At 60.5% G+C, this 56115-nt stretch carries 54 protein-coding genes, 4 tRNA genes and 1 pseudogene (1 of these 59 only partly in view); 35 read left to right on the plus strand and 24 right to left on the minus strand.

Annotated features, from left to right (window positions below):
* The 3 genes and pseudogenes from JBE38_RS25605 to JBE38_RS25615 form a co-directional block, all read left to right on the plus strand.
* Positions 1-217, plus strand: a pseudogene (locus JBE38_RS25605) (hypothetical protein); the annotation flags it as partial.
* Between the two features lie 260 nt (positions 218-477).
* The gene (gene rhtA / locus JBE38_RS25610; RefSeq protein WP_205345427.1) at positions 478-1365 is read left to right on the plus strand and encodes a threonine/homoserine exporter RhtA; all 888 of its coding nucleotides are present in this window, start codon (positions 478-480) and stop codon (positions 1363-1365) included.
* 165 nt (positions 1366-1530) lie between these two features.
* Complete coding sequence (locus JBE38_RS25615) at positions 1531-1812, plus strand: hypothetical protein (protein ID WP_205345428.1); 282 nt, start codon at positions 1531-1533, stop codon at positions 1810-1812.
* Between the two features lie 58 nt (positions 1813-1870).
* Here JBE38_RS25615 and JBE38_RS25620 read toward each other — a convergent pair whose 3' ends face one another.
* From JBE38_RS25620 to JBE38_RS25630, 3 genes are all read right to left on the minus strand, one after another.
* A complete protein-coding gene (locus tag JBE38_RS25620; protein ID WP_205345429.1) occupies positions 1871-3679 on the minus strand; it encodes an aminopeptidase P family protein in 1809 nt (602 codons plus the stop codon).
* 37 nt (positions 3680-3716) lie between these two features.
* Positions 3717-4877 carry a cysteine desulfurase family protein gene (locus JBE38_RS25625; protein ID WP_090365843.1) on the minus strand — a complete coding sequence of 387 codons (1161 nt, stop codon included), beginning with the start codon at positions 4875-4877 and terminating at the stop codon, positions 3717-3719.
* A 232-nt stretch (positions 4878-5109) separates the two neighbouring features.
* Complete coding sequence (locus tag JBE38_RS25630; RefSeq protein ID WP_060756994.1) at positions 5110-5379, minus strand: hypothetical protein; 270 nt, start codon at positions 5377-5379, stop codon at positions 5110-5112.
* 296 nt (positions 5380-5675) lie between these two features.
* Between JBE38_RS25630 and JBE38_RS25635 the strand changes: the two genes are divergently transcribed.
* Positions 5676-6863 (plus strand): acyl-CoA dehydrogenase family protein, encoded by a 1188-nt coding sequence (locus tag JBE38_RS25635; RefSeq protein ID WP_060756993.1) that lies wholly within the window; start codon positions 5676-5678, stop codon positions 6861-6863.
* Between the two features lie 11 nt (positions 6864-6874).
* A complete protein-coding gene (locus JBE38_RS25640) occupies positions 6875-7978 on the plus strand; it encodes a sigma-54 interaction domain-containing protein (protein WP_060756992.1) in 1104 nt (367 codons plus the stop codon).
* On the opposite strand, the gene JBE38_RS25645 is transcribed toward JBE38_RS25640, so the two are convergent.
* Positions 7967-8332 carry an antibiotic biosynthesis monooxygenase gene (locus tag JBE38_RS25645; RefSeq protein WP_205345430.1) on the minus strand — a complete coding sequence of 122 codons (366 nt, stop codon included), beginning with the start codon at positions 8330-8332 and terminating at the stop codon, positions 7967-7969. The two genes, JBE38_RS25640 and JBE38_RS25645, sit on opposite strands and share 12 nt — an antisense overlap.
* A gap of 100 nt (positions 8333-8432) precedes the next feature.
* Here JBE38_RS25645 and soxR point away from each other — a divergent pair, with 100 nt between their 5' ends.
* The 5 genes from soxR (at position 8433) to JBE38_RS25670 (ending at position 12812) form a co-directional block, all read left to right on the plus strand.
* Positions 8433-8876 carry a redox-sensitive transcriptional activator SoxR gene (gene soxR / locus JBE38_RS25650; protein ID WP_060756990.1) on the plus strand — a complete coding sequence of 148 codons (444 nt, stop codon included), beginning with the start codon at positions 8433-8435 and terminating at the stop codon, positions 8874-8876.
* A 127-nt stretch (positions 8877-9003) separates the two neighbouring features.
* Positions 9004-9465: a VOC family protein gene (locus JBE38_RS25655; RefSeq protein WP_205345431.1), complete on the plus strand. Its 462-nt coding sequence runs from the start codon at positions 9004-9006 to the stop codon at positions 9463-9465.
* 124 nt (positions 9466-9589) lie between these two features.
* Complete coding sequence (locus JBE38_RS25660; protein WP_060756988.1) at positions 9590-10465, plus strand: alpha/beta fold hydrolase; 876 nt, start codon at positions 9590-9592, stop codon at positions 10463-10465.
* Between the two features lie 85 nt (positions 10466-10550).
* On the plus strand, positions 10551-11855 hold the full coding sequence (locus JBE38_RS25665) for a dicarboxylate/amino acid:cation symporter (protein WP_090365848.1): 1305 nt from the start codon (positions 10551-10553) through the stop codon (positions 11853-11855).
* A 42-nt stretch (positions 11856-11897) separates the two neighbouring features.
* Positions 11898-12812 carry a LysR substrate-binding domain-containing protein gene (locus JBE38_RS25670; protein ID WP_205345432.1) on the plus strand — a complete coding sequence of 305 codons (915 nt, stop codon included), beginning with the start codon at positions 11898-11900 and terminating at the stop codon, positions 12810-12812.
* Positions 12813-12859: 47 nt separating this feature from the next.
* Here JBE38_RS25670 and leuD read toward each other — a convergent pair whose 3' ends face one another.
* Complete coding sequence (gene leuD / locus JBE38_RS25675) at positions 12860-13474, minus strand: 3-isopropylmalate dehydratase small subunit (protein ID WP_205345433.1); 615 nt, start codon at positions 13472-13474, stop codon at positions 12860-12862.
* The gene (gene leuC, locus JBE38_RS25680) at positions 13471-14889 is read right to left on the minus strand and encodes a 3-isopropylmalate dehydratase large subunit (RefSeq protein WP_090365852.1); all 1419 of its coding nucleotides are present in this window, start codon (positions 14887-14889) and stop codon (positions 13471-13473) included. Before leuC ends, leuD begins: the two co-directional genes overlap by 4 nt.
* A gap of 274 nt (positions 14890-15163) precedes the next feature.
* Between leuC and JBE38_RS25685 the strand changes: the two genes are divergently transcribed.
* Genes JBE38_RS25685 through JBE38_RS25720 form a run of 8 tightly spaced genes read left to right on the plus strand, consistent with a single transcriptional unit; the run spans position 15164 to position 21311 of the window.
* Positions 15164-16363, plus strand: coding sequence for a PepSY-associated TM helix domain-containing protein (locus JBE38_RS25685; RefSeq protein ID WP_205345434.1), 1200 nt, complete (start codon positions 15164-15166; stop codon positions 16361-16363).
* On the plus strand, positions 16363-16899 hold the full coding sequence (locus tag JBE38_RS25690; protein WP_205345435.1) for a thiamine pyrophosphate-binding protein: 537 nt from the start codon (positions 16363-16365) through the stop codon (positions 16897-16899). Before JBE38_RS25685 ends, JBE38_RS25690 begins: the two co-directional genes overlap by 1 nt.
* The gene (locus tag JBE38_RS25695; RefSeq protein ID WP_205345436.1) at positions 16896-17219 is read left to right on the plus strand and encodes a hypothetical protein; all 324 of its coding nucleotides are present in this window, start codon (positions 16896-16898) and stop codon (positions 17217-17219) included. The genes JBE38_RS25690 and JBE38_RS25695 overlap by 4 nt, the downstream gene beginning before the upstream one ends.
* Positions 17216-17776, plus strand: coding sequence for a DUF6162 family protein (locus tag JBE38_RS25700; protein ID WP_205345437.1), 561 nt, complete (start codon positions 17216-17218; stop codon positions 17774-17776). Before JBE38_RS25695 ends, JBE38_RS25700 begins: the two co-directional genes overlap by 4 nt.
* 19 nt (positions 17777-17795) lie before the next feature.
* On the plus strand, positions 17796-18716 hold the full coding sequence (locus JBE38_RS25705) for a metal ABC transporter substrate-binding protein (protein WP_205345438.1): 921 nt from the start codon (positions 17796-17798) through the stop codon (positions 18714-18716).
* Positions 18713-19459 (plus strand): metal ABC transporter ATP-binding protein, encoded by a 747-nt coding sequence (locus JBE38_RS25710; RefSeq protein ID WP_205345439.1) that lies wholly within the window; start codon positions 18713-18715, stop codon positions 19457-19459. The genes JBE38_RS25705 and JBE38_RS25710 overlap by 4 nt, the downstream gene beginning before the upstream one ends.
* On the plus strand, positions 19456-20355 hold the full coding sequence (locus JBE38_RS25715) for a metal ABC transporter permease (RefSeq protein ID WP_090365864.1): 900 nt from the start codon (positions 19456-19458) through the stop codon (positions 20353-20355). Before JBE38_RS25710 ends, JBE38_RS25715 begins: the two co-directional genes overlap by 4 nt.
* Positions 20355-21311: a metal ABC transporter substrate-binding protein gene (locus JBE38_RS25720; RefSeq protein WP_205345440.1), complete on the plus strand. Its 957-nt coding sequence runs from the start codon at positions 20355-20357 to the stop codon at positions 21309-21311. The genes JBE38_RS25715 and JBE38_RS25720 overlap by 1 nt, the downstream gene beginning before the upstream one ends.
* An 18-nt stretch (positions 21312-21329) precedes the next feature.
* On the opposite strand, the gene JBE38_RS25725 is transcribed toward JBE38_RS25720, so the two are convergent.
* Positions 21330-22043, minus strand: a complete 714-nt coding sequence (locus tag JBE38_RS25725) for a UTRA domain-containing protein (RefSeq protein ID WP_090365867.1) — start codon at positions 22041-22043, stop codon at positions 21330-21332.
* Positions 22044-22395: 352 nt separating this feature from the next.
* Here JBE38_RS25725 and JBE38_RS25730 point away from each other — a divergent pair, with 352 nt between their 5' ends.
* From JBE38_RS25730 to JBE38_RS25765, 8 genes are all read left to right on the plus strand, one after another.
* Complete coding sequence (locus JBE38_RS25730; RefSeq protein WP_060756974.1) at positions 22396-23463, plus strand: ABC transporter substrate-binding protein; 1068 nt, start codon at positions 22396-22398, stop codon at positions 23461-23463.
* A 217-nt stretch (positions 23464-23680) separates the two neighbouring features.
* The gene (locus JBE38_RS25735) at positions 23681-24487 is read left to right on the plus strand and encodes an alkaline phosphatase family protein (RefSeq protein ID WP_060756973.1); all 807 of its coding nucleotides are present in this window, start codon (positions 23681-23683) and stop codon (positions 24485-24487) included.
* Positions 24484-25329 carry an ABC transporter permease gene (locus tag JBE38_RS25740; RefSeq protein ID WP_090365870.1) on the plus strand — a complete coding sequence of 282 codons (846 nt, stop codon included), beginning with the start codon at positions 24484-24486 and terminating at the stop codon, positions 25327-25329. Before JBE38_RS25735 ends, JBE38_RS25740 begins: the two co-directional genes overlap by 4 nt.
* On the plus strand, positions 25316-26116 hold the full coding sequence (locus JBE38_RS25745; RefSeq protein WP_060756971.1) for an ABC transporter permease: 801 nt from the start codon (positions 25316-25318) through the stop codon (positions 26114-26116). Before JBE38_RS25740 ends, JBE38_RS25745 begins: the two co-directional genes overlap by 14 nt.
* Positions 26113-27102: an ABC transporter ATP-binding protein gene (locus JBE38_RS25750; protein WP_090365872.1), complete on the plus strand. Its 990-nt coding sequence runs from the start codon at positions 26113-26115 to the stop codon at positions 27100-27102. The genes JBE38_RS25745 and JBE38_RS25750 overlap by 4 nt, the downstream gene beginning before the upstream one ends.
* A gap of 30 nt (positions 27103-27132) precedes the next feature.
* On the plus strand, positions 27133-27786 hold the full coding sequence (locus tag JBE38_RS25755; RefSeq protein ID WP_205345441.1) for an HAD family hydrolase: 654 nt from the start codon (positions 27133-27135) through the stop codon (positions 27784-27786).
* Between the two features lie 424 nt (positions 27787-28210).
* Positions 28211-30292, plus strand: coding sequence for a carboxy terminal-processing peptidase (locus tag JBE38_RS25760; protein WP_234016619.1), 2082 nt, complete (start codon positions 28211-28213; stop codon positions 30290-30292).
* 119 nt (positions 30293-30411) lie between these two features.
* Positions 30412-32181, plus strand: coding sequence for a bifunctional diguanylate cyclase/phosphodiesterase (locus JBE38_RS25765; protein ID WP_060756999.1), 1770 nt, complete (start codon positions 30412-30414; stop codon positions 32179-32181).
* Here JBE38_RS25765 and JBE38_RS25770 read toward each other — a convergent pair.
* From JBE38_RS25770 to JBE38_RS25785, 4 genes are all read right to left on the minus strand, one after another.
* A complete protein-coding gene (locus tag JBE38_RS25770; protein WP_005786715.1) occupies positions 32178-32549 on the minus strand; it encodes a hypothetical protein in 372 nt (123 codons plus the stop codon). The genes JBE38_RS25765 and JBE38_RS25770 overlap by 4 nt on opposite strands.
* A complete protein-coding gene (locus tag JBE38_RS25775) occupies positions 32546-32884 on the minus strand; it encodes a helix-turn-helix domain-containing protein (protein WP_161550349.1) in 339 nt (112 codons plus the stop codon). The genes JBE38_RS25770 and JBE38_RS25775 overlap by 4 nt, the downstream gene beginning before the upstream one ends.
* 96 nt (positions 32885-32980) lie before the next feature.
* Positions 32981-33436: a YkvA family protein gene (locus tag JBE38_RS25780; protein WP_060756967.1), complete on the minus strand. Its 456-nt coding sequence runs from the start codon at positions 33434-33436 to the stop codon at positions 32981-32983.
* 324 nt (positions 33437-33760) lie between these two features.
* Positions 33761-34501 (minus strand): FKBP-type peptidyl-prolyl cis-trans isomerase, encoded by a 741-nt coding sequence (locus JBE38_RS25785; RefSeq protein ID WP_060756966.1) that lies wholly within the window; start codon positions 34499-34501, stop codon positions 33761-33763.
* Between the two features lie 248 nt (positions 34502-34749).
* On the opposite strand from JBE38_RS25785, the gene JBE38_RS25790 reads away from it, so the two are divergent.
* Both JBE38_RS25790 and JBE38_RS25795 read left to right on the plus strand, forming a co-directional pair.
* Positions 34750-36561 (plus strand): di-heme-cytochrome C peroxidase, encoded by a 1812-nt coding sequence (locus tag JBE38_RS25790; protein ID WP_205345442.1) that lies wholly within the window; start codon positions 34750-34752, stop codon positions 36559-36561.
* Positions 36558-37721 carry a catalase family protein gene (locus tag JBE38_RS25795; protein ID WP_205345443.1) on the plus strand — a complete coding sequence of 388 codons (1164 nt, stop codon included), beginning with the start codon at positions 36558-36560 and terminating at the stop codon, positions 37719-37721. Before JBE38_RS25790 ends, JBE38_RS25795 begins: the two co-directional genes overlap by 4 nt.
* Positions 37722-38034: 313 nt before the next feature.
* On the opposite strand, the gene JBE38_RS25800 is transcribed toward JBE38_RS25795, so the two are convergent.
* Complete coding sequence (locus tag JBE38_RS25800) at positions 38035-38937, minus strand: LysR substrate-binding domain-containing protein (protein ID WP_205345444.1); 903 nt, start codon at positions 38935-38937, stop codon at positions 38035-38037.
* A 103-nt stretch (positions 38938-39040) separates the two neighbouring features.
* Here JBE38_RS25800 and JBE38_RS25805 point away from each other — a divergent pair, with 103 nt between their 5' ends.
* Entirely contained in the window at positions 39041-40555 is a 1515-nt protein-coding gene (locus JBE38_RS25805) for an MFS transporter (RefSeq protein WP_205345445.1), read from the plus strand.
* 80 nt (positions 40556-40635) lie between these two features.
* Here the strand turns inward: JBE38_RS25805 and JBE38_RS25810 are convergent.
* From JBE38_RS25810 to JBE38_RS25825, 4 genes are all read right to left on the minus strand, one after another.
* Positions 40636-40712: transfer RNA gene (locus tag JBE38_RS25810), tRNA-Asp, on the minus strand.
* 19 nt (positions 40713-40731) lie between these two features.
* Positions 40732-40807, minus strand: a tRNA-Val gene (locus JBE38_RS25815).
* A gap of 176 nt (positions 40808-40983) precedes the next feature.
* Positions 40984-41060, minus strand: a tRNA-Asp gene (locus JBE38_RS25820).
* 19 nt (positions 41061-41079) lie between these two features.
* A tRNA-Val gene (locus JBE38_RS25825) sits at positions 41080-41155 on the minus strand.
* Positions 41156-41314: 159 nt separating this feature from the next.
* On the opposite strand from JBE38_RS25825, the gene rdgC reads away from it, so the two are divergent.
* The 3 genes from rdgC to sugE all read left to right on the plus strand — a co-directional run bounded on the left by rdgC (position 41315) and on the right by sugE (position 43785).
* The gene (rdgC, locus tag JBE38_RS25830; RefSeq protein ID WP_060756961.1) at positions 41315-42235 is read left to right on the plus strand and encodes a recombination-associated protein RdgC; all 921 of its coding nucleotides are present in this window, start codon (positions 41315-41317) and stop codon (positions 42233-42235) included.
* Positions 42236-42398: 163 nt separating this feature from the next.
* Entirely contained in the window at positions 42399-43364 is a 966-nt protein-coding gene (locus JBE38_RS25835) for a bile acid:sodium symporter family protein (RefSeq protein WP_205345446.1), read from the plus strand.
* 106 nt (positions 43365-43470) lie between these two features.
* Positions 43471-43785, plus strand: coding sequence for a quaternary ammonium compound efflux SMR transporter SugE (gene sugE / locus JBE38_RS25840; protein ID WP_060756959.1), 315 nt, complete (start codon positions 43471-43473; stop codon positions 43783-43785).
* A 103-nt stretch (positions 43786-43888) separates the two neighbouring features.
* Here sugE and JBE38_RS25845 read toward each other — a convergent pair whose 3' ends face one another.
* From JBE38_RS25845 to JBE38_RS25855, 3 genes are all read right to left on the minus strand, one after another.
* Entirely contained in the window at positions 43889-45763 is a 1875-nt protein-coding gene (locus JBE38_RS25845) for an MFS transporter (protein ID WP_060756958.1), read from the minus strand.
* Between the two features lie 83 nt (positions 45764-45846).
* On the minus strand, positions 45847-46995 hold the full coding sequence (locus JBE38_RS25850) for a TDT family transporter (RefSeq protein WP_161550368.1): 1149 nt from the start codon (positions 46993-46995) through the stop codon (positions 45847-45849).
* 113 nt (positions 46996-47108) lie between these two features.
* Positions 47109-48296: an MFS transporter gene (locus JBE38_RS25855; protein WP_161550367.1), complete on the minus strand. Its 1188-nt coding sequence runs from the start codon at positions 48294-48296 to the stop codon at positions 47109-47111.
* Between the two features lie 91 nt (positions 48297-48387).
* On the opposite strand from JBE38_RS25855, the gene JBE38_RS25860 reads away from it, so the two are divergent.
* A complete protein-coding gene (locus JBE38_RS25860; protein ID WP_161550366.1) occupies positions 48388-48933 on the plus strand; it encodes a TetR/AcrR family transcriptional regulator in 546 nt (181 codons plus the stop codon).
* Between the two features lie 128 nt (positions 48934-49061).
* Here JBE38_RS25860 and JBE38_RS25865 read toward each other — a convergent pair whose 3' ends face one another.
* From JBE38_RS25865 to JBE38_RS25880, 4 genes are all read right to left on the minus strand, one after another.
* Positions 49062-49841, minus strand: a complete 780-nt coding sequence (locus tag JBE38_RS25865) for an ABC transporter permease (protein WP_060756954.1) — start codon at positions 49839-49841, stop codon at positions 49062-49064.
* On the minus strand, positions 49838-50770 hold the full coding sequence (locus JBE38_RS25870; protein WP_090365896.1) for an ABC transporter ATP-binding protein: 933 nt from the start codon (positions 50768-50770) through the stop codon (positions 49838-49840). Before JBE38_RS25870 ends, JBE38_RS25865 begins: the two co-directional genes overlap by 4 nt.
* 132 nt (positions 50771-50902) lie before the next feature.
* Entirely contained in the window at positions 50903-51520 is a 618-nt protein-coding gene (locus tag JBE38_RS25875; RefSeq protein ID WP_104995951.1) for a glutathione S-transferase family protein, read from the minus strand.
* Positions 51521-51576: 56 nt separating this feature from the next.
* Positions 51577-52236, minus strand: coding sequence for a transglutaminase-like domain-containing protein (locus JBE38_RS25880; RefSeq protein WP_205345447.1), 660 nt, complete (start codon positions 52234-52236; stop codon positions 51577-51579).
* 190 nt (positions 52237-52426) lie between these two features.
* Here JBE38_RS25880 and JBE38_RS25885 point away from each other — a divergent pair, with 190 nt between their 5' ends.
* Both JBE38_RS25885 and JBE38_RS25890 read left to right on the plus strand, forming a co-directional pair.
* Positions 52427-54874, plus strand: coding sequence for an acyl-CoA dehydrogenase (locus JBE38_RS25885; RefSeq protein WP_205345448.1), 2448 nt, complete (start codon positions 52427-52429; stop codon positions 54872-54874).
* A 75-nt stretch (positions 54875-54949) separates the two neighbouring features.
* The gene (locus JBE38_RS25890) at positions 54950-55357 is read left to right on the plus strand and encodes a PA2817 family protein (RefSeq protein ID WP_060756949.1); all 408 of its coding nucleotides are present in this window, start codon (positions 54950-54952) and stop codon (positions 55355-55357) included.
* A gap of 109 nt (positions 55358-55466) precedes the next feature.
* On the opposite strand, the gene JBE38_RS25895 is transcribed toward JBE38_RS25890, so the two are convergent.
* Positions 55467-56115 carry the 3' portion of a LysR family transcriptional regulator gene (locus tag JBE38_RS25895; protein ID WP_090365903.1) on the minus strand. Its footprint extends 284 nt past the window's final position, so only the last 649 of its 933 coding nucleotides appear in the window; the start codon falls outside the window, past its right edge; it ends in the stop codon at positions 55467-55469.

Below are 56115 nucleotides of genomic sequence, written 5' to 3' on the forward strand. Positions count from 1 at the left end.
TTTGCTGTCAAGTGATTATTTTCAGAAGCTTTCGAAGATTTCTTCAACAACTTCAACCACTTGCGCTTCCGATCTCTCGTTAGCGGGAGGCGAATTCTACAGCGTTACACGCTGCTGTCAACACCTCGTTTTCTCCGCTTTCGACCGAGAAGATCGAACCGTTGATAGAGCCAAACAACATCGCCCGATCAACTCCTTCTGGGCTTCGATGAACTGAAGCTATTCGCTGCCTAAATCTTCGTAACTTATTGTTTACCAAGGAGTTTTCAGTTTCGACTGCGCCGGAAGTGGGGCGAATTATAGACAGATACAATTTGCCGTCAACACTTAATTTGAGTTGACTATCAAATAGTTTGAAATCCCCATTTTCCTCTATATAAGTGAGAGCATCACGCAAAACTGAGCAATATATTGCCCAGCGACAAACAGTTAAGCATCATAGCGCCTTCCGCCTACCTACCGCCCGGACGTACCCCAATGACCACCTCACACCGCAGCCTGGCCTCGACATTGTTTCCTGTCGGCCTGCTGTTGATCGCCATGGCTTCCATCCAGTCCGGTGCCTCCTTGGCAAAAAGCATGTTCCCTGTCGTCGGCGCGCAAGGCACCACCACCCTGCGCCTGATTTTCGCCAGTGTGATCATGTTGCTTCTACTACGCCCATGGCGCGCCAAGCTGACGGCCAAGTCCCTGCGCACTGTCGTCATCTACGGGATGGCGTTAGGCGGCATGAACTTCCTCTTCTATATGTCCTTGCGCACTGTCCCGTTGGGTATTGCAGTGGCCCTGGAATTTACCGGACCGCTCGCTGTCGCCATCTATGCATCACGCCGAGCAGTAGACTTTCTATGGATCGGCCTTGCGATCACCGGCCTTCTCTTATTGATCCCAACGAATGAGGCCAGCAGCGGCATCGACCTGACCGGCGCAGCCTACGCACTCGGCGCCGGGATTTGCTGGGCGCTGTACATTCTGTTTGGCCAGAAGGCGGGTAACGACAATGGCGTCCAGACCGCAGCCCTCGGGGTCATGATTGCCGCATTGTTCGTCGCACCGATCGGCATTGTCCATGCAGGCACCGCGTTACTCACGCCAGCGTTGATTCCTGTCGCCATCGGTGTCGCCATTCTATCCACCGCTCTGCCCTACACATTGGAAATGGTCGCGCTCACTCGCCTTCCCGCCCGCACCTTCGGCACTCTGATGAGCATCGAACCCGCTTTCGGTGCACTTTCCGGCCTGTTTTTCCTGCATGAACATCTGTCCCTGGCGCAATGGCTTGCAATCACCTGCATCATTCTGGCTTCCGTAGGCGCCACTTTGACAATGCGCAACGAATCCAAACCTTTGGTGCCAGCCGATTGATCCGCATGAAAAGGTAGCTCTGGCAATTACCCCTCATTTAGGCCATGTTTAGCCAGCAAACAAATGTCACTTATGGAGAATTTCGACAAGGACAGCCTGAACGCTACAATCGAGAGCGAATAAAGCCTGCATCGAGCCTTTTGCGAAGCGGCTATAAGGATAGGAATGAAACGAATTTTGATACTGTTAATGATCGTGGGCATAGCTGGCTGTGCCGCGACCACCAAGACAGAAGTGAAACGGGGCAAAAAAGGGCTGCATATCAACTGTTCCGGCCTGTCCTCCTCCTGGGACCAGTGCTACACCAGTGCAACCCATTCATGCGGCGCCAAGGGCTATCGGATCATCGCAAAATCCGGTGACAACGCCGAGGAACCAGGAGATTACCCCTTCGGGATAAACCCGGCCGGTTATACCAGCCGTAGCATGATTGTGATCTGCAAGTAGCGCCGTTCGGCGACTAGAGTCGCCGACGCTTTAGTCCTGCACCCCGAGCTGCGACCGCTCAAATCGCAGCTGTACGTACCCGCAACCACTCCAAAGCGGCACCACTGAGCAGCGGGCTCAAGCGATCACGCACCTCGGCGTGGTAAGCGTTGAACCACTCCCGCTCGTCCGCCGTCAGCAGCGACGGTATCAGGCAACGGGTGTCGATCGGGCATAAGGTCAGGGTTTCAAACTTGAGGAACTCACCAAACTCCGTCTTGCCCGCCTCACGGTTCAACACCAGATTCTCGATACGCACGCCCCAACGACCTGGGCGATAAGTGCCCGGCTCGATTGAAGTAATCATGCCTGGCTGCATCGCCGTTTGCGGTGCAGTGGCGGCTTGGTAGGCGATCACCTGCGGGCCTTCATGCACATTCAGGAAATACCCTACGCCATGACCTGTGCCGTGACCGTAGTCCACACCTTCGGCCCAGATCGGCGCACGTGCGATGGCGTCCAGCAGTGGCGACAGAATGCCCTTGGGGAAATGCGCCCGGGACAAGGCGATCACCCCCTTGAGCACACGCGTGCAATCGCGTTTCTGCTCGTCACTCGGCGTACCGATCGGCACCATCCGTGTGATGTCCGTGGTGCCACCCAGATACTGGCCGCCCGAATCGATCAGTAGCAGGCCGTCACCTTCAATCACCGCATGCTCTTCTTCGGTCGCGTGGTAATGGGGCATGGCACCGTTGGCGTTGAACGCCGCGATAGTGTTGAAACTCAGCGATACGTAATCGGGACGGCGGGTACGCGCGGCGGTCAGGTGTTCGTCAATGGTCAGTTCGGTAATGCGTTCGCGACCCAGTGCACTGTCCAGCCAGGCGAAGAATTCGCACAGTGCCGCACCATCCTGTTCCATGGCCCGACGGATATGCTCCGCGTCGGCCAGGCTCTTGCGGGACTTGGCCAAGGTGGTCGGGTTCAGCCCCTCAACCAGCTTGACGCCGGCATCGAGGTTCTCCAGCAAACCGGCGGTCACGCGCGCCGGATCAATGTGCAGGCTTGCCCCCGCTGGCACGTCACGCAGTGCTTGTGCGACTTCGCTGTAGTCACGCAACGTCACGCCATCCTGCGCCAATACCGCGCGCAGTTCGCCATCCACTTTGTTCAGGGCCACAAACAATGTGGCCTGTGCCTGGCTGATCAAGGCAAAGGATACAAACACCGGGTTGAACGACACATCGCCGCCGCGCAGGTTGAACAACCAGGCGATGTCATCCAGGGTGGCGATGAAATGCCAGTCGGCGCCCTTCTCTTTCAAGCTGGCGCGAAGTGCCGCGAGTTTTTCGCCACGGCTGACGGTGGCTTGCGGCGGCAGATGCGGGTAGACCGGCTGGTTCGGCAGTGCCGGACGGTCTTTCCAGACCTCGTTCAGAAGGTCGATGTCCGTACGCAGCCGCGCTCCACGTTCTGCCAGCTTGGCGCTCAGGGTACGCGCCGAGGCCACCGCCATGACCGCGCCATCCACCGCCACCACACCGCCTTCCGGGGTTTGCTCGGCCAGCCATTCCAATGGGCCGGGTTGGCCTGGCTGCAACTTCACCAGTTCAATGCCGCTGCCCTTGAGCTCCTTGGTCGCTTGCTCCCAATAACGGCTGTCGGCCCACACCCCGGCAAAATCCGCCGTGACGATCAACGTTCCCACAGAGCCATGGAAACCGGACAACCATTGGCGTCCTTGCCAGTAACCCGGCAAGTATTCGGACAGGTGCGGGTCAGCCGACGGCACCAGCAAGGCATGAATGCCCTCGCGGCTCATCAGTTCGCGGGTATGCGCCAGGCGCTGGGGAACCGTTCCATGGGTCAAAGGCTGCGTACTCATTGTGTCTCCTGCTAACCACTCATAATTGTTATGTGAATCAAACGGCCCAAAACGCGGGTGCACTGGCCAGGGCTGCCTTGATCAGTTGCACGGCTGCATCGATATCCTGCTCGGTGGTGAACCGACCCAGGCTCAGGCGGATGGTACGTGCGGCGCTGCGAGCATCATGGCCCAGGGCCAGAAGCACGTGAGACGGCGCATTGCTGGCCGAATTGCAGGCCGAGGTCGCCGAAAAGGCAATGCCTGCGCTCAATGCGCTCGAGTTGAACTCCCCTTCAGCAAAGGTCAGGCTGAGTGTATGGGGAATGCGCTGCGTCGGGCTGCCATTGAGGCGCACGCCGGCAATCGGCTCCAATTGGTCGAGCAAACGCTGACGCAACGCGGCAATCATCGCTTTCTCTTCGACAAAGGACTGCGCAGCCAAGGCGAACGCCGCCCCCATCCCCGCGATCTGGTGGGTCGCCAGGGTGCCGGAGCGCAAGCCGCCCTCGTGACCACCGCCGTGAATCTGCGCCAACACTTTCTGCTGCGCACGCGGGCCGACATACAGCGCGCCGATGCCCTTGGGGCCGTACAGCTTGTGCGCGGAAAACGACATCAGGTCCACCGGCCATTCAGCCAGGTCGATGGCGACCTTGCCGGCCCCCTGCGCCGCATCCACATGCAACAGCGCGCCGTGTTCACGCACGCGCGCGCCAATGGCAGGGATGTCGTTCAAGGTGCCCAGTTCATTGTTCACCAGCATCAGCGATACCAGGAAGGTGTCCTCGCGCAACGCTTCACTCACTGCATCGGCGCTGATCAAACCTTCGGCGTCCGGCACTAGGTAGGTCACGGCCACCCCGGCTTCCTGCAACTGCCGCGCAGTGTCCAGCGTGGCCTTGTGCTCGATCTGGCTGGTGATGATATGCCCACCCGACACGCCGCGCGCCTGGGCGACGCCCTTGATCGCGAGGTTGTTGGATTCGGTGGCGCCGGAGGTCCAGACGATCTGCTCAGGACCGGCACCGACCAGATCGGCCACTTGGCGACGCGCCTGTTCAACCGTTTGCCGGGCCGCCTGGCCGAACGCATGGGAACTGGACGCCGGGTTGCCGAAATTGGCATGGAAGCCCAGGCACTCGACCATCACCTGGATGACTCGCTCATCCACCGGCGTGGTGGCGGCGTAGTCGAAATACAACGGACGTTTATTCATGACGTTAAAGACTCGCAGAGCGTATTCCCGAGAACAACGTCTCAGGGGCATCGATGGGAACAGAGGTCGTCAGGTTTAACCGATCGTATGCCATTGAAAGAAGATCACTGTAGGCAAATGTGCGTAGGAACGCTCCTGAAATCCAGCTTAACAGGCGCAAGTGACGTCATGGAAAACAAAAAGCCCGAGATTCCTTGTGGGAACCTCGGGCTTTTCGCCATTGAGCGCGGGCTCAACTGGGACGACCTTGCAACGTCACGCTGCGCTCGGCGTTCATTTCGCCCTGGCGATCAAAGCCAAAGGGCTTCTGTGGCTGGGCAGTCAGCGCGGCCCGTTGCTGTTGATATTCGTCAAACGACAGGCCGCGACGGCTCAGTGCTTCCAAGGCCAATTCCTTGGTTTCTTCGGCGGTGTAGGGGCGTAGTTCGGGCGAAGGGTGGGTTGCGCATCCGGCGAGCACGGAGCTGACAATCAACAAGCAAACAGCGAGAAAACGGTTCATGGCGAAGGTCCTGGGAAGAGGTTTCAAGTCGATGAACACAGGCTACTCCCGCCCTCGCACGGTTAAAAATCACCGCCCTTGATAGTCGCTATCAGCTATTCAGACACCTTCGATAGCCACCACCAAATATTCTATTTAGATCTATAAATATGGAAATACGTTCATTTACGGAATAACAAAGACCCTCTATAAATGGCTCCGGGCGTCACCACACTGTTCGCCACGCAACTGTTGCCCAAACAACAGCCGTTTAACGAAACATCCGGCAAACAACAGTTTCATTTGAGGAATACCGTGTGACAGCCAACTCCCAAAGTGTCCTGCCCTCCCCCTTGCAGACCGCACAGTTGCTGGCCGCCGAATTCGCCCTCACCGCCGTTGAGCGTGACGAACGCGGTGGCACGCCCAAGACCGAACGTGACGCGTTGCGTCAGAGCGGCTTGCTGGCGCTAAGCATTCCCACCCAGTACGGTGGCCTCGGCGCGCGCTGGAGTGAAACCCTGGAGGTCGTACGCGAATTCGCCAAGGTCGACAGTTCCATCGCCCATGTCTTCGGCTTTCATCACTTAATGCTCGCCACCGTGCGCCTGTTTGCCCGACCCGAGCAATGGCAACCCTGGTTCGAACAGACCGCGCGCAAAAGCTGGTTCTGGGGCAATGCCCTCAACCCCTTGGACACCCGCACGCTGGTCAAGAATTTCGGCGGCTGGCGCGAATTCTCCGGCAAGAAAAGTTTCTGCTCCGGTGCCAGCGACTCTGAAATGCTGATTGCCTCGGCGGTGGATGAAAGCGCCGGAGGCAAGCTGTTGATTGCCGCCATCCCCAGCGGACGCAGCGGCATCACTTTGCATAATGACTGGAACAATATCGGCCAGCGCCAAACCGACAGCGGCAGCGTGAGCTTCGAGCGGGTGCGCGTCGAAGAGTCGGAGCTGCTGCTCGACCCTGGGCCACTGAGCACACCCTTTGCCTGCCTGCGCCCGTTGATCGCCCAGCTGACCTTCACCCATATGTTCCTGGGCATTGCCGAAGGCGCCTTTGCGGAAGCGCGTCATTACACGCTCACCGAAACCCGCTCGTGGCATAAATCCACGGCCGACGACGTGCGCCAGGATCCTTACGTGCTGCATCACTACGGCGACTTCTGGGTGGCCCTGGAAGGTATACGCCTGCTGGTGGAGCGCGCTGCCGGGTTGCTCGACCAAGCCTGGGCCAAGGGGCCCCATTTGAGCGAACACGAGCGCGGGCAATTGGCGATTGCGATTGCCACCGCCAAGGTCGCCGCCACTCGCCAGGGCCTGGACCTGTGCAGCCGCCTGTTCGAAGTCACCGGCGCGCGGTCAACCCACGCCTCGCTGCGCCTGGACCGCCACTGGCGCAACCTGCGCACACAATCCCTGCATGACCCGGTGGACTACAAGCTCCACGAACTGGGGGACTGGGCATTGAATCAGTCCCTGCCGATTCCGACATTCTATTCCTGAGAGAGGTGCCCATGCAGCTTCTGACCCTACCGCCCTCACCCGCCCTCGCGACCTCGATTCGCGCCACGGCCCAGGTATTCGAAGACCCCAAGTCCCAGGCACTGCTCGATCACATCAGGCAAGTGGCTCCCAGTGAAGCCAGCGTACTGATCATCGGCGAGACCGGCACCGGTAAAGAGCTGGTGGCGCGGCATATCCATAACCTCAGTGCACGGCGCAACCGGCCGTTCGTGGCGGTCAATTGCGGGGCGTTCTCCGAATCCCTGGTCGAAGCCGAACTGTTCGGCCATGAAAAAGGCGCGTTTACCGGGGCCCTCAGCGCCAAGGCCGGCTGGTTCGAAGAGGCCGATGGGGGCACCTTGTTCCTCGATGAAATCGGCGACTTGCCGATGGCGATCCAGGTCAAGCTGTTGCGCGTCCTGCAAGAACGCGAAGTCGTGCGCCTGGGCTCGCGCAAGAGCATTCCAATTGATGTGCGCGTGCTCGCCGCGACCAATGTGCAACTGGAAAAGGCCATCAATGCCGGGCATTTCCGCGAAGACCTGTACTACCGCCTCGATGTGGTCAGCCTGGAACTCAGCCCGTTGCGCGAGCGCCCCGGCGATATCCTGGCGCTGACCCGGCATTTCATCGAAACCTACAGCCAGCGCCTGGGCTACGGCCCGATCACCATCAGCCGCGAGGCCGAGCACAAACTCAAGAGCTACAGCTGGCCGGGCAATATTCGCGAACTGGAAAACGTCATACACCACACGTTGTTGATCTGCCGTAACGGCGTGATCGAACGTGACGATTTGCGCCTGTCGAACCTGCGCATCGAGCGCCAGGACGATAGCCAGCAGGCCACCGACAACAGTGCCCAGGCGCTATTGGAGCGCGCCTTCCAAAAACTCTTCGAGGAACAGGCCGGCGCGCTGCATGAAAAGGTCGAAGACGCACTGCTGCGCGCCGCCTACCGTTTCAGCCATTACAACCAGGTGCACACCGCCAATCTGCTGGGCCTGAGCCGCAATGTCACGCGCACACGCCTGATCAAGATCGGCGAACTGGCAGTGAACAAACGCCGCCCGGGGGAAACCGTGCAGGGCGAGCGGATGCTGCATTTATCCATTTAAACGGCAGTGCAGAGCGTTGTCCTGGCTGCGCTCGAAGCTGCGCAGCACCTGAAACGAACCGAAGGTCACCGCCGTGGCCTGATGGGCGCGGATCAACGTCCAGAAATCTTCTTCGCCGTGCTCGAAGCATTTGAACGCCGCCTCGCCATCCTCACGCGAGCGCCATTGCAGGTAATTGAGCACTCGCCGGCCATCGTCGCTGACTTGCACACTCGCATTGATAAAGCCGGCATGGCGCTGGGCCAGACGCTCGCTCTGGGTAGACAAGGCCGCCACCAAGGCAAATTGTTGCTGGGGCTCGATCTGGAACTCGATCAACTGAGTGAAGCTGCGATTTTTCTCTGATACCTGCATGAACACTCCCCTTCCTTTGTAAGCAGAATCTTGCGATTCGATGCCGTGCAGGGTAAAACCTCTAGTTAAGTCAAGGTCAAGCGCGAATTCGGAGATTTTCATGCTCAACAAGGAACTCACCGTCGGCCAGCTGGCCGCCCGCAGTGGGGTGGCCGTCACGGCCTTGCACTTCTACGAGAGCAAGGGGCTGATCAAGAGCAACCGCAATGCCGGCAACCAACGGCGCTACCCCCGGGATGTGCTGCGGCGGGTGGTGGTGATCAAGATCGCCCAACGCCTGGGCATTCCGCTGGCGACGATTGGCCAAGCCCTGCAAACCCTGCCTGATGGACGCACGCCCACGGCGCAGGATTGGCAACGCTTATCGGCGCTGTGGCGGGAAGACCTGGATGAGCGCATCAACAAGCTGACGTTGCTGCGGGACAAACTCAGCGGCTGTATCGGCTGCGGGTGTCTGTCGCTGGAGGCATGCCCGCTGCGTAATCAGGGCGACAAGCTCGGTGAATGCGGCCCAGGCGCCCAATTGCTGGAGCCTAGCCCTTAGCCGGGAGCGTGTAATCGCCCGCTCACACTCGCCAGTCCCGCATCTCGTCGGTTGCTCGCAGGCCACGGTCGGCGTGGCCTATAGTGAAAAAGTCGTACCTCCCTGCCCCCCACCAAAGGAGAACGAAATGAGCGTTAAACCGATTCCCGAGGGTTTCCACAGCCTCACGCCCTACTTGGGCGTCGAACAAGCCGCCGAAGCCATTGAGTTTTACAAGAAGGCATTCAACGCCACCCAAGTCATGCGCCTGGATATGCCCGATGGCAGAGTGGGCCATGCTGAACTGCGCATAGGCGACTCGCCCATCATGCTTGGCTCGCCTTGCGATGAAAGTCCGTTCGGCAGCCCTCGCGACGGCCACACCAGCGTCGGCCTGCATTTATATGTGGCCGATGTCGACGCGCAGTACCAACAAGCCATCGCCGCGGGTGGTATTGCCGTCTCCGACCCCAAAGACCAGTTTTATGGCGACCGTACCGGCACGCTGAGAGACCCGTTCGGGCATGTCTGGTTTCTGGCCACCCACAAAGAAGACCTGACCGAAGCGCAGATCCGCCAACGCGCAATAGAGATGTTCAAGCAAGGCTGAGCCTGCAGGAGCGAGCGTGCTCGCTCCTGCATCACACTTCATGAACACCCCCTCCACGCTTTCCTCCTTGCCCCGAGCGCCGTGTGATTCCAGGATGCAGGCAATCATCACAAGGAGTCATTCCATGTTCGCCGGATTCCAAAAAGACCAGTGCCACGTCAACGGCGTCAGCATCAGTTACCGCAAAGGCGGTAGCGGTCCCGGCCTGCTCCTGCTGCACGGGCACCCGCAAACCCACGTCATCTGGCACAAAGTCGCCGAACAACTGGCCGCGCACTTCACCGTAGTGGCCGCCGACCTGCGCGGTTATGGTGACAGCAGCAAACCGCCGGCCAATGCGCTGCACACGAACTATTCGAAACGGGAAATGGCCCGGGACAGCGTCGAGCTGATGCGGGCCCTGGGCTTCGACTCCTTTTCAGTACTGGCCCACGACCGTGGCGCGCGCGTCGCCCATCGCCTGGCGCTGGACCATCCCCGGAGCGTGCAGCGCATGGTGCTGCTGGATATCGCGCCGACCCTGTCGATGTACGCACAAACCGATGAAGCCTTTGCCCGTGCCTACTGGCACTGGTTCTTCCTGATCCGCCCGGCGCCGCTGCCGGAGGCCCTGATCGAGAGCAACCCCGAACTGTACCTGCGCAGCGTAATGGGCAGCCGCAGCGCCGGCCTCAAACCCTTCACCGATGCAGCCTTTGCCGAGTACCTGCGTTGCCTGAGCCTGCCTGGCAGCGCCACCGGTATCTGCGAGGACTACCGCGCCTCTGCCGGTATCGACCTTGCGCACGACCAGGCCGACATCGACGCCGGCAACCAGCTGAACCTGCCGTTGCTGGTGCTGTGGGGCGCCGAAGGCACGGTCGGCCGCTGTTTCGAGCCACTCAAGGAATGGCAGCAAGTCGCCACCGATGTGCGCGGCAAGGCGCTGCCGGCCGGCCATTACCTTGCCGAGGAAGTGCCTGAATTGTTACTGGACGAAGTCCTGACCTTCCTTCGCTGAAGCCCTGATCCGCTTCCCCGCGCCGGCGCGCAAACGCCGGCGACGGGGTCTGCTTGCCTCAAAAAAGACCCGCGAGATAACAACAATGACAATCAGAAAACTGCTGGGAACCCTATATGTGCAGGTGCTCATCGCCATCGCGCTGGGCGTGCTGATCGGCCATGTACGGCCGCAGATCGGTATCGACCTCAAGCCGCTGGGCGACGGGTTTATCAAGCTGATCAAGATGATCATCGGCCCGATCATCTTCTGCACCGTGGTCAGTGGCATCACTAGCATGCACGACGTGAAGCAAGTGGGCCGGGTCGGTGGCAAGGCATTGCTGTACTTCGAGCTCGTATCCACCGTCGCCCTGTTGATCGGTATCCTGGCCGCGCACCTGTTGCACCCAGGCGAGGGCTTCAACATTGATGTCAAGACCCTCGACAGCTCGGCGATCGCAGGGTTTGTCGGCCAGGCTGAACATGGCGAAGGCATCACCGGCTTTCTGCTGCAGGTGATCCCCACGACGTTCTTCGACGCGTTCTCCAAAGGGGAAATCCTGCCCGTGCTGTTCGTTTCGGTGCTGTTCGGCATCGGCCTGGTGATGGTCGGCGAAAAGGCCCGGCCCCTGGTTGGCGTGATCAATCAGGCCAGCGAAGTGTTTTTCCGCATCGTGGGGATCATCAGCCGCGTCGCGCCTATCGGTGCCTTCGGCGCGATTGCCTTTACCATCGGCAAATACGGTGTGGGTTCGCTGCTACCGCTGCTGAAGCTGGTGGGCACGTTCTATGTCACCGCGTTTTTCTTCGTGGCCGTGGTGCTGGGCAGCATCGCCCGCTATGCCGGGTTCAGCATTTTCAAACTGTTGGGCTATATCAAGTCGGAATTGCTGATCGTGCTGGGGACCAGCTCTTCGGAGTCGGCATTGCCGCAACTGATCCAAAAGCTCGAAAGCCTGGGCGCGTCCAAGGGCGTGGTGGGTATCGTGGTGCCGACCGGCTATACCTTCAACCTGGACGGTACCAACATCTATATGACCCTGGCCGTGCTGTTTCTGGCGCAGGCCACCAACATTCACCTGCCGCTGGAACAACAGTTGACCCTGCTCGCGGTCGCCATGTTGACGTCCAAGGGCGCTGGTGCGGTGGTGGGCGCAGGCTTTGTGGCACTGGCGGCAAGCCTGGCGGTGGTGCCGACCGTCCCCGTGGCGGCGATGGTGCTGATCCTCGGCGTCGACCGCTTCATGGCCGAATGCCGTTCGCTGACCAATATCATCGGCAACGCAGTCGCTGCCCTGGTGGTGGCGGCCTGGGAAGGTGAGCTGGATCGCGAGAAGATGGCGCCGATTGCCCTCAAGCAGGGTCGCCATGCGCGGGCTGTGGCACAGGCAAAAATCTCCGCTGAGTAAGCGGTGCTATTCTGGCGGCTCATGCCGCCAGGTCTGTTTCTGATGACTCATAAGAAAGATACCGTGCCCCTACCCGAAGACCTGCGGGTGTTCCTGACCGTGATCCGCAAGGCCGGCTTTGCCGCCGCCGCCGATGAGCTGGGGTTGTCGCCGGCGTATGTCAGCAAGCGCATCCAGATCCTCGAGACCACCCTCGCCACCCGCCTGCTGCACCGCACCAGCCGCCGCATCGCGCTGACCGAGGACGGTGAGCGGGTGCAACGCTGGGCCGTGCGTATTCTCGAAGATTTCCAGCAACTGTCCGACGAGCTTTCGGACGCCCATGACAGCCCCAGAGGCCACCTGCACTTGTGCAGCAGTTTCGGCTTTGGTCGCAACCATGTGGCCCCCGCCCTGTCGTTGCTGGCCGAGCAGTACCCTGACCTGGAGGTGCGCCTGGACGTGTTCGACCGCGTGGTGGATATCGTCAGCGAAGGCTTCGACCTGGAGATCCGTGTCGGCGATGACATTCCCGGCCAGCACATCGGCCGGCGGCTGGTCAGCAACCGCCGCATACTCTGCGCCGCGCCCGCGTACTTGAAACGCCGAGGTACGCCGCAACACTTGAGTGAGCTGGAGCAACACGACTGCCTGGTCCTCAAGGAACGCGACAACCCGTTCGGTCTCTGGAACCTGGAGCGCGACGGCAGCCAGGAAAGCGTGCGCGTACGCGGGCCGCTGTCCTCCAACAACGGCGAAATCGTGATGCAGTGGGCATTGGATGGTCGCGGGATGCTGCTGCGCTCGATGTGGGATGTGAAGCCGTTGCTGGAGCAAGGCAAGCTGGTGCAGGTGCTGCACAGCTACACCCAAAGCGCCAACGTGTGGGCGGTGTACCCGACACGGTTGGCGCACTCCGGAAAGCTAAGGGCATGCGTGGAGTTTTTACAGGAGCATTTCAAAGGGCTGTCTATTTAGCCCTACTCCGGCCCTGTAAACCCTCCCACCATTTGAACTGCGACCGGTCAGTTGAGCCAGGGGTTGGCCGCGAGGTGCCGGCGTTCGAACGCCTGGATCTCATCACTGCGTTGCAACGTACTGCCGATTGCATCCTGCCCTAGTAGCAGCGCGTTCTTGCGCAGGGTGTCGATCTGGAACGGGATCACCTGGCCGTCCGCCAGGCCGATCTGTTGGGTCTGCAGGTTGATGCTGATCTGCGTCTGGTCGGGCTGGCTGACGGTTTGCCCGAGCTTGTGCAGTACCGCGTCCTCCAGGGTAATCAGCAACACCCCGTTGCGTTGGCAGTTGTCATAGAAAATCCCGGCAAAGCTGCTGCCGATGAGCGCACGAATGCCCATCTGCTTGAGGCCCCATACGGCGTGCTCACGGCTGGAACCACAGCCGAAGTTCGGCCCTACGACCATAAAACTCGCACCCTGCCAGGCCGGTTGGTTGAGCACAAACGCGGGGTTGGGTTCGCCGGACGCCAGAAAGCGCAAATCGAAAAACAGCCCACGGTCCAGGCCGCTGCGGTCAATGCCCTTGAGAAACTGCTTGGGCATGATCACATCCGTGTCGATATTGGCCGCCAGCATGGGCGCGGCCTTGCCGGTGACCAAGGTAAAGGGTTGCAGGCTCATAGGCGGTCTCCAAAGTCACGTATATCGGTAAGGCGGCCGGTGATCGCGGCGGCGGCGACCATCGCCGGGCTCATCAGATGGGTGCGTGCACCGGCTCCCTGGCGGCCTTCGAAATTGCGGTTGGTGCTGGAGGCGCAGCGGTCGCCGGGGGCCAGCACGTCGTCATTCATGGCCAGGCACATTGAGCAGCCCGACTGACGCCACTCGAAACCTGCCGCGATAAAGATCGCCGCCAGCCCTTCGGCCTCGGCCTGGTCGCGGACCTCGGTGGAACCGGGCACGATCATCGCCCGCACGTGCGCGGCCACCTGTTTGCCGCGCACCACGCTGGCAGCGTCGCGCAGGTCTTCAATACGGGCGTTGGTGCAGGAACCGATAAACGCATGGCTGATCACGATATCGCTCAACGGCATGCCGGCCTGCAGGCCCATGTAATTGAGGGCGCGGTGCATGTCCTGGCGCAGGATCGGGTCGTCGACGTCTTGCGGGTCGGGTACGCGCGCACCGATGGGCGCGGCCTGGTCGGGGCTGGTGCCCCAGGTGACCATGGGCTCCAGCGCGCCGGCATCCAAGTGCACTTCCTGATCGAACACCGCGTCGGCGTCCGAATGCAGTTGGCGCCAGCTCACCAGGGCCTGCTCCCATAATTCGCCCTTCGGCGCGCGAGGCTTGTCTTTGAGATAGGCGAAGACTTTTTCATCCGGCGCCATGAACGCGCCACGCGCCCCCGCCTCCACCGCCATGTTGCAGATGGTCATGCGCGCTTCGACGCTCAAGGCATCAATCGTGGAGCCGCGGAACTCGATGGCATAACCGGTAGCGCCGGATGCGCCGATCTGGCCGATCAGCGCCATGATCACGTCCTTGGAAGTCAGGCCGCTGGCTAACGCACCATCGACGGTGACGCGCAGGCTTTTCAGGCGTTTATAAACCAGCGTCTGCGAGGCCAGCAGGTGCTCGATTTCCGACGTGCCGATCCCAAAGCCGAACGCGCCCAGCGCGCCATAGGTGGTGGTGTGGCTGTCGCCGGCGGCAATCACCATGCCCGGCAGGATGAAGCCCTGCTCCGGCGCGATGACGTGTTCGATACCCTGGCGCTTGTCGAGAATGTCCAGCAACTCGATGCCAAAGTCCCGGCAGTTTTGCGCCAGGTAAGAGACTTGCCGGGCGCCGCCCGCATCCGGCATCGCCGCGATGCGCTGGGGCGTGGTCGGGTTCACATGGTCGACCACTGCCAGTGCCGTGCCTGGGCGCCATACGTTGCGCCCGGCCTCGCGCAAGCCGCTGAACGCCTGGGGGCTGGTGTATTCGTTGATCACCTGGCGGTCGATATACAGCAGGACATGGCCCTGATCATCCAGGGCACACACGGTATGGGCATCGATGTGTTTGTCGTAGAGGGTTCTGGCAGTCATTTTTCCTGGGGCTCACTCAACGGTGTGCGCCCATCCTACGCAGCGCCCCGGCGCCATCAATGGCAGCCGGGTGATAGCTGGGAACATGTTTCGTGTTCGATTCGGCCTTGAAATACACAAGCGATTTGAACCAGAAACATTTTCTTTCATTTTCCGCTTAGGGATTTCCCATTCTCATTCGTCTTAACTTAGATACAGCCCGTCGCGTCAGCAAAAGCTACGACCGGCCTTTTCCGGGCCTCCATCGCCCGCTCCGATCAAGACCCGCATTCACATGTCGAAGAAGTCGCGCTCAAAACTCTGGTTTCTCGTCCACAGCTGGCTGGCATTGCCCATCTGGTTCTTTGTACTGATCGTCTGCGTCACCGGCACCCTGGCAGTGGTCAGCCAGGAAATCGTCTGGCTCGCCAACCCGGATATCCGTGCGAGCAAACCGTCGGAGGATGCACCACTGCTGAGCTTTGACCAGGTGATCGCCGCGATCAAACAGGCCGAACCCCAAGTCATCGTGCAATCGATCATCCGCCCGGATGAATCGCACTTCGCCCTGAGCGTCGATCTCACCTACCCCGACGGGCGCTCGGTGGAGGCCTACGTCAACCCGTACTCCGGGGCGATCCAGGGCATCAGCCCGGCGTTCGACTTCAAGCAATTCACCCGTGCCCTGCACGGCTGGTGGCTGGTGCCGTTCACCAATGGCTACAGCTGGGGCTGGTACCTGGTGTCGCTGCTCGGCCTGCCGTTGCTGGCCTCGCTGGTCACCGGGCTGGTGGTGTACAAGCGTTTCTGGAAGGGCTTTTTCAGGCCGACCCTGCGCATCCGCCACGGCGCCCGGATCTTCTGGGGCGATTTCCACCGCCTGAGCGGGATCTGGTCGATCTGGTTCATCGCGGTCATTTCCATCACCGGCACCTGGTTCCTGATCCAGGCGATCCTGGGCGACAACCAGATTTCCATCTCCAGCGAACCCATCGTGCCAGTGATTGCCCGGGAGAAAGTGCCGCTGTCGGCCCCCGGCGTGCCGGCACCGAGGATCGCCCTGGACGACGCGATCAAGATTGCCGGCGAACGCATCCCGGGGCTGGACGCCACCTTCGTGTTCCTGCCGGGCAATGCCTACAGCCATCTGCAGATCGGCGGGCGCGGCTGGTACCCGTTGATGTTCCAGACCGCGCAACTGAACCCGTACAACGGTGAAATCGGTGTCTCGCACCTGCTGTCCGACCGTACCCCGCTGGAGTTCGTCACCGAGTCCATGCGCCCGCTGCACACCGGCGACTTCGGCGGCCTGTGGATCAAACTGATCTGGGCGTTCTTCGGCCTGGTGCTGAGCATGATGGTCTTGAGCGGCCTGCTGATCTGGACCAAACGCACCGCCCTGGCCACGCTCCATGCACTCAAGCGCGAAGCCAAGGCCCCACGGCAATCGGCGCCTATCCCGGTGCTGCAAGCTGAAACCACGGAGGGCCACTGATGAGCAAGGTCGTCGCGGCTGCCCCTTCGCCACTGCGGGCCTTCTGGCTGAAGTGGCGCTTCTATCTCAATGTGCTGCTGATCCTGATACCGCTGGGGTTCATGCCTCGCTACTTTTCCGAAGCGGCCCTGTTTCGCGGAGACAGCGGTATCGGCGAGCGAGTGGCTGGGGAAGTACAGGTCGGCCCCTGGAGCCTGACCCTCGCCGAATTTCGCAACGAAGGCCCACGCCCGGACCCGGCCGGCCCGATGAAATTCTTCAACGCAGCCCTGTGCGCCACGTGCACCGAACAGGTCAAGGCCACCTACTTGCGCATCGGCAAACCGCGCAGCCTCCGGGCCGCCGGGGTGATCTTCTTCGGTACGTTGTACCGCATGGGCGCGCTGTTGCCGGTGCCGGAACGCACGCCCGTCGATGCCGAACTGTGGGTCACCATGGAAGGCTGGGACGGCAGCATGCACCAGGGTTCCATCCCGCTGAGCCAGGCCTCGCCTGCCACCATTGCCTGGCTGAACAAGCAAGGAGTCAAACCATGATGTTGAGGCGCTTCTCCCGCGCAGTGCTATTGCTTTGCGCCGGTTTCAGTAGCGTGGCGCTAGCCCACAACCCGATGTGCGAATGCAAGGAAATCCCCGGCGAGCAGATCCAGTGCACAGGCGGTTTTTCCGACGGCAGCGGCGCGCCGGGCGTAACCCTGGATGTGATCGGCTACGACGAAACCATCCTGCTGCCCGGCAAGCTCGGCCAGGACTCGACCCTGACCTTCAAGAAGCCTTCCGCCGAATTCTACGTGCTGTTTGACGCCGGCCCCGGCCATGTCGTCGAAATCGACCAAGCGGACATCCAGCCACAATGAGTACCACACAGGTTGTACGCCCCGCCGGGGCCGGCCACGAAACCCTCTACGTGTTGCTGCTGTGCCTGGTCATCCTGGCAGTGGCCGGCAGCGTGGTGTCCCTGCATGGCCAGACCCAGGAGGTGGCCGCGGTGCCCAGCCATCAGCTGGATGCCCGTCGTGACCTGAGCCCCGCCGAACAAGGCATCTACGCCGACCTGCGGGTCACCCTCGATGAAATCCAACTGCTGCGACAAGAGCAGAACGCCCTGCCGACGCCCGAACAACTGGCCGAAGAAGGTTTTGCGCCGTTCGCCCAGGACGCCAGCTCAGTAAGCCGGGGCGGCCATCGCTGGCAATTGCTTGAGCCGGCCGCCTACCTGGGCTTGAGCCAGGTGCCCGGCACCAGCGGCTCATTGCTGATGCGTGTGCACGGTTCCGAAACGGATGTGTGGATCAACCGCCGAGCCGATCTCGCCGCCCCTTCCGACCTCACCGACCCGGCCCTGATTGCCGCCGGTTGGCAGCAGGTGGTCACGCAATTCGATGCCGGCGTGACCCGCCAGCACCGTCACTGAACGAGAAGACCGATTACCCATGTCTATTTCATCGCGCCTGTTACGCCTGTTGCTGGTTGGCCTCTGCAGCCTGGTGCTCGCCCCGCTCGCCAACGCCGAGGCGGCTAAACGCCTGCGCATCGGGATCACCCTGCACCCTTATTACAGCTACGTGACCAACATCGTCGGCGACAAGGCCGACGTGGTGCCATTGATCCCCGCCGGTTTCAACCCGCACGCCTACGAGCCACGCGCCGAAGACATCAAGCGCATCGGCACTCTGGACGTGATCGTGCTCAACGGCGTCGGCCATGACGATTTTGCCGACCGCATGATCGCCACCAGCGAGCGCCCGGACATCCCAGTGATCGAGGCCAACGCCAACGTGCCGTTGCTGGCCGCCACCGGTAACGCGGCCCGTGGCGCCGGCAAGGTGGTCAACCCGCACACCTTCTTGTCCATCAGCGCCTCGATTGCCCAGGTCAACAACATCGCCCGCGAACTGGGCAAACTCGACCCGGACAACGCCAAGACCTACACCCAGAACGCCCGTGCCTACGGCAAACGCCTGCGCCAGATGCGCGCCGACGCCCTGGCCAAGCTGACCCGCGCGCCCAACCCGGACCTGCGCGTGGCTACGGTGCACGCGGCCTATGACTACCTGTTGCGCGAATTCGGCCTGGAGGTCACCGCCGTGGTCGAACCGGCCCACGGCATCGAGCCCAGTCCCAGCCAGTTGAAAAAAACCATCGATGAACTGCGCGCCCTGGACGTGAAAGTGATCTTCTCGGAGATGGATTTCCCGTCCACTTACGTCGAGACCATCCAGCGCGAGTCCGGGGTCAAGCTGTACCCGCTGTCGCATATCTCCTATGGCGACTACACGCCTGAAAAGTACGAAGTGGAAATGACCCGCAACCTCGATACCGTGGTGCGCGCCATTCAGGAGTCAGGCGCATGACGGCGGCGCAACCTCTGAAAGTGGCCAGCATCGGCCCGACCCTCGACTTCGACAAGGTGTTGTTGACCCTGGGCCGCACGACGATTCTTGACGGCGTGAGCTTCCAGGTTCAGCCCGGCAGCATTCATGCGTTGGTCGGCCCCAACGGCGGGGGCAAAAGTTCGTTGATCAAGACCCTGCTGGGGCAAACCCCGCACCAGGGCCAATTGCGCCTGCACTGGCCGAACACGCCCGGCACCATCGGCTATGTGCCCCAGGCCCTGGAGTTCGACCGAGGCTTGCCGATGACCGTCGATGATTTCATGGCTGCCATGTGCCAGCGGCGCCCGGCGTTTCTCGGCCTGTCCAGGCATTACGCCGGCGCGATAGGCGAAGCGCTGGAGCGGGTGGGCATGCAGGACAAACGCAAACGACGCATGGGCGCACTCTCCGGTGGTGAGCGCCAACGGGTACTGCTGGCCCAGGGGCTGATCCCGGCACCGCAATTGCTGGTGCTGGATGAGCCGATGTCAGCCCTTGATGAAGCCGGTATCCAGGTGTTCGAACGCCTGCTCAACGACTGGCGCCTGAGCGGCCTCACCGTGTTATGGATCGAACATGACCTGCAAGCCGTGAGCCGCCTGGCCGACCGCGTCACCGGCCTCAACCGTCGGGTGCTGTTTGATGCCACGCCCAAGGAGGCGCTGACCCCGGAGCGCCTGTTGAGCCTGTTCTCCACCCACCCGCGGAGCCCGGTGCCATGAGTTATGAAGCCTTTCGCTTGATGGTCCAGGGCTGGGCCTCTTCCGGCTATCTTCCGGAGGCACTGGCCTACGGTTTTGTGGTCAACGCGCTGCTCGCCGGTTTGCTCATTGGCCCGGTGCTGGGCGGCCTGGGCACGCTGGTGGTGGTCAAACGCTTTGCGTTTTTCTCCGAAGCCGTCGGCCACGCCGCGCTGACCGGCGTGGCCGTGGGCATCCTGCTCGGTGAACCCTACACCGGCCCTTATGGCGCACTGTTCGGCTACTGCCTGCTGTTCGGCATCCTGCTCAACTACCTGCGCAACCGCACGGGCCTCGCGCCGGATACCTTGATCGGGGTGTTTCTCTCGGTGTCGCTGGCGTTGGGTGCGAGCCTGCTGCTGATCCTGGCGGGCAAGATCAACGTGCACATTCTGGAGAACGTACTGTTCGGCTCGGTGCTGACCGTCAATGGCAATGATCTGCTGGTGCTGGCAGTCGTCGGCGCACTAGTCATGGCCCTGGCCTTGCCGTTGTACAACCGCATCATGCTGGCCAGCTTCAACCCGCAGCTGGCGGCGGTACGCGGGGTGGCGGTGAAGACCCTGGATTATCTGTTCGTGATCCTGGTCACGCTGATCACCGTAGCGGCGGTCAAGGTCATCGGCGCGATCCTGGTGGGCGCGCTGTTGGTAATTCCGGCCGCAGCGGCGCGCCTGCTTAGCCAGTCGCTCAAAGGGTTCTTCTGGGTCTCGGTGGCGATCGCCACGGTGAGCACCCTGTGCGGCATCCTGTTGCCGATCATCTTCGACCTGCCCATCCCGTCCGGTGCCGCGATCATTCTGACGGCCGGCATCGCCTTTGCCTTTGCCGCCATCGCGCGCGGCACAGTGCCCAGCCTCAAAGGGAATCTTGGATAATGCACCCTGCCTTTCGCCCGCTGACCCTGGCCATTGCTTGTTTGCTGAGCACCTCGGCAATGGCCGCCGTCGACGGTTTCGACCCCAGTCACTTCAAGGTCAACCAGGGCCTCGGCCATGCCGCCCTGACCCAACCCCAGACGCCGGTCAAAGTCCTGGCCTCACTGCCGATCACCTACGGTTTGGCCGAGGTGCTGCTCAAAGGTACCGACGTGACACTCGAGCGAGCCGCCCCGGCCAACCTGCCGGGCTCGCGACAAGTGGCGTATTTCACCGGTCGCGGCGCGCAGGCTTTGAATGCCCTGGCGCAGGACGCCGACGCAGCCATCGGCTTGCGCTCACTGTGGGCGGATGATCCGCTCTACCCCGTGGCGCGACGCAGCAATATCCGTATCGTCGAAGTGGACGCTGCACGCCCGGTGGACGGTGGTTTGCCAGGCATTGCCCTACAGCCAGGCGCTACCGATGGCCTGAACAGCCAGCCGTGGCAATCGAGCAACAATATGGGACGCATGGCCGACGTGATGGCTGCCGACCTGAGCCGCCTGGCACCGGCCGCCAAGCCGACAATCGACGCCAACCTCGCCGCCCTCAAGCAGCGCCTGCTCAGGCTCACCGCCGACAGCGAGGCCAGATTGGCCAAGGCGGATAACTTGAGCGTGGCCAGCTTGAGTGATCATTTCGGCTACCTGGTCAGCAGCCTGAACCTGGAAGTGCTCAACACCGATGCACGGCCTGATGCAGAGTGGACACCCGAGGCATTGCAGCAACTCACTGCCGACTTGAAGGGCAACGATGTGGCGGTGGTACTGCATCACCGTCAGCCGAGCGAAGCCGTACAAACAGCCGTGACGGCAGGGGGTGCGCAATTGCTGGTATTGAAAGTCGACGGGGCGGACCCGGTGACTGAGCTGGAAGGCAATGTGGATCAAGTGATCAAGGCACTTGCCCCCTAGCAAGCCCGCTCACTACCGTTAAACCACATCCACGCCCACATGGATCGCATCGTGCCGCCAGAACTCCAGGTCGCAGTCGATCAACCGCTGATGCTGGTCATAATTGACCCGGGCAATCCGCAGGCCCGGGCTACCGACCGACACGCGCAACGCGGCGGCGGCTTCCACCGGCAAGGAGGTCGGTACGATCTCGAAGCGAACGCGGCCGTAATGCAGGTCGTACTTGCGTGCGTACAGCTCGGTCATTGACTGGTTCAGGTCGCACGCCAGGATCCCCGGGAAGTATTGCGGGTTCAGGTAGTGCTCCACATACAACACCAGACGCCCATCAATGCGCCGGCCCCGGCAAATCTGAATCACGCTGGACAGCGCCGGCAACTGCAACCACGCACACACGGCCGCAGAGGCCGGTTGCAGGCGTGCAGAAATCACTTCGGTCGACGCCACCCGCCCCTGGTCGCTGACCATCGCGTGAAAGTGGCTGCGCTGCATCAGGTTGTAGGCCAGCCGCGGCGGCGAGACAAACCAGCCACGGCGCTCCTCACGATAGATCTGGCCCTGGGCTTCCAGTTGTAACAAGGCTTCCCGCACGGTAATGCGGGTGGTACCAAACAACTCGCTGAGCTTGCGCTCGGCGGGCAATTTACTCGCAGGCGCCAACAAGCCATGGTCGATCTGCTCTTGCAGCGCCAGGCCGATGGATGTCACCGCCTTGATTGCCTCATCACGCATCAACGTTACCTATCTGGACTAGACCAGCACCGTTCAGGTGCATAAACCGCGCTGTATTCGGGCTTCCACTGCTGCCTGCCAGCGTAGGCACTACAGATGACCGGCAGATGACAACCCGTGCCGCCGCCCTGCTCCACACCCTGCAATACATCGGCCAAGTCCAGGGCCTGCGGGCACTTGAGCATGGTCTACGCTGAGTCTGAAGTGAGCGACATCGAGGATGTAAAAACGACATCGACATGAAACTGTCATCCAGTACGCCTAGATTGGCTCAGGTATTGCTGACCTAGACCAACACCACCGCAAACGTCGATAAAAAACGCAGCGTTGAAAACGCCCAAAGGAGCTTCGGATGAAACAGCTTTTCCTGGCATCACTGTTAGGCTCGACCATTGCCATGTGCACCGCCGCCATGGCCGCTGATACCGATTTGAAAACCTTGGAAGCCGCCGCGAAAGCGGAAGGCGCCGTCAACAGCGTCGGCATGCCCGATGACTGGGCCAACTGGAAAGGCACCTGGGATGACCTGGCCAAGACCTACGGCCTCAAGCACATCGATACAGACATGAGCTCGGCCCAGGAAATCGCCAAGTTCGCCGCCGAAAAAGACAACGCCAGCGCCGATATCGGTGACGTCGGCGCCGCCTTCGGCCCGATCGCGGTCAAACAAGGTGTGACCCAACCCTACAAACCGAGCACCTGGGCACAGGTCCCGGATTGGGCCAAAGACAAAGACGGCAACTGGGCCCTGGCCTACACCGGCACCATCGCCTTCATCGTCAATAAAAAGCTGCTGCACGGTTCCGAAGCCCCTAAAAGCTGGGCTGACCTGAAGACCGGTAAATACAAGGTTTCCATTGGTGACGTCAGCACCGCCGCCCAGGCCGCCAACGGCGTACTGGCTGCCGCCCTGGCCAACGGTGGCGACGAGAAAAACATCCAGCCGGCACTGCTGATGTTTGCGGAAATCGCCAAGCAAGGCCGCCTGTCGCTGGCCAACCCGACCATCGCCACCATGGAAAAAGGCGAAGTGGAAGTGGGCGTGGTCTGGGACTTCAACGGCCTGAGCTACAAGGCCAAGATGGCCAACCCGGATGATTACGTGGTGCTGATCCCATCGGATGGTTCGGTGATTTCCGGCTACACCACCATCATCAACAAATACGCCAAGCACCCGAACGCCGCCAAACTGACTCGCGAATACATCTTCAGCGATGCCGGCCAGACCAACCTGGCACGCGGCAACGCACGTCCGATCCGTGCCGAGCACCTGACCCTGCCTGCCGAGGTTCAGGCCAAGTTGCTGCCGAACGAGCAGTACAAAAAAGTCACGCCGATCAAAGATGCCGAAGCCTGGGAAAAAACCTCCAAGGCACTGCCGCAGAAGTGGCAGGAAGAAGTCATCATCAATATGCAGTAAGGCTTCAACCCACATTGGATGTCCATTGGATGTCCACTGAAGATCCAATGTGGGCGCGGGCTTGTGTGGGAGGGGGCTTGCTCCCGATAGCGGTGTGTCATTCAACACATGCATTGGCTGATCCTCCCCTAACGGGAGCCAGTCCCCTCCCACACCATTGACCCCGCTCCTCCAGAGAAATCGAGTCAAGCCCAACTGTTGCGGAGCCTCTCCCCCTATGAAGCACAACGTCATCCTTGTGGTGCTCGACGGCCTGAACTACGAGGTTGCCCGACATGCCATGGGGCATCTGCAGGCCTATATCGGCGCAGGACGCGCAGCGCTTTACAAACTGGAATGTGAATTACCGTCGCTCTCGCGGCCGCTGTATGAGTGCATCCTCACCGGTGTTCCTCCGATCGACAGCGGCATCGTGCACAACAACGTTTCACGCCTGTCCAATCAACGCAGCATTTTCCATTACGCCACCGACGCCGGGCTGACCACTGCGGCGGCGGCTTACCATTGGGTCAGCGAGTTGTATAACCGCACGCCCTTCATTGCCTCCCGTGATCGTCATACCGACGACCAGGCGCTGGCGATCCAGCACGGGCATTTCTACTGGAATGACCACTACCCCGATTCCCACCTGTTTGCCGACGCAGAAAGCCTGCGCTGCAAGCACACACCGGACTTCCTGCTGGTGCACCCGATGAACATAGATGACGCCGGCCACAAGCATGGCCTCGACAGCGCGCCGTACCGCAACAGCGCACGCTCGGCCGACATCATCCTCGCCGACTACCTGCAGGGCTGGCTCGACGCCGACTGCCAGGTGCTGGTGACCGCCGACCATGGCATGAACAACGATCGCTCCCACAATGGCCTGCTGCCGGAAGAACGGGAAGTGCCGCTGTTCGTACTGGGCTCGGCCTTCAACTTGAGTGCCACGGCAAGCCCCAAGCAAACCGAACTGTGCGGCACCGTCTGCGAACTGCTCGGTGTGCCCCACGACAAACCTGTCTGCCGGGAGCTGTTGAAGTGAACGCCATAACCCGTGGCAAATGGCTGGCGATCCTGTGCCTGGTACCGTTTGCGCTGTTCTTCATCGTGTTTGAGATCGCCCCGCTGGTGTGGGTCATGGTCAATAGCCTGCAATCGGAGGAGTTCGGCTGGGGCCTGGCCAACTTCACCAAGATCTTCAGTTCGAAGTTCTACCTGCAGGCCATCCAGTACAGCCTGGAGATCAGCTTCTACTCCAGTGTGTTCGGCATCATCATTTCGGTACTCGGCAGCTATTCGTTGCGCCGCGTGGACTCGCCCCTGCGCAACTTCGTGACGGCATTCGCCAACATGACCAGCAACTTTGCCGGCGTGCCCCTGGCGTTCGCATTCATCATCCTGCTGGGCTTCAACGGCAGCATCACGATCATGCTCAAGCAGGCCGGGATCATTCAGGACTTCAACCTGTATTCCAAGACCGGCCTGATCATTCTCTACACCTACTTCCAGATTCCACTGGGCGTGCTGCTGCTCTACCCGGCCTTCGACGCATTGCGTGAAGACTGGCGCGAATCGGCTTCGCTGCTCGGCGCCAGCGGCTGGCAGTTCTGGCGGCATATCGGCCTGCCGGTGCTCACCCCGGCGCTGCTCGGCACCTTCGTGATCCTGCTGGCCAATGCCCTCGGCGCCTATGCCACGGTGTACGCACTGACCACCGGCAACTTCAACGTGCTGCCGATTCGTATCGCGGCGATGGTCTCCGGCGACATCTCCCTGGACCCGAACATGGCCAGCGCCCTGGCCGTGGTACTGGTGGCGCTGATGACCGTCGTCACCGTGGTCCATCAACTGCTGCTCAAGAGGAGCTACCATGTCTCGCGCTGAAGCCGGCCCGGCCTCCCTCTACCATCGGGTCGTGGTGTACCTGCTGTTTGCGATCCTGGTGCTGCCTTTGGTAGGCACCTTTGTCTACTCCATCGCCAGCAGTTGGTCGGCGACGGTCCTGCCCGCCGGGTTTACCGTGAAATGGTACGTGCAACTGTGGAGCGACCCACGCTTCCTGGCGGCCTTCGGCCAGTCGTTGGTGGTGTGCGTGGGCGCGCTGATCCTGTCGGTGGTGCTGATTCTGCCGCTGCTGTTCGTGGTGCATTACCACTTCCCCAAGCTCGACGCCTTGATGAATATCCTGATCCTGCTGCCCTTCGCGGTACCGCCGGTGGTGTCGTCGGTAGGTCTGCTGCAACTCTACGGCTCGGGGCCGCTGGCGATGGTGGGCACGCCGTGGATTCTGATCGGTTGCTACTTCACCGTGGCGTTGCCGTTCATGTATCGGGCAATCACCAACAACCTGCAGGCCATCAACCTGCGCGACCTGATGGACGCGTCCCAACTGCTCGGCGCCAGCACCTGGCAGGCGGCGATCCTGGTGGTGCTGCCAAACCTGCGCAAGGGTCTGATGGTTGCGCTGCTGCTGTCGTTCTCGTTCCTGTTCGGTGAGTTCGTGTTCGCCAACATCCTGGTGGGTACCCGCTACGAGACCCTGCAGGTGTACCTGAACAACATGCGCAACAGCAGCGGCCACTTCACCAGCGCCGTCGTCATTTCCTATTTCTTCTTTGTGCTGGTGCTGACCTGGGCCGCCAATATCTTGAACAAGGACAAAAGCCAATGAGCTTCGTCAGCGTCCAACATCTGCAAAAAGGCTACGCAGGCACCCCGGTGTTCAGCGACATCAACTGCGAGATCGCCAAGGGCGAGTTCGTCACCCTGCTCGGCCCGTCCGGTTGCGGCAAGTCGACCTTGCTGCGCTGCATCGCCGGGCTGACCTCGGTCGACAGTGGGAAAATCCTGCTGGACGGGCAGGACATCGTTCCGCTGAGCCCGCAGAAACGCAATATCGGCATGGTGTTCCAAAGCTATGCGCTGTTCCCCAACATGACCGTGGAGCAAAACGTCGCCTTCGGCTTGCGCATGCAAAAGGTCAACGCCGATGACAGCCACAAGCGCGTGCAGGAAGTGCTGCAGTTGGTGGAGCTCAAGGATCTGGCCGGCCGCTACCCGCACCAGATGTCCGGCGGGCAATGCCAGCGCGTGGCTCTGGCGCGTTCCCTGGTGACCCGCCCGCGCCTGTTGCTGCTGGATGAGCCGCTGTCGGCACTGGATGCGCGGATTCGCAAGCACCTGCGCGAGCAGATCCGCCAGATCCAGCGTGAACTGGGCCTGACCACGATCTTTGTGACCCATGACCAGGAAGAAGCGCTGACCATGTCCGACCGCATCTTCCTGATGAACCAGGGCAAGATCGTGCAAAGCGGCGACGCCGAAACCCTCTACACCGCGCCGGTGGACGTATTCGCCGCCGGTTTTATCGGCAACTACAACCTGCTCGACGCCGACAAGGCCAGCCAGTTGCTGCAACGCCCGATCAGCGGGCGCATCGCGATTCGCCCCGAAGCCATCGAACTGAGCCGCAGCGGCGAGCTGGACGCAATGGTGCGCAGCCACAGCCTGTTGGGTAACGTGATTCGCTACCGCATTGAAGCGCGCGGCGTGGAGCTGGTGGTGGACGTACTCAACCGCTCGGCCGACGACCTGCACCCGGATGGGCAGCGCCTGGCACTTTCCATCGACCCCAGTGCATTGTGTGAAGTAGCCTGATGCAACGATTGACTTGAGAGAGCGTAACGGATGGCATTGGTAATTTTTGATCTGGACGACACCTTGATCCACGGTGACTGCGCCACCCTGTGGAGCGAACAGATGGGCCGGCTGGGCTGGGTCGACCCTGAGTCGTTCATGCGCAGGAACAACGATCTGATGGACGCCTACAGCCAAGGCAAGCTGCGCATGGAAGACTTCATGGATTTCAGCCTGGAGCCGATGATCGGCCGCACGCCGGAAGAAATCGAGCATCTGGTGGAGCCGTGGGTTGAAGATGTGATCGAACCGCTGATCTACAGCGATGCCACTCAGACCATCGCCCGCCACCGTGCAAAGGGCGACCGGATCCTGGTGATTTCCGCGTCGGGCACCCACCTGGTGAAGCCGATTGCGGCACGCATCGGTATCGACGAAGTGCTGGGCATCGAACTGGACATCAAGCATGGCGTGTACAGCGGCCAGACCGTGGGGGTACTGACGTATCGCGAAGGCAAGATCACCCGTTTGCTGGAGTGGCTGGAACAGGAAGGTGAAACACTGGAGGGTGCGTACTTCTACTCGGATTCGCGCAATGACCTGCCGCTGTTGAACAAAGTCGAGTTCCCACAGGCGGTGAACCCAGACCCGGTGCTGCGGGCCCATGCCGAACAGGCCGGCTGGCCGATCCATCATTGGGTCTGACACTGCCTCGGGAATTGTAATCCCAGTCAACATGTGGGAGGGGGCTTGCTCCCGATGGCGGGCATCAGATGAAACATTCTTCACTGAGACACCGCCATCGGGAGCAAGCCCCCCTCCCACATGGCGGGTCGCATTCCAACCCCAACCCGGTTTTAGTCAAACCCGAGATAAAGGCTCAAAACTGTCGCGATTCAGACTCACAGAGGCGAACTTGACCTACGTTACAGGTAGGACTGGAATCCTCTAACCAATCCGTATGATCTCCAACGCCTTGCAATGCTTTCAGAGTGCCTCCATAGTGACTCCGGACTGAGCCCGTAGCAGTAGCGCCGGGCTTTTTGCATTATGCGACCGGACCATATGGAACCGGCTCCCTCAAAGACGGCCTAATATGCGTTATCAATTGCCCCCGCGTCGAATCAGCATGAAGCATTTGTTCCCCAGCACCGCCCTCGCTTTTTTCATTGGTCTCGGCTTCGCGTCGATGTCGACCAATACGTTCGCAGCCAACAGCTGGGACAACCTTCAGCCTGATCGCGATGAGGTGATTGCCAGCCTTAACGTCGTCGAGTTGCTCAAGCGCCATCACTACAGCAAGCCGCCATTGGACGATGCTCGCTCGGTGATCATCTACGACAGCTACCTCAAGCTGCTGGATCCCTCGCGCAGCTACTTCCTGGCCAGCGATATCGCTGAGTTCGACAAGTGGAAGACGCAGTTCGACGACTTCCTCAAGAGCGGCGACCTGCAGCCCGGCTTTACCATCTACAAGCGCTACCTGGACCGCGTCAAAGCGCGTCTGGACTTCGCGTTGGCAGAGCTGAACAAAGGCGTCGACAAGCTTGACTTCACCCAGAAGGAAACCCTTCTGGTGGATCGCAAGGACGCACCCTGGCTGACCAGCACCGCCGCCCTCGACGACCTGTGGCGCAAACGCGTCAAGGACGAAGTGCTGCGCTTGAAGATTGCCGGCAAAGAACCCAAGGCCATTCAAGAGCTGTTGACCAAGCGCTACAAGAATCAGCTGGCACGTCTGGATCAGACCCGCGCCGAAGATATCTTCCAGGCCTATATCAACACCTTTGCGATGTCCTACGACCCGCACACCAATTATCTGTCGCCGGATAACGCAGAAAACTTTGATATCAACATGAGTCTGTCGCTGGAAGGCATCGGTGCCGTCCTGCAAAGCGACAATGACCAGGTCAAGATTGTGCGTCTGGTGCCGGCGGGCCCGGCAGACAAGACCAAGCAAGTCGCTCCGGCCGACAAGATCATCGGCGTGGCCCAGGCCGACAAAGAGATGGTCGATGTGGTCGGCTGGCGCCTGGACGAAGTGGTGAAGCTGATCCGTGGGCCGAAAGGCAGCGTGGTGCGTCTGGAAGTGATTCCGCACACCAATGCACCGAACGACCAGACCAGCAAGATCGTGTCGATCACCCGCGAGGCGGTGAAGCTCGAAGACCAGGCGGTGCAGAAGAAAATCCTCAAGCTCAAGCAGGATGGCAAGGATTACAAGCTGGGTGTGATTGAAATCCCGGCCTTCTACCTCGACTTCAAAGCCTTCCGAGCCGGCGACCCGGACTACAAGAGCACCACCCGCGACGTTAAGAAAATCCTCACAGAACTGCAGAAAGAGAAAGTCGACGGCGTGGTCATCGACCTGCGCAACAACGGCGGCGGCTCTCTGCAGGAAGCGACCGAGCTGACCAGCCTGTTCATCGACAAAGGCCCGACCGTGTTGGTACGCAACGCCGATGGCCGTGTCGATGTGCTGGAAGACGAGAACCCGGGGGCCTTCTACAAAGGGCCGATGGCGTTGCTGGTCAACCGTCTTTCGGCCTCGGCTTCGGAGATTTTCGCCGGTGCCATGCAGGACTATCACCGTGCGCTGATCATCGGCGGCCAGACCTTCGGCAAGGGCACCGTGCAGACCATTCAGCCGCTGAACCATGGCGAGCTCAAGCTGACGCTGGCCAAGTTCTACCGGGTTTCCGGGCAGAGCACCCAGCATCAGGGCGTGCTGCCGGATATCGACTTCCCGTCGATCATCGACACCAAGGAAATCGGCGAGAGCGCCCTGCCCGAAGCCATGCCGTGGGACACCATCCGCCCGGCCATCAAGCCTGCTTCGGACCCGTACAAACCGTACCTGGCGCAGTTGAAGGCCGACCATGACGCTCGCTCCGCCAAGGATGCCGAGTTCGTGTTCATCCGCGACAAACTGGCCCTGGCCAAGAAGCTGATGGAAGAAAAAACCGTCAGCCTCAATGAAGCGGACCGCCGTGCGCAGCACACCGACATCGAAAATCAGCAACTTGTGCTGGAAAACATCCGCCGCAAGGCCAAGGGCGAAGACCCGCTCAAGGAACTGAAGAAAGAAGATGAAGATGCGCTGCCGGCCGAGGCGGAAAAAACCAAGCCGGAAGACGACGCTTACCTGGCCGAGACCGGCCGGGTCCTGCTGGACTACCTCAAGCTCAGCAAACAGGTGGCCAAACAGTAAATGATGGCGATTTAATGTTGAACACTCTACGGAGTGTCATCATATAGACATCATTCTGTCGTGAAATGAAGGACCGCAGGCTCCATGCCTGCGGTCCTTTTTTTTCGATCGAGATCGCCATGACCATGACCGAACAGCTGAATGCATTGGGCTCTATTCTCGCTCATGGCAGTTTGCACAGCCTGTTCCAACCGATCATCTGCCTGTCCGAGCGACGCATCCTCGGCTATGAAGCCCTCAGCCGCGGCCCCTCCAACAGCCCGCTGCACTCCCCCGTCGCCCTGTTCTCGGTGGCCAGCCAAACGGGGCGACTCAGTGAGCTGGAAATGGCCTGCCGCGAAAGTGCGTGTCGACGCTTCAGCGAGCAGAAGCTGCCGGGCAAGCTGTTCCTGAATATCTCGCCGGAATCCCTGATGGAGACCGCGCACCAGCCAGGCCGTACCCTGCAACTGCTGCGCGATTTCGGCATTCCACCCAGCCAGGTGGTCATCGAACTGACCGAACAAACCCCCACCGACGATTTCGCACTCCTGCAAACCGCCCTGCACCATTACCGCGACATGGGCTTCGCCATTGCCCTGGATGACTTGGGCGCCGGGTATTCCAGCCTGCGCCTGTGGTCGGAACTGCGCCCGGACTACGTGAAGATCGACCGACACTTTATCGACGGTATTCACCAGGACGCACTCAAGCGCGAATTCGTCGGCTCTATCCTGCAAATCGCCAGGGCGTCCCATGCCCAGGTCATTGCCGAGGGCATCGAACTGCCTGGAGAACTCGCGGTATTGACGGAGATGGGCGTCGACCTGGTCCAGGGCTATCTGCTCTGCCGGCCCCAGGAACATCCGCCGCAAGAAGCGCACTTGATGCTGCCCAAGCAAGACAGTGCCAGCACCGCCCTCAGCGAAGAAGGCAGCGACCTCAGCGCCCTGCTCAACGAACAACCAGCGGTGGACCAAGACACCGCCACCGCCCAGGTACTGGAGTCGTTTCGCCGCCAGGCCAACCTGAACTCGCTGGCCGTGCTGGATCGACGTGGCCACCCGGTCGGCATTGTGCATCGACACTCGTTGTCCGATGCGCTGCTCAAGCCTTTCGCCACCGATCTGTTCGCGCGCAAGCCCATCAGCCGCTTGATGAGCGATGACTTTCTGGCTGTGGAGTTGAGCCAGTCGCTTCAGCAAGTCAGCCGCCTGTTGACCAGCCGCGCGCGGCAACGCATCGAAGAAGATTTCATCATCACCCTCAACGGGGATTACTTGGGCCTGGGCCGGGTGATCGATGTGCTCAAGCTGATCACCGAGCTGAAAATCCAGCAGGCACGCTACGCCAATCCGCTGACCCTGCTACCGGGCAACGTGCCCATCCAGCAGTGCCTGACGCGGTTGCTGCAGCAACAACGTGAGTCGGTGATTTGCTACGTGGATATCGACAGTTTCAAGCCGTTCAATGATATCTACGGCTACGGACGTGGCGATGAGGTACTGCTATGCCTGGCGCAATGCCTGAACGACCGGATCGACCCCAGCCGAGACTTCGTCGGGCATATTGGCGGTGATGATTTTTTGCTGGTGCTCGGCCCGCAGGATTGGCGCAAGCGGCTCAACCAATTGCTGGATGATTTCCACACCCAATGCCGACGCTTCTATCGCGCCGAACACTTGGAGGCCGGCTGTTTCGTGGCGTTGAACCGCCAGGGCATACGTCAGGAGTTTGCGCTGCTGTCGCTGTCCATTGGCGTGGTGCATCTCTATCCACAGGCCTGTGGACAACTGGATGCCAGCCAGTTGGCGGAGCTGGCCTCCCAGGCCAAACACCATGCCAAGAATGTGGCCGGTTACAGCATCCATGTCATCGACAGCGTGGAGACGCTGCCCCAGGCGCTTTAAGCCTCGGCGGATTCCGGGTACTCGTATTCGAATACCCGCACCACTTCCGAGGCATGCCAGGAGGCAGCGGCCACGCCATCGGATGGCCCACTGAAGCGCCCCAGGCGCTCTACACACTCAAAGAAACCGGTACGTGGCAGGCGGCTGGCGCCCTGGCTGATCACCAGGGAACTGCGCAACGGCTGCTCGGCCTTGGCATCCAGCGCCGCCAGGTGTTCGAGAGCGGCGGCCAGGGTTTGCATGGCAGGGGTCGGAAACTGCAGGCGCTCCAGCAGCGCGCGGTAGGTCAGCAAATGGCGCTGGCGGCGCGCCTGGTCCAACTCGTTGAGTAATCCATCCCAGTGTTGACGACTGATACGTAGGCTCAAGATTCATCCCTCCAACCTGCAACGCCCAATTCCCAGGCCAGGCTGCGGCGGATAGCGGCATCCGGCTGGCGCTCACCACTTTCAATCAATCCAAGGTACGAGGGGCTGATCCCCACGGTGCGGGCCAGGGCTTCGATGGCCAGGCCCTTGCCTTCACGCAAGCCGCGCAGGTCGGCGAGAGGACGCAAAGCCTGATCAGGCGTGGCCTGGGTGGCAGAAGATGAAGTCGGTACGGGTTGTTGCTGGCCGGCAGCTTTAAGCAGCGCCTGGTACTGGTCCCATGGCAACACCGCGTATTCGGGTTCGCCATCGCGTGAAATGATCTGAATATCCATGACTGCCCCGTAGGATAACAACACTTACTAAGTAAGTTCTTTCCTTAGAAGTGTAATCCTAACAGCCACAAAGGTCGCAGGGGGATATAAGCACCGTCAGTTTTTTTGCGGGTTTTCCTCGGCCAGCAGCGCAGGCGTCGCCGGCAGGCGCTCAACCACCGCCAGCTTTTCGGGGCGCTGGGCGTCACGCCAGGCGCGAAAGGCGCTCAGTTCGCCGTCCAGGGTCTTCATGAGCCATGCCAGCACGGCGATGTCATCCAGCATACCGAATACGGGGATAAAATCCGGGATCGCGTCAATCGGGCTCAGAAAGTACATCAGCCCCGCCACCACCGAGATGAGTGCCTTTGGGCTGATGGCGCGGTATTCGCCACGCCAGTAAGCCAGGCACAGGGCCTGTAGCAGCTTTAGATCATCCTTGAGCTTGCCCAGGCGATTGCCCTGGCTCGACCCCTTGGCCGCAACGGCAAACAGCAAGGTGGGCAAGCGGCCGCGGCCGAGCAGGCGTGCAGCCATGGGCAGGAAACGGGTGAAATTGAAGGGTGGTTTCATTCGTCACTCCAGTTCCAGACGACAGAAAAGGTTATCCACACAAATTGTGGATAACCTTGTGAACAGAGCCTTTTTTCATGGCTGAAACCCTCTGTTTACAAGGCTTTCAGTTAGATCGGGCGTTTTTTGCGCACATTAAAAAAACCCAAGATTTCATTGACTTGACGTTGATGTGCGGCTACCCATGCTTGAGTCTTGGTTCAGACTGCACGGCACAACGGACGTTCGATCAGATTCACTGCACGAACGGAGGGTTGGCGTTTCGCCAATATGCAGAAACAACAACGCCCCGTCAAAACGGGGCGTTGTGTGTTCAGGCGCCGATTACTTCTTGGCGGCTGGTGCAGCAGGTGCTTCAGGGGCGTCAGCCTTGGCCGGGTCCTTGATACCCAGCAGTTCCAGGTCGAATACCAGCACGGAGTTGGCCGGAATCGCCGGGCTCGGGCTTTGTGCGCCGTAGGCCAGGTCCGAAGGGATGTACAACTCGACCTTCTCACCCACGTGCATCAGTTGCAGGCCTTCGACCCAACCCGGGATCACGCCGCTGACCGGCAGGTCAATCGGGCTGCCGCGATCTACGGAGCTGTCGAAGGTGGTGCCATTGGTGAGCTTGCCGGTGTAGTGAACAGTCACTACGTCGGTCGGCTTAGGCTGAGCGCCGTCGGCCTTCTTCAGGATCTTGTACTGCAGACCGGAAGCGGTCGTGACCACACCTTCTTTCTTGCCGTTTTCTTCGAGGAATTTCTTGCCGGCAACTGCCGACTCTTCACTCATTTTGGTCATACGTTCTTCAGCACGTTTTTGCAGTGCGGCAAACGCTTCGACCAGTTCGTCATCTTTCAGCTTCTGTTCTTTCTTGCCGACGGCATCTTCAATACCTTGGGCTACCGCTTTGGAGTCCAGGTCATCCATGCCTTCTTGAGCAAGGCTTTTGCCCATGTTCAGGCCGATGCCGTAGGAAGCTTTCTGCGCCGGGGTTTTCAGCTCTACGCTGGTTTGCGAATCACAACCCGCAAGTACCAGGCTAACCAGGGCCACCGCCGCCGCCAACCGATGCTGTTTCATGCTATTTCCTTGTTCATGCGCCAAAAGGGCAATCGAATTAAAGTCGCGAGCTTATCAGGCGGCCACGACCAATGGCTACCGGCATCTGAGCGGGAAACTTCTGATAAGTTCACGTGTTTAAAAGCATTTTCATTCATCATGGGGGTCCGCGAAGGATCGCGGGACCACCTGTAACCGCGCTCATGGCCACTTGCCGCCCCCGTGGGGTGATGGCATAAGAGCGCTACCCCTCGACAAGGATAGTTATCTTGCGCATTTTTTCCCGTGTTTTACTCCTGATACTCCTGGCATTGGGCCTGCTCCTGGCCGTGGTGCTCTATTACACCGTCAACCCCAGGCTGCCGGACTACGTGCCCGTGCAGCAGGTGCATTACCAGGACCAATGGAGTGCCGCCGACCGTCAGACCTATTACTTCACGCCCCAGGGCACCCAGGTAAAGGGCCTGCATTACAACTGGTTCACAGCCCTGGAACTGCCCTTCTCGAAGCAGCACTTTGCCACGCCAGAATACCTGGCACGCTTCGGTTTCCTGGTCGATCCCAAGCAAGTGCCAACCGCGCAAAACCCTGGCAACCTGCCCGTGGGGTTCGCCCGGCATCAGAACGCCGACAGCAAAGTGGAGTATCTGGATATCACCTGCGCCGCCTGCCACACCGGCGAACTGCACTTCAAAGGCCAGGCCCTGCGCGTAGACGGTGGCTCGGCTCAACATGTGCTGCCTTCCAGCGTGCCCACCTTGCGTGGCGGCAGTTTCGGCCAGGCCCTGGTGGCCAGCCTTGCCGCCACGTATTACAACCCCTGGAAGTTCGAGCGCTTTGCCCGTGAAGTGCTCGGTTTCGATTACGACGACAACAACAAGAAACAACTGCGCGCGGACTTCAAGCAGTCCCTGGACCAGTTCCTCAAAGTCGCCTGGAACGACACCCACCGCGGCCTCTACCCCACCGAAGAAGGTCCCGGCCGCACCGATGCATTTGGCCGCATTGCCAACGCCAGTTTTGGCGACGCGATTTCACCGGACAATTACCGCATCGCCAACGCCCCCGTGGACTACCCCCATCTGTGGGATATCTGGACCTTCGATTGGGTGCAATGGAACGGCTCAGCCCAGCAACCCATGGCGCGCAATATCGGCGAAGCCCTCGGCGTCGGCGCCACCCTGAATTTCTTCGACAACGCCGGCCAGCCACTGCAGGGGGACGCCCGCTACCCTTCCAGCGTGCGCGTGCGTGACCTGAACCTGATTGAAGAAACCCTGCAACACCTCAAGCCACCAACCTGGCCGGAAGACCTGTTCGGTGCCATCGACAAACCCCTCGCCGCCCAGGGCCGCGCCCTGTTCGCCGAGAACTGCGCCGGTTGCCATGTGCCCGCCGTCAGCCAGGAAACGGGACGCCCGGTGCAGCAACTGAAAATGCTCCCGGTCGAATACATCGGCACCGACCCAACCGCCGCGAGCAACATCGCCGACCACCGTTATGACCTGAGCGCCCTGCAATGGGACCCGGCGGAACTGGCCAAGCTCGATGTCCAGTTGCACCCGACCCCGACCGAACCGATGGACTTGAAAAAGATGTCCGTGGCCCAGGGCCTGGCCTACGTCACCGCCTTCGTCGAAGAGCACGCCTACCGCGCTGCCGGTGTGACTCCGGCCGAACGCCCGGGCCTGGACGGCTTCGGCCTGCCTATCGGTGTGCGCGAACTGCGCGCCTACAAGGCACGCCCGCTGGCCGGCGTCTGGGCAACCCCGCCGTTCCTGCACAACGGCTCGGTGCCCACGATCTATCAATTGCTTTCGCCCCAGGACGAGCGCAGCACCACGTTCTATAAAGGCACCTTCAACTACGACCCGCGCCACCTGGGCTTTGAAACCGCTGCCTTCAAGAACGCCTTCCTGTTCGATACCAAAATCACCGGCAACCACAACAGCGGCCATGAATTCCGCGCCGGTCAACGCGGCAACGGCGTGATCGGCCGTAGCCTGCAGCCACAAGAACGCTGGGCGCTGCTGGAATACCTCAAAGTGCTGGGCGGCCCGCTGGAGCAACAATTGCCATGATGATTCGATCCCAATACAACGAACGCTCGCTGCTCGCACGTCTCTGGCTGCGCCTGGGCCGGTTTCTCGGCAAAACCCTGTTGTGGCTGATCGGTCTGGGCGTGCTCGGCTGGCTGGGAGCCACTGCCTGGTTCGCCTGGCAGCACAGTGGCCCGGTGTCGCCGAACGAGCAGATCCCGGCCGGTGAAGCGGCCATGACCCAGGGCATCATCCAGACGGCGGTACGAATCGTCGACCAACACCGCGAAGGTACGCGCTACCTGCGTGATGCCCATGCCAAGGCCCATGGCTGCGTAAAGGCCGAAGTCAGCGTACTGGCGGACCTCGACCCCGCCTTGCGCCAGGGCGTGTTCGCCGAGCCGGGCAAGACCTGGCAGGCGCAGATGCGGCTGTCCAACGGCAATGCCTACCCGCAGTTCGACAGCATTCGCGATGCCCGAGGCATGGCGCTCAAGCTGCTGGATGTACCGGGCAAACAATTGATGGCGGACCAGCAAGCACGCACGGAACAAGACTTCGTGATGTTCAGCCACCCAAACTTCTTTGTCAGCGATGTGGCGGAATATGCGCAGAACATCGGCGCCCAGGCCGACGGCAAAAAGGTCCTGGCGTTCTTCCCCAAAGCCGACCCTCGCAGTTGGCAGGTACGCCATCTGTTTATCGCCCTGGCGACCTTGGCGCCGGCACCAGCGAGCCCGACGCAGGCGACCTACTTTTCAGTTTCACCCTACAAATTCGGCGCGGCCAATGCCAAATTCCGCGTCGCCCCCGACCCACAAAGCTGCCCGGAGTATGTGCTCCCCAAACAGAACCAGGACCTGCCGAATTTCCTGCGCAGCGCCTTGAACCAGCAACTGTCTACCGACCGTGTACCAGCCTGTTTTGTATTGCAGGTTCAGCGGCAGAACCCGCAGAAATTCATGCCGATCGAAGACACCAGCATCGAGTGGAAGGAAAGCGATGCGCCCTATGAAACCGTGGCCAAGGTGCGGATTCCCGCGCAGGACTTTGACACACCGGCCTTGAACCTGGCCTGTGACAACCAGTCGTTCAACCCGTGGTTCGGGCTGGAGGCGCACCGGCCGATCGGGGGAATCAACCGCTTGCGCAAGGCGGTGTACGAGGCGGTCAGTGACTATCGGCATAGCCGCAACTTGTAATGTTGTCCGGGTCCCTATCCGTTATCGAGGTAACGGACAGGGACACGGTAACCCGCAAAGAATCCGTATAGATCGCCTGCTCGGCATAACGATTACGTCACCCCTATTGAGCAACCCACCCCACAGACTCTACCGTCACCTCCTACCCCTCAACCCGTAGGAAGTCATCGTGGAAAGCTCAACTTTAGGTATGGTCGTCCTCTCAATGATCGCGCTCTTCGGCACCGCCGCATTTTGCTTTGAACTGCTTGCCACTCGCGGCGAGAAGAAAAAGAAAGCCAAATAAGCTGATCGTAGAAATCAGCCGCCGCCCTCACTCTTGATGGGTGGTGAACAGGCGTGCAGCGGCAAAATCCACGAACGCACGGATTTTCGGCGAGAGATGACGACTGGAGGGCCACAGCGCCCAGAACTGGCCCTGGTCATTGGAATGCCCTTTCAGCACGGTATCCAACTGCCCCCTGGCCAACGCCTCCCGGGCCAGGAAATCCGGCATATAGGCGATACCATGGCCGTCGATGGCGGCCATGAGCATGGCTTCCATGTTGTTCAAGGTCATCGCGGTGGGCAGGCGCAACTGGGTGATCGCCGGATTGGCGGACAGCGTCCACTCCATTATTTTACCGGTAGTGGCAAACCGATAACGCAGGCAGGGGTGGTGCTCAAGGTCAGTGAGCGTTTCGGGCTGGCCTTGGGTTCGCAAGTACTCGGGCGATGCACACATGACAAAGCGGAACGGCCCCAGCCGACGCGCCATTAATGTCGAGTCGACCAAGTCTCCGCTACGAATCACTACGTCGAAACCTTCTTCAATCACGTCCACCAGATGATCGTTGAAATCCAGCTCCAACTCGATTTCCGGGTAGGCCTCCCGGAACTCGACCATATGCGCCAGGAGAAAGCGATAACCGATGGTGGGCAGGCTGACCCGTAACTTGCCACGCGGCGCCTGGATGGCATGGGAGAGCATGGCGCGGGCGTCTTGCAAATCATCGAGGATTTTCCGGCAGCGCTCATAAAACAATTGCCCCTCGACGGTAAGGCTGACTTTACGGGTGCTGCGATGCAACAGCCGCACATTGAGCTCAGCCTCAAGCTTGGCGACGTTTTTGCCTACGGCGGAGGCGGAAACTCCCAAAACTCGCGCCGCGCCAATGAAGCTCAGAGCCTGTGCAGTCTTCACGAAGGCGATCACACCACTAAGGTTATCGGTCACAGCATTGCATCCTTTTGTTCCGCTATGAGTGGAATTCCTGCCTGTTTATCATGAATTACATCCTGATTAGAGTCTTCATCTTTATAGACCAACGGGAATTTCCATGAACACACCCTCCACTGCGGCTCAGGGCGGCTATGCCATCCTGATCGCGATCTGCCTGGCCGCTCTGGTTTTACCCATGAGCTTCACCGGAGGCGCCGTGGCGACGCCGTCCATTGGAATAGCGTTCGCTGCCCATCCCACACAAATGGCCTGGATAACCAATGCGTTCATGCTCAGCTTCGGCAGCTTGCTGATGGCGGCGGGTACACTCGCCGACCTTTATGGGCGCAAGCGCCTGTTCTTGTGGGGAATGGCGCTGTTTGCAACGACCTCCCTGCTGCTGGCCGTGGCGCCGGATATTTTCTGGTTGGACGTATTACGCGGCGTGCAGGGTGTCGCGGCGGCTATCGCCTTGGCCAGCGGCAGTGCGGCGTTGGCGCAGGAATTTGACGGGCATGCCAGGACGCGCGCTTTCAGCCTGTTGGGTACCACTTTCGGCGCGGGCCTGGCCTTTGGCCCGCTGATCTCGGGTGTGCTGATCGCACAGTGGGGTTGGCGCGCGATTTTTATAGCCACGGCCATGCTGGCGGGGCTCTCGCTGCTGTTCGCCGCACCCAAAATGCGTGAAAGCCGCGACCCGCAAGCACGCCGCCTGGACTTGGCCGGCATCCTGATGTTTTCGGCCATGCTGGTGAGCCTGACCACAGCGGTGATCCTGGCGCCGCACCAAGGCTGGACCTCAACGGCGACGCTAGCCCTGCTCACAGCGGCGGTGATGTTCTTACTGATGTTTATCCTCGTTGAAAACCGCGCAAGCCAACCGATGCTGGATCTGCGGCTGTTTCGCTTTGCGCGCTTCATTGGCGTGCAGTTGCTACCGATCGGCACCTGCTACTGCTACATCGTACTGGTGGTATTGCTGCCACTGAGGTTTATCGGTGTCGAAGGCGCCAGTGCATTTGAGGCGGGCCTGATGATGCTGGCGCTGTCGGCGCCGATGCTGGTAGTGCCCATGATCGCTGCGATGCTGACGCGCTGGCTGCCGGCTGGAATGCTGTGTGCGATTGGTTTTTTGATCGCCGCAGCGGGCTTGTATGGGTTGAGCCTGGGAACGCCCGGTCATCCGCTGCAGACCGTCGTTGCCATGCTGGTGATTGGCATCGGTACTGGCCTGCCATGGGGCCTGATGGATGGCCTGGCGATCAGTGTGGTGCCAAAGGAACGGGCGGGGATGGCGGCGGGCATCTTCAATACAACCCGGGTGGCCAGTGAGGGTGTCGCGCTGGCTATCGTCTTGGCGGCGTTGAGCGCGCTGGTCGCGCATCATCTGAATGCCATGGCTGCGCAGGACGCTTCAGTGGTAGCCCAACAGTTGGTCATGGGCGATACGCTGCACGCCAGTGCGAACATTCCATTGGCGTTGCTACGTACGGCCTACCTGGAAAGCTTCGACACGTTGCTGCAATGGCTGGCGGCACTCACCCTGCTCACGGCAATGGTCGTTTTCGTGTTCCTGGGCCGCCGGGATATCGCGCCGATTGCGGCGAAGCAAGCCATTAAGTCGTTGAGCTGAATGACAGGCAAAAAAAAAGCCCGCTCAATGAGCGGGCTTCTTGTGGCGACCTGGCGTTCAGTGTTCCAGGTTACCGAATATGGCGCAGCGGACGGGACTCGAACCCGCGACCCCCGGCGTGACAGGCCGGTATTCTAACCGACTGAACTACCGCTGCGCGTAACACTTGAAGCGAATGGTGGGTGATGACGGGATCGAACCGCCGACCCTCTGCTTGTAAGGCAGATGCTCTCCCAGCTGAGCTAATCACCCTTCGTTTCGGTGTGGGCGCATCATACACCAAAAAATCGTAATGTCTTGATTTAAATGCAATTTATTTAAAAAAAGTTTATCCCACGATTTTTTGCCATATTTCGGGCAGAAAAAAGCCCGCTCGATGAGCGGGCTTTTCTGGTGACCTGGCGTTCAGTGTTCCAGGTTACCGAATATGGCGCAGCGGACGGGACTCGAACCCGCGACCCCCGGCGTGACAGGCCGGTATTCTAACCGACTGAACTACCGCTGCGCGTAACACATGAAGCGAATGGTGGGTGATGACGGGATCGAACCGCCGACCCTCTGCTTGTAAGGCAGATGCTCTCCCAGCTGAGCTAATCACCCTTCGTTTCGGTGTGGCGCGCATTCTACGGAGCGACCCAAGGTCTGGCAAGCACTTTCTTAAATCTTTTTTTTGAGCCCTTCCAATGGCTTAGGCAGGGTTGGCCTGGGACGCTATCAAGAGAATAATGCCTCCCTTTGTATAAAGGAGAGACTCACCCCATGTGGTTCAAGAACCTGCTTATCTATCGCCTGACCCAAGATCTGCCTGTTGATGCCGAGGCGTTGGAAGCGGCCATGGCCACCAAACTGGCGCGCCCTTGTGCAAGCCAGGAGTTGACCACCTACGGTTTCGTCGCGCCTTTCGGTAAAGGTGAAGACGCTCCCCTGGTACACATCAGCGGTGACTTCCTGCTGATCGCCGCGCGCAAGGAAGAACGCATCCTGCCGGGTAGCGTGGTACGCGACGCACTCAAAGAGAAAGTCGAAGAGATCGAGGCCGAGCAAATGCGCAAGGTCTACAAGAAGGAACGCGACCAGATCAAGGATGAAATCATCCAGGCCTTCCTGCCACGCGCGTTTATCCGTCGCTCGTCGACGTTCGCCGCCATCGCGCCGAAACAGGGCCTGATCCTGGTGAACTCGGCAAGCCCGAAACGTGCCGAAGACCTGCTGTCGACCCTGCGTGAAGTGATCGGCACCCTGCCGGTACGTCCGCTGACGGTGAAAACCGCACCGACTGCGATCATGACCGATTGGGTGACCACCCAGAAACCGGCCGATGACTTCTTCGTCCTCGACGAATGCGAACTGCGTGACACCCACGAAGACGGTGGCATCGTGCGCTGCAAACGCCAGGACCTGACCAGCGAAGAAATCCAGCTACACCTGAGCACCGGCAAAGTCGTGACCCAATTGGCCCTGGCGTGGCAGGACAAGCTGTCCTTCATGCTCGACGACAAGATGACGGTCAAGCGCCTGAAGTTCGAAGACCTGCTGCAAGACCAGGCAGAACAGGACGGGGGCGACGAGGCCCTGGGGCAACTGGACGCCAGCTTTACCCTGATGATGCTGACGTTTGGCGACTTCCTGCCGGCGTTGGTTGAAGCGCTGGGCGGCGAGGAAACCCCGCAAGGTATCTAAAGCAACACGGGTCTTATGTGGGCACGGTCAATGTGGAGCTGGCTTGCCGGCGATAGCATCACCTGGGTGTACCTGATTCACCGAGGTGTCTGTATCGCAGGCAAGCCAGCTCCCACATTTGATCGGGTTACCACCCCAGCATTCTAATAACAAGGACATCCCCATGCGCGCACTCGCCGCCTTGAGCCGTTTTGTCGGCAATACCTTCGCCTATTGGGTGTTGATATTCGCCGTGCTCGCCTTCCTGGAACCCAGTTGGTTCATCGGCCTGAAAAGTGCCATCGTCCCGCTGCTGGGCCTGGTGATGTTCGGCATGGGGCTGACCCTCAAACTTGAAGACTTCGCCGAGGTCGCCCGCCATCCCTGGCGCGTGGCGCTGGGCGTGGTTGCGCACTTTGTAATCATGCCGGGCGTGGCCTGGCTCTTGTGCCAGGCGTTCCACCTGCCGCCGGAGATAGCCGTCGGGGTGATCCTGGTCGGCTGCTGCCCAAGCGGCACGTCCTCCAACGTGATGACCTGGTTGGCCCGGGGCGATCTGGCGCTGTCAGTGGCCATCGCCGCCGTCACCACCCTCCTCGCCCCACTGCTCACTCCTGCGCTGATCTGGTTACTGGCCTCGGCCTGGTTGCCGGTGTCGTTCATGGAGTTGTTCTGGTCGATCCTGCAAGTGGTGCTGCTGCCCATCGTGCTTGGCGTGGTGGCGCAGCGCGTACTGGGCGAGCGGGTGCGCCATGCGGTCGAGGTGCTGCCGCTGGTGTCGGTGGTCAGCATCGTGATCATCGTCGCGGCAGTGGTTGCGGCGAGCCAGGCGAAGATCGCCGAGTCCGGCCTGCTGATCATGGCGGTGGTGATGTTGCACAACAGCTTCGGCTACTTGCTGGGTTACTTCACCGGCCGGTTGTTCAAACTGCCCTTGGCGCAGCGCAAATCGCTGGCGCTGGAAGTGGGCATGCAGAACTCCGGGCTGGGCGCTGCGCTGGCCAGTGCGCACTTTTCACCACTGGCGGCGGTGCCCAGTGCGCTGTTCAGCGTCTGGCACAATATCTCTGGAGCGTTGCTCTCGACTTATTTCCGTCGCATGAGCGAAAAGGCCGACCGCAGCGCATTGGAGACCCAACCGAAAACTTGATCGTCCGATCCGTTTTCGGCACTCTACCGAGCTTCGCGGGGACGACCTCGCGACGCTTTGCAGCGCTCAACCAGGGGACGACCCCACCAATAGATGGGAGGTCAGTATGTCCTGGATCATTTTGTTTTTTGCGGGTTTGTTCGAAGTCGGCTGGGCTGTCGGGTTGAAGTACACCGATGGTTTCAGCAAGCCACTGCCCACCGCCTTGACGATTGCCGCGATGGCCTTCAGCCTCGGCTTGCTCGGGCTGGCCATGAAGGAGCTGCCATTGGGCACCGCCTATGCGGTCTGGACCGGCGTGGGAGCTGTGGGTACGGTGATCGCCGGGATCATCCTGTTTGGTGAATCCATGGCGCTGTTTCGGCTGGCCAGTGTGGCGCTGATCATTTGCGGGCTCGTTGGGCTCAAGATCAGCACTTAGGCCACTGCCGCCATCGGGAGCAAGCCCCCTCCCACACTCGGAATGTATTCCAAACTGTGGGAGGGGGCTTGCTCCCGATGAGGCCAGTACACCCCACACAAAACTACCTGACACTCCCTCGCAACACACCCACCACTTCCTGCAACCGCGCAGGCGTCGCCGCCTCCACCGCTACCGGTGCACCCGCGACCAGCACCACCCGCGACCAGACCCGATGAAAGAACCCCTTGTTCGGGTCGCGACTGAAAAAACTCCCCCACAACCCCTGCAACGCCATGGGAATCACCGGCACCGGCGTCTCCTCCAGAATGCGCGTCAGCCCGCCACGGAACTCGTTCATCTCGCCATCGGCCGTCAACTTGCCTTCCGGGAAGATGCACACCAACTCCCCTTCCTTTAGATACTGGGCAATCCGCGTGAAGGCTTTTTCATAGATCTGGATATCTTCATGGCGGCCCGCAATCGGAATCGCCCCTGCCGTGCGGAAGATAAAGTTCAGCACCGGCAAGCGGTAGATCTTGTAGTACATCACGAAGCGAATCGGCCGACGCACCGCGCCACCAATCAGCAGCGCATCGACAAACGACACGTGGTTGCATACCAGCAACGCCGCGCCTTCATCCGGAATGGCTTCCAGGTTGCGATGCTCGACGCGGTACATGGAATGGCTGAGCAGCCAGATCATGAACCGCATGGTGAACTCGGGGACAATCCTGAAGATGTAGGTATTGACCGCGATGTTGAGCAGCGACACTACCAGGAACAACTCGGGGATCGACAGCTTGGCCACGCTCAACAACAGGATCGACACGATCGCCGACACCACCATGAACAGCGCGTTGAGGATGTTGTTGGCCGCGATGACCCGCGCCCGCTCATGCTCGGCGGTGCGCGACTGGATCAACGCATACAGCGGCACGATATAGAAACCGCCGAACACGCCCAGGCCGAGAATATCGAACAACACCCACCAGGCCTGGCCATGACCGAGTACCGCCAGCCAGTCGTTGGGCTGGACGTTCTGCGGGAAACCACCAGAGTGCCACCACAGCAACAAACCAAACACTGTCAGGCCAAACGAGCCAAACGGCACCAGGCCGATTTCGACCTTACGCCCGGAGAGTTTTTCACAGAGCATGGAGCCGAGGGCGATACCCACAGAGAACACGGTGAGAATCAGCGTGACCACGGTTTCGTCGCCGTACAGCCATTCCTTCGCATAGGCCGGGATCTGCGTCAGGTAAATCGCCCCGACAAACCAGAACCACGAGTTGCCCACGATCGAGCGCGACACCGCCGGCGTCTGCCCCAGGCCCAGGCGCAAGGTGGCCCAGGACTCGCTGAAGATATTCCAGTTCAGCCGCAAGCCTGGCGTAGAAGCCGCCGCCCGCGGAATGCTGCGGCTGGCCAGGTAACCCAGCACAGCCACGCCGACGATCGCCACTGACACCACGGGCGCGTAATGCGCGGACGACATCATGATCCCGGCGCCGATGGTGCCGGCCAGGATCGCCAGGAACGTGCCCATCTCCACCAGGCCATTGCCACCGACCAACTCATCTTCATGCAGGGCCTGGGGCATGATCGAGTATTTCACCGGGCCGAACAGCGCCGAGTGCGTGCCCATGGCAAACAGCGCCAGCAGCATCAGCTCCAGATGATTGAACAGAAAGCCCGTGGCACCCACGGCCATGATCACGATTTCACCGATCTTGATCGCACGGATCAACGCATCCTTGTTGAATTTCTCGCCAAACTGCCCAGCCAGCGCCGAAAACAGGAAGAACGGCAGGATAAACAGCAGCGCACAGAGGTTGACCCAAATGGAGCGGTCACCGTCGATGGTGAGTTTGTAGAGAATGGCGAGGATCAGCGATTGCTTGAAGATATTGTCGTTGAAGGCACCCAGCAACTGGGTGACGAAAAACGGCAAGAAGCGCCGCGTGCGCAGCAAGGTGAATTGCGAGGGGTGGCTCATCGTCCGTGTTCCTGCGTGGCCTGATAGGCTTTATTGCCGAAGGCTTTTATAAAGAGACAGGCCACGACTTTACCTAAACCCGCTTACTTATTCCCTATTCCTGCAATGCAGGGTGAAACAAAAAGCTCACCTTTATAGGCGCCCTGCACGGTGCGCTTGGCCACGATCAGCCACATCAGCGCCAAGGCCAGCACCAGCGCACTGCCAAACACACTGAAGAACCCCAGATGCAACACGCTCGCCAGCTTCAGCGTGGCCAGGGCATACACCCCCAACGGAAAGGTGAAACCCCACCAGCCGAGGTTGAATGGAATGCCGGCACGCAGGTAACGCAGGGTGATCAACACCGCAATCAGCAACCACCACAAGCCGAAGCCCCACAGCGTGATGCCCGCCACCAGGCCAAGGCCGCTGGCCATCTCGCCGACACCGGGCAAGCCATTGGCCGCGAAGATCGCCGGCGCATCACCGCCCAGCAGCAACATACCGAGTGCACCGGTGCCGATAGGGCCCAGCGCCAGCCAGCTCGACGCAGCCATGTTGGCGTGGGGCAGTTTATGCAACGCCATGCGCAGCATCAGGATAGTCAGGATGCTGAACGCCACCGGCAGCGAAAATGCCCACAATACGTAGCTGGTCACCAGCATCACCAGTTGCCCATGGGCGTCGGCCAAGTGCGGCGCCAGCAGGCCACCACTGGCTGCGGCGACTTCGGCCGCGACGACCGGCAACAGCCAGACGGCGGTCATCTGGTCGATGCTGTGTTCCTGGCGGGTAAACATCATGAACGGAATCAGCACACCGCACGCCAGGGCCATCGCGACGTCCAACCACCACAGGGTCTGCGCCAACGGCAGCACGTCACTGCCCCACCGCGGCAGGCCGAACAGCAACAAACCGTTGAGAATGGTTGCCAGCCCCATGGGAATGGTGCCGAAGAACATCGAAACCGTGGAGTGCCCGAAAATCCGCCGCGCCTCCTGGAAATACATCACCCAACGCGCGGCGTACAACCCACTGAACACTACAAACAGGCCAATGGTAAACATCCACAACGCTTCGGCGACGGCGTACAGGCCCGGCACGTTGACGGGCAGTTGTGCCAGCGCCAGTGCCAGCACGCCGGTGCCCATGGTTGCGGCAAACCAGTTGGGCGTGAATTGACGAATCACTTCCCGCGGCCGGGTCAGGTGACTCAAAGGTTTGTAGCTTGGGGTATTCGCGCAGTTCATGTTGATAATCCTCTTCCTCGTAGGAGGTTGAAGCCATCATAGAACCTGATCGAATATCTATATAACGGGTAATATCTCTATCTGTTATCTAATTTACCTATATACGACACTGACTACACTGCAGCCTTGGCCCGCGCCGTTTCCTGCAACAGCAAGCCGGCCAGTGCACCCAGGGCCAAAACGATGAGTACGGCACCGTAGCCATCGGTGGTGGCGATCAAGCCAAACTCCCGGCTCAGGTTACCGGCCAGCAACGCCGGCAAGCAGAACGCCAGATAGCTCAACACATAGAAGGCCGACATCAGCCCTGCCCGCTCATGAGGCAACGCCAAACCGACGATACTGCGCACACTGCCCGTGAAGCCGCCGCCAAAACCCAAGCCGGCGATCACACTGGCCACAAAGAACAGCCAAAGGCTGGCGCTCTGCACCGCCACCAACAACAGCGCCACCCCGGTCGCCAGCAATGCAGCCGACAGGCGCATGATTTTATCGGCCGGGCGATTGCGCAGGCTGTAGATCATCACCGCACCACTGAGCGTCACCACCGCCACCAACCCACCCCCAATCAGGTGCGAGGTCGACCCGGTAGCAGCCCGCACCAGCGAAGGCGCCAGCGAAGAAAAGAACCCTCCCAGTGCCCATACCGCCACATTCAGCGGCATCGCCAGCCACAGGGCACGGCGCGCTTGTTCGGGGACATGCAGCGTCGGCGCCAGCGACTTCAAGGCCCCCGGTATGCGGCTGACCGTCTCCGGCAAGCGCCACACATACAGCGCTTGCAGGGTCATCAGCCCGAGCATCGCGAAATAAATCAATTGGGTCGGCCGTGGCGCAAACTCCACCAGCAGGCCGCTGCCTAAACCGCCACTGGCCATACCCAGCATCGGCGCAAGGCTATTGAGCATCGGGCCGCGGACACGGTCAGTGTCGAGCAAGGTTGCACCCAGCACCGCCGTCGCCATGCCGGTGGCGAAACCTTGCACCGCCCGGGCGGCAATCAGGTACGCGGTGCTATCAGCGTTGATAAACAGCAGCATCGCCAGCATATTCAGGATCAATGCCGCAAAAATGACCGGCTTGCGTCCCAGGTAATCCGATAGCGAGCCGACGGTCAGCAAGGCTGCCAACAGGCTCACGGCATACACGCCGAAGATCATCGTCAACACAGCCGCCGAGAAATGCAGGTGGTCTTGATACACCTGATACAGCGGCGTTGGCGCGCTGGACGCGGCGAGAAAGGTCAGCACCGTTACCACCAGGAACACCAGGCGGGAACGATGGGAAGTAGGACTGGACATGGGCACGCTCCGCTAAAGCTAATATTTTGCTTTTTCGGAGTGTGCTACCAGAAAGCGCTTAAAGCAAATTCTTTGTGTTAAGGTTTTAGCCATGGCGATAAAAGAAGGCCTTCGCCCGGGAGGCCGTAGTGCCCGGGTCCAAGAATCAGTGCACAGCGCTGCCCGTGAATTGCTGGAAGCCCATGAGCGCTCCAGCGTTACCGTGCCGATGATTGCGGCACGGGCAGGCGTCACGCCGTCCACCATTTACCGCCGTTGGGGCGACCTGTCCGCCCTGCTCGCCGATGTGGCACTGGAGCGCCTGCGCCCGGACGGCGAACCTGCCGACACCGGTAGCCTGCGCGGCGACCTGCGCGCCTGGGGCGAACAATACCTGGATGAAATGAGCTCGGAGCTGGGGCGCAATATGATGCGCGACGTGCAGTGCAGTCGCCCAAGGGACTATTGCACCCACATTCTGATGGGCCAGTTGCAGATTATTCTTGATCGGTATCAGGACACCGTCGGTCCGTTACCCACACTGGACAGGTTGCTGAACCTGATTGCCGCGCCAACGGTGTATCGCAGCCTGTTTTCCAGCACGCCACTGCCGGTTGAAGAGCTGCATGAGCTGATCGACTTGGCGCTCAAGGCCTGAAGCTCATATACCAAACCAAATGTGGGAGGGGGCTTGCTCCCGATGGCGGTGGACCAGTCACCTTATTGATTGACTGACACACCGCCATCGGGAGCAAGCCCCCTCCCACATTTTTACAGCGTTCGACCTTACGTACGCATACCGCGCCCGCTCACCAGCAGCCTCGCGCAACCGATGTACAACACCACGGTAGCGATCAGCATGAAGGTGATCGCCACGCTGATCTTGATATCCGATACCCCCAGGATGCCGTAGCGAAAGGCGTTGACCATGTGCAGTACCGGGTTGGCCAGCGACACGGTCTGCCAGAACGGCGGCAGCAGGGTAATGGAGTAGAACACACCGCCCAGGTAAGTCAGCGGCGTCAGCACGAAGGTCGGGATGATCGAAATATCATCGAAATTGCGCGCAAAGACCGCGTTGATAAACCCCAGCAGCGAAAAGATCGTCGCCGTCAGCACCACCACCAGCAGGGTGACGCCCAGGTGATGCACTTGCAGATGGGTGAAGAACAACGACAGCAAGGTCACGATCACGCCGACCATCAAGCCACGCAGCACGCCGCCCAGGGTATAGCCGATCAGGATGGTGTGGGGCGACACCGGCGATACCATCAGTTCTTCGATGGAGCGCTGGAACTTGCTGCCGAAGAAGCTGGAGACCACGTTGCCGTAGGAGTTGGTGATCACCGACATCATGATCAGCCCCGGCACGATGTACTCCATGTAGGTAAAACCGCCCATGTCACCGATCTGGCGACCGATCAGGTTACCGAAGATCACGAAGTACAGGACCATGGTGATCGCCGGCGGCAGCAGGGTTTGCGGCCAGATCCGGGTAAAGCGCTTCACTTCGCGGTAGACGATGGTTTGCAGGGCAACGAGGTTGGGTTGCAGTTCGGAACTCATACCGCCACCTTCGCCAGATTTTTCTCCACCAGGGACACGAACAACTCCTCAAGGCGATTGGTTTTGTTACGCAGGCTCAGCACTTCGATGTTCTGAGTCGCCAACTGGGTGAACAGCGCAGTGATGCCCATGGCCTTGTCCACCTGCACTTCCAGGGTGTGGCCATCGACCAGCCGGCTTGGGTAACCGAGCAACTGCGGCGGCGCCGACAGATTGTTTTTCAGGTCCAGCAGGAAGGTTTCCACATGCAACTGGCCCAGCAGGTTACGCATGCTGGTGTTCTCGACGATGGTGCCGTGGTCGATGATGCCGATGTTGCGGCACAGTTGCTCAGCCTCTTCCAGGTAATGGGTGGTGAGGATGATGGTAATGCCCTTCTCGTTCAGCTCGGTCAGGAAGGTCCACATCGAGCGACGCAGTTCGATGTCCACGCCCGCGGTGGGTTCATCGAGGATCAGCAGGCGCGGTTGATGGACCAGCGCACGGGCGATCATCAGACGACGCTTCATACCCCCGGACAGCGAGCGCGACGGCACGTCGCGTTTGTCCCACAAGCCCAGTTGGGTGAGGTACTGCTCGGCGCGCTCCTTGGCGACTTTCGCCGGGATGCCGTAGTAGCCGGCCTGGGTCACGACGATGTCAAAGGTCTTTTCGAACTGGTTGAAATTGAACTCCTGGGGCACCACGCCGATGGCACGCTTGAGCGCCGCAGGGGATTTGTCCAGGTCATGACCAAAGATATTCACGCTGCCGCTGGTCTTGTTGACCAGGGTCGAAAGGATGCCGATGGTCGTGGATTTGCCGGCGCCGTTGGGGCCGAGCAAGGCGAAAAAGTCACCTTCGGCGACGTCCAGATCGATACCACTCAAGGCCTGGAAACCGTTGCCGTAGGTTTTGGTTAGCTGCCGGATGGACAGAGCGGAACTCATATCGGATTACGCACCAAAGAAGGGAATAGACAAGATAGATGAGGGCGCACCGCAGGTAGTTCAACCTGCGATGCACGGGCATGGTGCGTGCCCACGTCGCACAAGTACAGTCACCCGTATTAATAGTAGGTATTAAGTCAACGCAGTCATCACGGCTTTGCGGTACGCCGGGCGTTGCTGCAGGCGCTGGTACCAAGCCTCCAGATGCGGCATTGCAGGACGCTCGATAGGCATTTCGAACCAGGCGTAAATAAAGCAGCCCAGGGGGATATCACCCATGCCGAATGCGTGGCCGGACAGATAAGGCTGCTCGGCCAGGGCTTTGTCCACGGTAGCCAAAGCATCGATACAGGCCTGGCGCCCAGCGTTGATGCTGTCCCAGTTCTGTTTTTCCGCCGGGGTACGCACGATGCCCCAGAACACCGCCTTGAACGGCTCGGCGAGGGTCGAGGTGGTCCAGTCCATCCACTTTTCGGCGTTGGCGCGGGCTTGCACGTCGCTCGGGTAAAACGCCGACGCATGCTTGGCGCACAGGTAACGCACGATGGTGTTGGATTCCCACAGCACAAAATCACCGTCTTCGATCACCGGTACCCGGCCATTGGGATTCATTGCCCGATATTGCGGCGTGTCGACCACGCCAAAAGCCCCGCCCGCATCAATTGCCTCATAGTCCAGGCCGAGTTCCTCGGCGCACCACAGTGCTTTCCTGACGTTTGATGAATTTTTACGACCCCAGATCTTCAGCATGACCGCGCCTTATCGTTGATGAACATGGCTTGATGAATGCAGCAGCATACGCCGGTTCACGCGCGGCTTGAATCGCTGTGCATGTCGCCCAGCAGGGGCGGCATGTCCTCGTTAAACAGGTGTGGGTAGCACTGCTGAATGTGGGCGAAAAAAAACGCTTCGGGCACGTCCGGAAACTGCCCGTGCTCCAGCACATATTCCATCGAGCGTCGGCCCTGACGGTTGAATGCGTGGAAGATGCTGTCGTGAATGCCATCGAATTCCAGTGGCGGTACATCGAACAACTCGCACAGTTGCTGGTTGAACGCCGGCGTGGCCTTGACCCAGCGGCCCCGCAGGTACAACTCGGTGTAGCCATGCATGGCGAATACATCACTCTTGAGCAGCGCGATCAGGCGGGGAGTCGACAGATGATTACGCACATCCGCCAGGCCGATGCGCGCCGGGATACCGCAATGGCGAGCACACGCGGCGAGCAGGGTAGCCTTGGGCACGCAATAGCTCTCGCCGGTGGCCAGGGCGAAGCTGGCTTTCAAGCTGCCGGGATCGCGGCTGAAGGTGTAAGGGTTGTAGCGAATCGCCTCACGCACGGCGTAGTAAAGACTGACTGCCTGGTCACGCGGATCCGCGCTCGGACCTCGATGTTTTTCGGCGAACTCCACCACCGCAGGGTGGTCACTATCGATGAAGCGGCTGGGACGCAGGTACGTATCCATAAGCGTTATCTCCGAGACATGCCTGGAGTTTAACGACAGGTCTGCCCTGGAGATAACGACGATTCGGCCAAATGTCGGCGCCTGGTGATGGTGCTCCCAATACAACTCGTTACACCCTGATCACCGCGCTTTTTCGGATGCCGACTAAGCTCCAATGTGGTTTCGCCCCTGGTTTCACGGAGGATTGAATATGCTGTTGTTGTGGATACTGGTTCTAGTGCTCGGCATTGCCTACCTGGCACACCGCCGCACCGCGCCCCTGCCCGCCCTGGGCGTGGTCGCCGTCTACCTGCTGGCGATGGGCGCCTGGAGCCACGCGCCGGGCTGGCTGTTGCTGATCTTCTGGGTATTGATCGCGGCAGTCGCCGCCCCCCTGCTGCTGCCCGACCTGCGTCGTCAATACTTCACCAAGCCACTGTTCAACTGGTTCCAGAAAGTCCTGCCACCGATGTCCGAGACCGAGCGCGACGCCATTGATGCCGGCACCGTGTGGTGGGATGGCGAACTGTTCAGCGGCCGCCCCGACTGGGACAAATTGCTGGCCTACCCCAAGGCCCAACTGACCGAAGAAGAACAAGCGTTTATCGACGGCCCCACCGAAGAACTCTGCGCCATGGTCAGCGACTGGGAAATCGGCCAGGCCATGGACCTGCCGCCCGCCGCCTGGGAGCACATCAAGACCCACGGTTTCTTTGCGCTGATCATTCCCAAGGAGTACGGCGGCAAGGGTTTCTCCGCCTATGCCCATTCCCAGGTGGCGATGAAGCTGGCCACGCGCAGCGGCGACCTGGCCTCGACCGTGATGGTGCCCAACTCCCTCGGCCCGGCTGAACTGCTGCTGCATTACGGCACCGACGAGCAGCGCAACCACTATCTGCCACGCCTGGCCCGTGGCGATGACATCCCCTGCTTCGCCCTCACCGGCCCGCTGGCCGGCTCCGACGCCGGCGCCATGCCCGACACCGGTGTGATCTGCAAGGGAGAATGGGAAGGCAAGGAAACCCTGGGCCTGCGCCTGAACTGGGAAAAACGCTACATCACCCTGGGCCCGGTCGCGACGCTGCTGGGCCTGGCCTTCAAGGCGTATGACCCGGATCATCTGCTGGGCGAAGAAGAAGACCTGGGCATCAGCCTCGCGCTGATCCCCACCGACAACCCCGGCGTCGAAATCGGCCGCCGTCACCTGCCCCTGGGTGCCGCGTTCATGAACGGTCCCAATTCCGGCAAGGATGTGTTCATCCCCCTGGAATACCTCATCGGTGGCCAGGAAATGCTCGGCAAAGGCTGGATGATGCTGATGAACTGCCTGTCGGTTGGCCGTTCGATCTCGCTGCCTGCCGTGGGCACCGGCGCCGCCAAGTTCACCAGCCTGGTGACCGGCCAGTACGCTCAGGTACGTGAACAGTTCAACGTGCCGCTGTCGGCCTTCGAAGGTATCCAGGAAGCCCTGGCGCGTATCGGCGGCAATGCGTGGCTGATGGACAGCGCACGCATGCTCACCGCCAACGCCGTGGACCTGGGGGAAAAACCTTCGGTGCTGTCGGCGATCCTCAAGTACCACCTCACCGAACGCGGTCGCGAGTGCATCAGCCACGCCATGGACGTGCACGGCGGCAAGGGCATCATCATGGGCCCGAACAACTACCTGGGCCGTAACTGGCAGGGCGCGCCGATCTTCATCACCGTGGAAGGCGCGAATATCCTGTCGCGCAACCTGATGATCTTCGGCCAGGGCGCCATTCGCTGCCATCCGTTCGTGCTCAAGGAAATGGCCCTGGCCGGTCGCGAAGACCATGACCAGGCTCTCAAGGAGTTCGATGGCCTGCTGCTGCAGCACATCGGTTTTGCCGTGAGCAACGCCGCCAGCACGCTGGTACTGAACCTTGGTGTAGGGCATTTCGAGAAAGCCCCGGGCAACCGCTTGAGCCAGGGTTACTTCCGCGCCTTGAACCGCCAGGCCGCCGCGTTCGCCCTGCTCGCCGACTTGAGCATGATGCTGCTCGGCGGCGAGTTGAAACGTCGTGAACGCTTGTCCGCACGCCTGGGCGATGTGCTGAGCCATATGTACCTGGCATCGGCCGCGCTCAAGCGTTATCACGACCTCGATTCGCCGGATCACCTGGAGCCGTTGTTCGCCTGGGCCATGGAAGAAAGCCTCGGCAAGTCGGAGCAGGCACTGGATGAGCTGTTGAGCAACTTCCCGAACAAAGTGCTCGGTTGCCTGTTGCGGGTAATCGTGTTCCCGTTCGGGCGTCGCCATACCGGACCGTCCGATGCGCTGGATGCCGAAGTGGCTGCGGTGATCGGCCGGGCCAAGGGCGACCCGACCCTGGAGGAGTTGCTGGCCGGCTGCTACCGCCCACAATCGGCGGAGGATCCGGTGGGCGCACTGCAACACGCCTACGACCTGCTCGGTGCCGGACAGCCCTTGCAGAAAAAACTGCACACCGCGCTCAAAAGCGGCCAGGTCAAACCCGCTGCGGGCGAGCATGTCATCGATGCCGCGCTGAACGCAGGCGTCCTGCAGGCCGCCGAAGCGCAGACGCTGCGTGAGGCTGAAGCCGCGCGACGCAAGGTGATCGACGTGGACGATTTCAGCAAGGAAGAACTGGCCCAGGCTGAGGGTAAAGTCCGCTGAGTCGGGCAGTCATATAATTACGGGCGCTTGAGCTATATACTCTCGCGCCCGTTTTTGCTTTAGAGGACTTATCTCGTGTCCAACGCCGTTGCCGATCATCTCGTCTTGCTCGACCACCTGCGCAGCATCCTGGTTGCCGTCGGCGAAGCCGAACAGGTGCCTGAGGAAAGCCATGCGCTGTTCCTGGAGCGTTTCGACGAACTGCGCGCCCTGCTGCCGGTCGACCCCATCGAAAGCCAGTACCTGGGGCAGGACCTGATGAGTCAGGTCATCCTGCGCTACCCGCAAATTGCCCATCTGGTGCCACGCGACCTGCTGTGGTTCTTCGGCGGCGATTGCCTGCACTTCATGCCCGACGAAGAACTGGACATGTACCAGGCCCTGGAAGAGCGTCGCTATGAGGCCGAACAGAACGACGAACCGTTCGACTGGAACCAGGAAAAGCAGCTGCTTTCCATGCCTCAGGACCAGAGCAAGCACTGATCTTCAGGTGGGAGCGGGCTTGCCCTAATGCCAGTCAGTTAAGAGAACCTGCCACGACCAAACTCTGTAGTGAGCGGGCTTGCCCGCTCCCACATTTCGGACCCTGTTCCTACCGTCGACGCAATGTCGGCTCCGTCGCCATGCACTCCACCAGATAATCGATGAACACCCGCAACTTCGGCGGCAGATAGCGCGTCGGCGAATGCAGCAACCACGCCTCGCCGTGGTAGGACGCAATAAAATCCCACTCCGGCAACACCTGCACCAAGCGCCCCGCCTCCAACGCATGCCGCGCAGTGAAGTACGGCAAGCTGCCAATCCCCACATGCTGCAACACGGCGTCCAGACGCACCCCGGTATGGTTCGCCGCGTAGCGCCCACGCACGCCGACGGTCACAGCCTTGCTGCCCTGGCGGAATTTCCAACGGGAATCCCCCGGGGTTTCACCCAGGTAAATGCAACTGTGTTCCAGCAAATCATGGGGGTGCAACGGCGTCCCCTGCTCAGCCAGATAGTGCGGCGTAGCGCACAATAAATGCTCAATGGGCAACAACTGCCGCCCCACCAGGCCCGGCGGCGGGCTGTCGGTAATGCGGATGCTCAGGTCGACGTTGTCATCGATCAGGTCGACATGCCGATCTTCGAGGATCAACTGCACATCCACCTTGGGGTAGCGCCGCAAAAACTCCGGCATATGTGGGTGCACCACAAACCGCCCCACCGCCTTGGGCACGCTGACCCGCACCAGGCCCTCGGCC

The sequence above is a fragment of the Pseudomonas sp. ICBG1301 genome (assembly GCF_016918385.1).
Lineage (GTDB): Bacteria > Pseudomonadota > Gammaproteobacteria > Pseudomonadales > Pseudomonadaceae > Aquipseudomonas > Aquipseudomonas palleroniana.

Excerpts from the sequence above, each read along its gene's own strand:
- rhtA (WP_205345427.1), top strand. The coding sequence starts at position 478 with ATGACCACCTCACACCGCAGCCTGGCCTCGACATTGTTTCCTGTCGGC.
- JBE38_RS25615 (WP_205345428.1), top strand. The coding sequence starts at position 1,531 with ATGAAACGAATTTTGATACTGTTAATGATCGTGGGCATAGCTGGCTGT.
- JBE38_RS25620 (WP_205345429.1), bottom strand. The coding sequence starts at position 3,679 with ATGAGTACGCAGCCTTTGACCCATGGAACGGTTCCCCAGCGCCTGGCG.
- JBE38_RS25625 (WP_090365843.1), bottom strand. The coding sequence starts at position 4,877 with ATGAATAAACGTCCGTTGTATTTCGACTACGCCGCCACCACGCCGGTG.
- JBE38_RS25630 (WP_060756994.1), bottom strand. The coding sequence starts at position 5,379 with ATGAACCGTTTTCTCGCTGTTTGCTTGTTGATTGTCAGCTCCGTGCTC.
- JBE38_RS25640 (WP_060756992.1), top strand. The coding sequence starts at position 6,875 with ATGCAGCTTCTGACCCTACCGCCCTCACCCGCCCTCGCGACCTCGATT.
- JBE38_RS25645 (WP_205345430.1), bottom strand. The coding sequence starts at position 8,332 with ATGCAGGTATCAGAGAAAAATCGCAGCTTCACTCAGTTGATCGAGTTC.
- soxR (WP_060756990.1), top strand. The coding sequence starts at position 8,433 with ATGCTCAACAAGGAACTCACCGTCGGCCAGCTGGCCGCCCGCAGTGGG.
- JBE38_RS25655 (WP_205345431.1), top strand. The coding sequence starts at position 9,004 with ATGAGCGTTAAACCGATTCCCGAGGGTTTCCACAGCCTCACGCCCTAC.
- JBE38_RS25660 (WP_060756988.1), top strand. The coding sequence starts at position 9,590 with ATGTTCGCCGGATTCCAAAAAGACCAGTGCCACGTCAACGGCGTCAGC.
- JBE38_RS25665 (WP_090365848.1), top strand. The coding sequence starts at position 10,551 with ATGACAATCAGAAAACTGCTGGGAACCCTATATGTGCAGGTGCTCATC.
- JBE38_RS25670 (WP_205345432.1), top strand. The coding sequence starts at position 11,898 with ATGACTCATAAGAAAGATACCGTGCCCCTACCCGAAGACCTGCGGGTG.
- leuD (WP_205345433.1), bottom strand. The coding sequence starts at position 13,474 with ATGAGCCTGCAACCCTTTACCTTGGTCACCGGCAAGGCCGCGCCCATG.
- leuC (WP_090365852.1), bottom strand. The coding sequence starts at position 14,889 with ATGACTGCCAGAACCCTCTACGACAAACACATCGATGCCCATACCGTG.
- JBE38_RS25685 (WP_205345434.1), top strand. The coding sequence starts at position 15,164 with ATGTCGAAGAAGTCGCGCTCAAAACTCTGGTTTCTCGTCCACAGCTGG.
- JBE38_RS25690 (WP_205345435.1), top strand. The coding sequence starts at position 16,363 with ATGAGCAAGGTCGTCGCGGCTGCCCCTTCGCCACTGCGGGCCTTCTGG.
- JBE38_RS25695 (WP_205345436.1), top strand. The coding sequence starts at position 16,896 with ATGATGTTGAGGCGCTTCTCCCGCGCAGTGCTATTGCTTTGCGCCGGT.
- JBE38_RS25700 (WP_205345437.1), top strand. The coding sequence starts at position 17,216 with ATGAGTACCACACAGGTTGTACGCCCCGCCGGGGCCGGCCACGAAACC.
- JBE38_RS25705 (WP_205345438.1), top strand. The coding sequence starts at position 17,796 with ATGTCTATTTCATCGCGCCTGTTACGCCTGTTGCTGGTTGGCCTCTGC.
- JBE38_RS25710 (WP_205345439.1), top strand. The coding sequence starts at position 18,713 with ATGACGGCGGCGCAACCTCTGAAAGTGGCCAGCATCGGCCCGACCCTC.
- JBE38_RS25715 (WP_090365864.1), top strand. The coding sequence starts at position 19,456 with ATGAGTTATGAAGCCTTTCGCTTGATGGTCCAGGGCTGGGCCTCTTCC.
- JBE38_RS25720 (WP_205345440.1), top strand. The coding sequence starts at position 20,355 with ATGCACCCTGCCTTTCGCCCGCTGACCCTGGCCATTGCTTGTTTGCTG.
- JBE38_RS25725 (WP_090365867.1), bottom strand. The coding sequence starts at position 22,043 with ATGCGTGATGAGGCAATCAAGGCGGTGACATCCATCGGCCTGGCGCTG.
- JBE38_RS25730 (WP_060756974.1), top strand. The coding sequence starts at position 22,396 with ATGAAACAGCTTTTCCTGGCATCACTGTTAGGCTCGACCATTGCCATG.
- JBE38_RS25735 (WP_060756973.1), top strand. The coding sequence starts at position 23,681 with ATGAAGCACAACGTCATCCTTGTGGTGCTCGACGGCCTGAACTACGAG.
- JBE38_RS25745 (WP_060756971.1), top strand. The coding sequence starts at position 25,316 with ATGTCTCGCGCTGAAGCCGGCCCGGCCTCCCTCTACCATCGGGTCGTG.
- JBE38_RS25750 (WP_090365872.1), top strand. The coding sequence starts at position 26,113 with ATGAGCTTCGTCAGCGTCCAACATCTGCAAAAAGGCTACGCAGGCACC.
- JBE38_RS25755 (WP_205345441.1), top strand. The coding sequence starts at position 27,133 with ATGGCATTGGTAATTTTTGATCTGGACGACACCTTGATCCACGGTGAC.
- JBE38_RS25760 (WP_234016619.1), top strand. The coding sequence starts at position 28,211 with ATGAAGCATTTGTTCCCCAGCACCGCCCTCGCTTTTTTCATTGGTCTC.
- JBE38_RS25765 (WP_060756999.1), top strand. The coding sequence starts at position 30,412 with ATGACCATGACCGAACAGCTGAATGCATTGGGCTCTATTCTCGCTCAT.
- JBE38_RS25775 (WP_161550349.1), bottom strand. The coding sequence starts at position 32,884 with ATGGATATTCAGATCATTTCACGCGATGGCGAACCCGAATACGCGGTG.
- JBE38_RS25780 (WP_060756967.1), bottom strand. The coding sequence starts at position 33,436 with ATGAAACCACCCTTCAATTTCACCCGTTTCCTGCCCATGGCTGCACGC.
- JBE38_RS25785 (WP_060756966.1), bottom strand. The coding sequence starts at position 34,501 with ATGAAACAGCATCGGTTGGCGGCGGCGGTGGCCCTGGTTAGCCTGGTA.
- JBE38_RS25795 (WP_205345443.1), top strand. The coding sequence starts at position 36,558 with ATGATGATTCGATCCCAATACAACGAACGCTCGCTGCTCGCACGTCTC.
- JBE38_RS25805 (WP_205345445.1), top strand. The coding sequence starts at position 39,041 with ATGAACACACCCTCCACTGCGGCTCAGGGCGGCTATGCCATCCTGATC.
- rdgC (WP_060756961.1), top strand. The coding sequence starts at position 41,315 with ATGTGGTTCAAGAACCTGCTTATCTATCGCCTGACCCAAGATCTGCCT.
- JBE38_RS25835 (WP_205345446.1), top strand. The coding sequence starts at position 42,399 with ATGCGCGCACTCGCCGCCTTGAGCCGTTTTGTCGGCAATACCTTCGCC.
- sugE (WP_060756959.1), top strand. The coding sequence starts at position 43,471 with ATGTCCTGGATCATTTTGTTTTTTGCGGGTTTGTTCGAAGTCGGCTGG.
- JBE38_RS25845 (WP_060756958.1), bottom strand. The coding sequence starts at position 45,763 with ATGAGCCACCCCTCGCAATTCACCTTGCTGCGCACGCGGCGCTTCTTG.
- JBE38_RS25850 (WP_161550368.1), bottom strand. The coding sequence starts at position 46,995 with ATGAACTGCGCGAATACCCCAAGCTACAAACCTTTGAGTCACCTGACC.
- JBE38_RS25855 (WP_161550367.1), bottom strand. The coding sequence starts at position 48,296 with ATGTCCAGTCCTACTTCCCATCGTTCCCGCCTGGTGTTCCTGGTGGTA.
- JBE38_RS25860 (WP_161550366.1), top strand. The coding sequence starts at position 48,388 with ATGGCGATAAAAGAAGGCCTTCGCCCGGGAGGCCGTAGTGCCCGGGTC.
- JBE38_RS25865 (WP_060756954.1), bottom strand. The coding sequence starts at position 49,841 with ATGAGTTCCGAACTGCAACCCAACCTCGTTGCCCTGCAAACCATCGTC.
- JBE38_RS25870 (WP_090365896.1), bottom strand. The coding sequence starts at position 50,770 with ATGAGTTCCGCTCTGTCCATCCGGCAGCTAACCAAAACCTACGGCAAC.
- JBE38_RS25875 (WP_104995951.1), bottom strand. The coding sequence starts at position 51,520 with ATGCTGAAGATCTGGGGTCGTAAAAATTCATCAAACGTCAGGAAAGCA.
- JBE38_RS25880 (WP_205345447.1), bottom strand. The coding sequence starts at position 52,236 with ATGGATACGTACCTGCGTCCCAGCCGCTTCATCGATAGTGACCACCCT.
- JBE38_RS25885 (WP_205345448.1), top strand. The coding sequence starts at position 52,427 with ATGCTGTTGTTGTGGATACTGGTTCTAGTGCTCGGCATTGCCTACCTG.